Raw genomic sequence first — 57,671 nt, 5'->3', positions numbered from 1 at the left:
TCGGAACAGCAGTTTCCTTGAAAGTGCTGGAAAATTTGGCAAAAGAAGGGCACCCAAATATTTTATTTGCCGGCAGCAATGTTCAAGAAGAAGTAGGATTAAGAGGAGCACGCACCAGCACACACCTCATCAATCCGGACATTGCGTTTGCACTTGATACTGGTACAGCGGGGGACACACCGGGAATGACGCCGAAAGAAGCCGATTCGGAACTTGGTAAAGGTCCTCAGATTTTGATTTACGATGCATCAATGATTCCTCATAAAAAACTGCGTGACTTTGTCATTAATGTTGCAGAAGAACTGGAGATTCCATTCCAGTATACTGTTATTACCGGCGGCGGAACTGATGCCGGTCAGCAACACGTGACACGTAACGGGATTCCGTCTTTGGCTATTACCGTTGCGACACGCTACCTGCATTCACACACCTCAGTGATTCACGAAGATGACTATTACAACACGGTCAAACTGGTCACAGAAGTTGTGAAGCGTCTGGATGCGGATACCGTAGCAGAATTGAGACGATTTTAAAAAATAACTAATCTATGAAGCAGCAGCTTGAAACAATCCTTTCAAGTTGTTGTTTTTTTATGCGGTGTTGCGTTCAAACGGTTTCGGTATACCGGCGGGAGCAGTATTGACATTCCGCGACAGATGGCCTATAGTGAAAATATAAATAAAAACCATTGGCACTAAAAAAGTACCAATTGTACTAAAAGAGGTGAATAAATGGTTGGAGGTAATATCAGCACCAATTTTTTTGAAAAGGGTTACGGATGACGTTCATTGGGAGACGAGTCGTGCTGTTGACAGTGAAGGTTCATTGCAAAAACACTATGAAAGGAATTAAGAAAATGAAAACAGCAGTGTTTGAGGGAATTGAAAAAATTAAAATCGAAGAATATGACATACAGAAAATTCCAGATGACAAGATACTGATTAAAATCGAAGCATGTGCCATTTGTACGTGGGAACAACGGGTGTATACAGGGGTTAAACAGGTTGAATTTCCTTTTATCGGCGGCCATGAAATTGCAGCGGAAATAGTAGGACTGGGTAAGAAAATCAATGAAAAGATTTGGCATATCGGCGATAAAGTCGTTTATGGTACTAATTTGGCATGCGGCGACTGCTATTATTGCAAAACCGGTCAGGAACAAAACTGCCTGTACTTTGACCACAGCAAACAATTGGAGGGACTGCCGCATAAGGGCATGGGCGGACTTTCCGAATACATGCTGGCTAACCCAAAACATCTGTTTCATTACGATACTGTCACGCCTGAGGAAGCTGCTCTTTCGGAACCATTGTCTTGTGTCATACACAGCTGCGAGACGGCTGACATTCAGTACGGTGATGTCGTCGTTGTCATAGGCTGCGGTATCATGGGCTTGCTGCACGTATCTTTGGCGGCCAAGAGCGGCGCAATCGTTGTTGCTTGCGATTTAAAAGATGACCGCTTGGCACTCAGCCGAACAGTTGGTGCGTCATATACAATCAATACTAAGGAACAAAATCTGTATGATGAAGTGATGAAACTGACAGATCAGATTGGCGCAAATGTTGTATTTGATACTACTCCGATTTCTGAACTGGTTGATGATGCCGTAGCGATTGTCGCCAATTTAGGCAAGGTAGTGTTATATTCATCTTTCTATCCGGACACACCTGTTTCGCTCAGTCCGGATCGGTTGCACAAAAACAGTTATCAATTACTAGGGACGGCCAATTCCAACAGTCGCGACTTCATGCGTTCAACACGTCTAATTAGTAAAGGTGTTATTGATGTGAAGCCGTTTATTAGTGAGGTTTATGATTTCGAAGAAGTGGAACAAGCCTTTAAGTCGGCGGTAAAAGGCGACAAGTATCGCGTTGTTGTTAAATTTTAAAGGGTGAAGGCTCGCACTGAAGGGCAGACTATCCGGTTGTTGAATAAATGCCGACCGATTGATATGATACCCTTGATATGTATTAAGGGAGGATTATCGATGGATGAATTTATTCCAAAATATAAACTGATTGGTGACGAGATTGAAGCGTTAATCGACCAACTCGCACGGGAGGAACAAGCTTTGCCCAGCGAAAGAAAACTGGCAGAACATTTTGATGTGAGCCGGACGACTATTAAGCGAGCGCTGAAATCACTGGCAAAGAAAGGCAAAGTCAGTGAGATTGACGGCAAAGGCTATATCATTCCAAACAAAAATGTCAGGGTAGAAACAAGTATGCACACAAGAGGGCTGTATGCTGATATTGTCTCGCGGAAAAAACAAATCACGTCGCGGGTACTGGCGCAAAAAATCATCCCTGCTGCAAAAGAATTAAGCGTGCCTCTAGAGATTCCAGAAAACGATTTTGTGTTTTATCTGCTGCGTCTGCGGAGCGTGGATGGGAAAGTGTATTCACTTTCGGAGAGCTACATCCCTCTGAGCAGATGTAACCCGGACATTGTGCAAGAGAATTTAACGGACAAGTCTTTGTGGGGCGTACTAGAGTCATTTGGCATCACTCCGCACACAACGCTGCAGAAAGTGTTTGCCAGAGAAGCAAGTCCTGAAGAAAAAAACTATTTGCAATTAAAAGAACCCGCTGTTGTGATGATAGTCAGCAACTTAGCCTGCTGGCAAGGCAAACCGATTGAATTGTCTTACGTGTATTCAAATGCGTTTGCCACCAATCTTGAATATCGTTTCAACGGTGTAGAGGAGGAAAAAGGCTGATGTTAGTAACGCTAAGCGAAATGCTGAATGAAGCAAAAAAGAATCGATATGCTGTCGGTGCATTTAACGTGCCGAACCTGGAAGCAGTCCGGGCGGTTATCGGGGCAGCTGAAGAGCTTGGGTCGCCGGTTATTTTACAGCACGCGGAAGTGCATGAAAACTTGATTTCTTTGAAAGAAATCGGGCCGGTAATGTTAGACTATGCTCGCAATGCAACGGTACCTGTCGGTGTGCATTTGGATCATGGTGCTTCGTTTGATTTATGTGTTGAGGCGATTCGTTTGGGTTTTACGTCAATCATGTATGATGCATCATCAAAGGCATTTGAAGACAATGTCAGAGAAACGGCAGAGCTTGTCAAAATTGCCCATGCAGTTGGCGTCTCAGTGGAAGCGGAATTGGGACATATTTTTACGTCTGCCATCGGCGGCGGAGAAGGCCGCGGATCAGATTCAGATGAAGACTACGACAATTTAGACGACATTTATACAGACCCGGATTTGGCAAAAGAGTTTGTGGAACGTACGAATGTTGATTGCTTAGCCATTGGCTTCGGTACTGTCCACGGACTGTATTTGAAAAAACCGAAACTTGATTTGGATAGAATCACAGCCATCAAGAAAAAAATTGATGTACCATTTGTGATGCACGGCGGCTCCGGTGTTTCGGATGACAACTACCGGACAGCCATCAAAAATGGTATTTGCAAAATCAACTACTACACATACATGAACAAAGCGGCTGGTCAAGCGGTGCGTGACATACTGGCCGGTACCGCTCAAGGCCAGCCTGTCTTTTTTGATGAGCTGTCGTTGGCTGCAACAGCTGCCATGAAGGAAAATGCCAAGCAAGCCATGAAGATTTTTAAAGAGAACTAACACAACTGAGGAGGATGCTATGAAAAAGGTGGCAGCATCAATCATGTGTGCAGACCAGCTGCAATTGGGGAAAGAGCTGGATGCCTTGCAGCATGCGGGAGTGGACTGGCTCCACATTGACGTGATGGACGGGCGCTATGTTAATAATCTGGCGATGGGGCCGTATGTCGTTGCCCCGATCATCCGGACAGGCAAATTCAGCACAGATATCCATCTTGCCTGCGAAGATCCTGAGCGGTATATTGAGATGTTTGCGCCGCTCAAACCAAATTACTTGACGTTTCACATTGAGACAGCTGATGACCCGGAAAAGCTGATAGCGCTTATCCGCTCAAAGCAGATTAAACCGGGGATTGCCGTTAATCCGGAAACACCGCTGACAGCGATTTTGCCTTATCTTGACCAAGTGGAATTGGTGCTGGTCATGACCGTCCAGCCGGGCTTTGCCGGTCAACCATTTAATGAGAAGGTGTTGGGAAAACTACAAGAATTAGCCCGTCACTTGTCTCGTTTCAAAGTGCCGCCTCTGGTAGAAGTTGACGGCAATATCAATTCTGCTACAGTGGAGAAAATCAGCAAAATTGGTGCTGATCTTTATGTTCTTGGTACTTCTGCCCTCTTTAACGACAAACTGGAAACGTACAGCCAGAAAATCAGTCAAGTGACGCGTTTCTTTGAGAGCAGCTAGTATATCTATGTTAATTGTTTGCTGAAACGTCCGCCAGATTGGAGACAGTCTGGCGGACGTTTAATCATAATTGTTTCTTCCAGTTATTTGAATGTCCGGCTGTTCTGCAAAAAACTTATCAAACTTGTTACGGTCGAATGTAAACAATGACAACGGTAGGCACAAAAAAATAGACGGAACTAATTGCCGTGAAAATGCAAAATTGTATTTAACGAGCGTACAAACCCGCAGTTATTTGTAAATTCGACCACTTAACCACCAAGAATAATACAGATTATTTTTAAAATCAGCCAAGAAGTTCTAAAGTATTCTTATGACACTTGAGGGAGTGAGATTATGAAATTGACAATATTGGGATACTGGGGAGGTTTCCCGTTCAACGGTGATGGCACGACGTCTTTTTTATTGGAATCAGACGGTTTTTCACTATTGTTGGATGCAGGGAGCGGCAGTTTGCTGGCGCTGGAAGAGCACCTGAACCCAGTTGACCTGGATGCTGTTCTTTTGACTCATTATCATCATGACCATATTGCAGACTTGGGTGTGCTGCAATACTACCGGCAGTTGATGCCAAAGCCTGAACAGCCTGTGCTGCCCATATACGGACACATGGAAGACGCCTTTCATTTTGAGGAGCTGACACTGGCTGGTGTCTCAGAAGGGATTGGCTACAAAGAAACCGACCAAGTGACGATTGGTCCGTTTTCGGTGACGTTTTTGCGCACGGTTCATCCTGTCCCGTGTTTTGCTGTCCGCCTTGTGGAGCGTGAAACAGGTAAGATTCTGGTGTTTACTGCCGACAGCGGCTACTTGTCGGCCTTAGCGGATTTTGCGAAAGATGCGGATGTACTGATTACCGACACTTATTTTCTGGAGGGACATGAAAATCACCATGCGCATTTGACGAGCAAAGAAACAGGCGAGATTGCGGTGGCAGCCGGTGTCAAAAAATTAATACTCAGTCATTTGAGACAGGATATTGAGTTGCCGTTGTTGAAGGAACAAGTGACGGCAATTGTCGGCGGAGACATTCCTGTTATTTTGGCTGAAAAACATTTAGAGATGATTATTTAGGAGGAGATATGATGATTTATGTGTCAAATGAGGAGATTACAGACCCACGGATCAATCTTGCCATTGAGACGTATTTACTGCAGGAAATGCCTTTGGAGGAACCGATTCTGCTATTTTATATCAATGAGCCGTCCATTATCATTGGCCGGAACCAGAACACTATTGAAGAAATCAACGTGGATTATGTGGAAGAAAAAGGAATTCACGTGGTACGGCGTTTAAGCGGCGGCGGTGCAGTATACCATGATATAGGCAACTTGAACTTCAGTTTTATCATGCCTGACGACGGCGAGTCTTTCCGGAATTTTGCCAAAGTGACCCAGCCGATTATTGACGCATTGCATGCTATGGGAGTGGAAGGCGCCCAATTGAAAGGTCGTAACGACCTCGTCATCGATGACCGGAAATTTTCCGGTAATGCCATGTATGCAACGAGCGGCAGAATGTTTGCTCACGGTACGCTGATGTTTGACAGTGATGTGAACGAGGTTGTCAATGCACTGAAAGTGCGCAAGGATAAAATCGAATCCAAAGGGATCAAGTCTATTCGTTCCCGGGTGACTAATATCAAACCTTACTTGTCCGATGAGTACCAAAATGTCTCGACCAAAGACTTCAGACAGGCGATTTTGTTGCGCATCTTTGGTGTGGATAAAGTGGAAGATGTCAAAGTTTATCAATTGACTGATGAAGATTGGGAGAAAATCAATCGCATTTCCGAAAAATACTACCGCAACTGGGACTGGAATTACGGTAAATCCCCTGAGTTTGATATCGTCCGCCGCAAGAGATATCCTATCGGCTCGATTGAAGTCAAAATGAATGTGGTTAACGGACGTATTCATGAAATCAGAATTTACGGCGATTTCTTCGGACTAGGCGAAATTGCTGATGTGGAAAAAGTGTTAACAGATGTCAAATATGAAAAGAAACACTTGGAAGAGGCTGTGTCCCAAGTGGATGTCAAAAAGTATTTCGGTAATATCGAACCCGAAGAATTAGTGGACTTGCTTTACTAACAGCTTGATTGCCGAAAAAAGATGCTGAAAGAACTCCTTTGCGAGCTGCTTTCAGCATCTTTTTACTTGTATTTATTTTACGTCGTCATGTGTCTCGATGATTTGGTTGACGATGCCGTAGTCAATTGCTTCTGTTGCGCTCATCCAAAAGTTCCGGTCAGTATCCTCTGACACTTTTTCAAAACTTTGACCGGTAGCTTCGGCAATCAGCCGGTTAATCCGTTCGCGCATGCGGATAATCTCATTGGCTTCGATTTGGATTTCAACGCTTTGTCCCTGCACGCCGCCGGCCGGCTGATGAATCATGTAGCGGGTATTCGGCAACGAATAGCGGTTTTCTTTTTTAGCGGCCAGATAGATGGTGATGCCGGCACTTGCCACCCAGCCGGTACCGATGACTTTCACTTCCGGTTTGATAAACTTAATCATGTCATGGATTGTATCGCCGGCTTCGACGTGTCCGCCTTGACTGTTGACGAAAATAGTAATCGGCTCATCGCTCAATGAGGCCAACAGCAACAGCTGACTGGACACTTCTTTGGCTAGTGTCTGATTGATTTCGCCGTAAATCAGAATAGTCCGGTTCTCAATCATCTTTTGTGTCAGAAGTGAATTGAGATCTTGCTGCTTTGCATTTTCCATAAACTATACCTCCCTGTTGTTTTACACGTTCATTTTAGCACAGAGTCTTTGAAGAAACCAAAATTAACGCCGCTGCTTACGTCCCAGACCGACAGCATTTTGCATCCGGCGTAATGTTTTATCGGCTACTTTTCTGGCTTTTTCTGCACCTTCATCAAGAATCAGGTTGAGCTCATCAGAATCCATCAATTCAAAATAACGTTCATGTATAGGCGTAATAAACTCTACGATTGCTTCCGCTAAATCATGTTTAAAGTCCCCGTAGCCCGAATCAGCATAGGTGTCGACCAGTTCATTGATTGAACGGCCAGTCACCGAGGAGTAAATGACCAAAAGGTTTGAGATGCCTGGTTTGTTTTCAGGGTCAAACTCGATTTTGCCGCTGGAATCGGTGACGGCAGAGCGGATTTTTTTACGAATCGTGTCCGCATCATCCAACATGGAAATGAATCCTTTGGCATTTTTATCCGACTTGCTCATTTTTTTCGTCGGGTCTTGCAAACTCATGATACGCCCGCCGGCATCTTTGTCGGGAATTTTGACTTCCGGCATCGTCAGAATCGGTTGTTTTTCTGTGCCGTAACGGTTGTTGAAACGCTGGACAAAATCTCTGGTTAACTCCATGTGCTGTTTCTGGTCTTCTCCGACCGGCACTAAATCGGCGTTATATAAGATGATATCTGCCACCATTAATGGCGGATAGGTCAAAAGCCCGGCACTGACTCCGCCGCGCGCACTTCCCTGTGATTTGTCTTTGAACTGGGTCATCCGCTCCAGTTCCCCGATTTGGACATTGCACTGTACGATCCAAGCAGCTTCTGCATGGGCAGATACTTCCGATTGGATGAAGACCGTTGATTTCCGCGGGTCGATGCCCACTGCAATATATAATGCCGCGAGACTAAGTATTTGCTGACGCAATTTCAGCCGGTCCTGCGGCACTGTAATCGCATGCTCATCCACAATGCAGAAATAACACTGGTATCTATCCTGCAGCTCGACAAACTGCTTCATTGCTCCAATATAATTACCGATGGTCGGAACTCCGCTCGGTTGCACTCCTGAAAAAATAATATCCATAACGTCCTTCACTCCTAAATAATCACAATTATATATCAATTATACAGAAAAAACTTTTTTTGTGCAGAATAAACAGATATTTTTCAAAAATTTCCAATTTTCAGAGCAACAACAGGTCAACGCTTCTGTGTTGTGGCCGGTAATTTAACAATGTGTTCGTGTACTTCGCAAAAAAATATGGTACTATTGACAAGGACTATACAGAGCGAGGTTATATTATGACAGAACAACTGGATAATCAGGTGACATTATTGCTGGAGAAAGAATTGACCGGCTTCACACCTAAACAAATTCAAGCAGTCTTGATGCTGCTTGCAGACGGCAATACAGTACCGTTTATTGCCCGCTACCGCAAAGAAATGACCGGCAGCTTGGATGAAGTGCAGATTCGCACGATTGAAGAACGGTATACGTATTTGAAAGGACTGGCGAAACGCAAAGAAGAGGTCCTTCGATTAATAGCCGAGCAGGGCAAGCTGACAGATGAGCTGGCGGCGGCTATTGCACAAGCATCCAAGATGCAGAAAGTAGAAGATTTATACCGGCCGTTTAAACAAAAGCGCCGGACCAAAGCAACTATTGCCAGAGAAAACGGCTTGACACCTTTTGCCGGATGGGTTCTCAGTCTTCCATCTTCCGGCCGTATCGACGAGGAGGCTCAAGCCTATATCAATGAGGAAAAAGGTATTGCAACGACAGCAGACGTCCTTGCCGGCGCCCATGAAATCATTGCTGAAATAGTCGGTGATGAACCTACCTACCGTGAATGGATTCGCGAGTACACACTCGCCCGCGGTAGCCTGCACAGTGAAGTGAAGCAGCAAGAGCTGGATGAACAAGCTGTTTACGAGATGTATTATGACTTTTCCGAACCGGTGAAGAAATTAGTGCCGCACCGCGTCTTGGCTATGAACCGGGGAGAAAAAGAGGACGTGTTAAAGGTCAATCTCGTTGTAGATGAAAGTAAAATTGAAGCGTATCTGGCACGTCAAATTATCGGGAAAAAACAGCAGAGTGTGACGGCACCGTTAGTGACAGCTGCTTATACTGACAGCTACAAGCGTTTCATCGGTCCGGCCATTGAGCGGGAAATCCGGGCACAACTGACTGAAGAAGCGGATGAACAGGCGATTCATATTTTTGGCGAAAACCTCCGCAACCTTTTGCTGCAGCCGCCGCTAAAAGGAAAAGTCGTACTCGGATTTGACCCGGCGTACCGTACGGGCTGTAAACTGGCTGTTGTGGATGAAACAGGGAAAGTTTTGGCGATTCAGGTAATTTACCCGCATAAGCCGGCACCTGAACATAAACGCCGCTCCTCGGCTAAAGAGTTTCTGGCACTCATCGATACTTATCAGGTTGAAATGGTGGCTATCGGCAACGGCACAGCCAGCCGGGAGTCTGAACAATTTGTGGCCGACCAGCTTAAGAACAGTAAACGTCCGGTATATTATGTCATCGTCAATGAAGCCGGGGCTTCGGTTTATTCCGCCAGTGATATTGCCCGGGAAGAGTTCCCGAATCTGCAAGTCGAAGAAAGAAGTGCCGTCAGCATTGCGCGCCGCTTGCAGGATCCGCTGGCAGAATTGGTGAAAATCGATCCGAAAGCGGTCGGTGTAGGGCAATACCAGCATGATGTTTCCCAAAAAAGACTGGTCGAGCAGTTGGATTTTGTGGTGGAAACGGCTGTCAACCAAGTAGGTGTCAATGTTAATACCGCCAGCCCGCAACTGCTTCAACACGTCGCCGGGCTCAATAAAACGACTGCTAAAAATATTGTGAGTTACCGCGAAGCGCATGGCGTCTTTTCGCAGCGGTCAGAGTTGAAAAAAGTTCCGCGGTTAGGACCGAAAGCCTATGAACAGGCGATTGGATTTCTGCGGATCCCAGACGGCCGGACACCTCTGGACAATACCGGCATTCATCCGGAGAGTTATGACGTTGCGCGTGCGATACTGGCACGTGCCCAAGTCAGTGAGAAAGACCTCGGGACTGAACAGGCGCGTGAACAGCTGCTGCGGTACAACCCGGCATCTCTCAGTGAATCGTTTGACATCGGCAAGGAGACATTGGCTGATGTTTTGGCGGCGCTGATTCAGCCGGGACGGGATTTGCGTGATGATATGCCTGCTCCGCTCTTGCGACAGGATGTTTTGGATATGACGGATTTGCGGCCAGGAATGGAACTGCAGGGCTCAGTCAGAAATGTCGTGGATTTCGGGGCATTTGTTGATATCGGCGTCAAACAGGACGGCATGGTGCATATTTCAAAATTGAGCCGGAAGTTTGTCAAACATCCGTCAAATATACTGTCGGTCGGCGATGTTGTGACTGTCTGGGTTGAATCTGTTGATACGCGCAAAAACCGCATTGCTTTAACAATGATAGAACCGGAGGAAAGAGATTAAGCCACATGAACAGTTATTTAAATCAGTTATCGGAAGAGTTGTCGGATGACACGCTTCAACAGCTGGTGGAAGATGTGTCGCTCACGTTTTTCAACAAACCGTTTAAACACCGTGCTGTGTTCAACAGCCGTTTGAGAACAACTGGCGGGCGCTATCATTTAAACACTCACAATCTGGATTTTAATCCCAAGGTTTATCAAAAATATGGCGATGAAGAGCTGATTAATGTGATTAAACATGAGCTTTGCCATTATCATTTGCACCTTGACGGACAAGGGTACCGTCATCGCGATATCGACTTCAAGCTGTTATTGAAACAGACCGGCGGCAGCCGATTTGTCAAGCCGTTGTCTGATTACAAGCCAGAAGATTACCATCAGTATGTTTGTCTAAAATGCGAAACACTATTTTTAAGAAAAAGACGTATCAACGTAAAAAAATACCGGTGCCGCTGCGGCGGAGCGCTGAAGGAAAAAGAAACGGCTATCTAAATGGCGCAGGATGGTCCAAATAACAGGCAAAATTTTTTGGATCATTCTGTTTTTTTTGTTGACTTTTACTTTTTTTCCCTATATAGTGTCAAGTAGACATGTTTTGCGGTCGTGGTGGAATGGCAGACACGCTGTCTTGAGGGGGCAGTGGGAGAAAGTCCCGTGTGGGTTCAAATCCCACCGGCCGCATAAAAAAATAATAAACATAGTGTTGTATCAGTATTTTATAGTGTCTGCAGCTAGGAGCTGCAGGCGCTTTTTTTTTTTCGTTATTATCTTATCACAGAGCTTGCAGCCGCGTCTCTTTCTAATTTACCCAATATCTGCCATGAGCCTATCCTTAAGTTTATAACGTTATTTATTATGCTACCGGCTGATTGGCTGTATGCGACTTTGAAGTGTCTTGTCAGGAAAATACAATCCGCTCGAAAATAGCATTCAGAATGCCTTTTCACAATTTGTTATATACGAGTAGTATGCACAAAAAAATAAACAGAAAGAACAATATAAATACTGTCGAAGGTGTTTTTTTTGTAGTTAACGTTGGTATAATGTTGCTACCCTGAAGCCAAAAGGAGTGACGTGTATGCGGCTAGCCTATGATTACTCAGACTTTCTGTATGGGTTTGCAGATGAGTTGGAGTCAGGCGCATTAACACTGAAGGATTATATCTATATTATCAGACAGCAAGAGCCGATATGCGGTACCTATTGCCCAATTATCGACTGGTATTACCTTGATACATTGCAGTATGCAATTATTGAGGACGATAAATACAAAGCGGTCAAAGTTAAATTGAAGATTGTGATTGATGAGATGGAACGGTGGACAATGTGATATCACAACAGGTTTTGTCTATGTGACAGTTGGATGTTAACATAAAAGATATGGAAAACATCCCGTAAAACTCTGTTTGAAGATTTTACGGGATGTTGAATGTCTATATAAAGCAAGGGCGTCATAGCCTCGCTTTATGGCCATATCACTAAAATATTATCTTGAGGGACAACCTAGTCTGTGAAACTGGGTAACGTAGCTACGATTTTCTTAAATTCCATACTTGTTTGCGCGTGTAATCCAGTTCGATTCGTTCGAACTGAATCGCCTTCACTCTTTCTAATGCTTTTCGGCGAACTTTGTTGTTGTTTACACAAAGATACTTGTAAGGTTCTCCAGGCGGACACAAATGAACAACATCAGTAAATAGTTTCTTCTTTAATCTTGTTTTCATCATATATCTTCCTTTTTGTTCATTAATCTAACTATAACTATAATAGATAACGAGGCAAAAAGCAAGAATGTTTGTGAAATCTAATGATTTGCTAAGCGTTTTCTAATCTATCTAACAAAGCAAAGATTGATGATTATCATAGTTAATTCACAAGTTTCCGGCTGGCGAAATGCAGGTGCCATCTCATTTTCAGACGTTATTTTCACAAACAAAATATTTTACCCGTTGTAGTCCTGAATGAAAGGAATGGTTGAATTAATAGTAAGAAAAATTTTTTTAATTTTTGTAAATCAGTTTCTAGCACTGTGATATAATACACAAGAAGAAAGGGGTGTAGTGTTTGGAAAAACAAGCATATCTTGAGATGGTCAAAGAAGTAGCGGAGGACTATTTTCGTTCAGGCACCTATTATTGTTCAGAGGCAGTTGTGGAAACGATAAATGATGTGCTGGGCAAGCCTTATGACGATGATGTAGTCAGGCTGGCTTCCGGTTTCCCGATTGGCATGGGGCAGGCGCAATGTCTGTGCGGAGCTGTTTCCGGTGGACAAATTGCTTTAGGGATGGTTTACGGCAGAAAAAAAGGTGAACCGATGGACCCGCAGATGTTCGAGCTTGCGAAGGGACTGCATGATTATATCAAAGAAGGGTATCGCTCGGTCTGTTGCCGGATTATCACTAGACAATGGCAGGGTGATGACTTCAAATCAGAAGGCCGAAAACAGCATTGCATTGAAATAACCGGAAAGGTAGCTGTCTGGGTGGTAGAGCGTTTGATTGAAGCGGGTAAAATCGACCCGGCAACAGCGCCGGTCATTACAACCGGCAATCAGGCGTCGTAAGAATGAATAATTTAAAGTCTTTTTTTCATGCCGTTCCGTTGCCGATTTCTGCAGTAGCATTGAGTCTAATCGGTTTAAGTAATCTGTCCGCTGATGTGCCTTTGGTCAGTCGTGGGGCAGTGTTGCTAGCGGTTATTATCTTAGTGATCGTGACAGTGAAATTATGCTTGGATTGGCCGGGATTTCTGGCAGCCATGTCGCAAGCGCCGGCGGCTGCAACATTTCCGACATACAGCATGGCGCTGATACTGCTTTCTAAAGCGCTGACGGGTCAAAGTATATTTTTGGCTAAGGCGGTCTGGGTTGCGGGGATAGCGATTCATCTGTCGGTGATGATTTGGTTCACGAAAAAATTCGTCTGGCAAAAATCTTTGCAGCAAGTATTGCCGGCATGGTTTATTGTTTATGTCGGAATTGTCACTGTGTCTATGACGGCGGGGGTGTTTCAGCAGCAGCGGTTTGGCAAAGGTGTTTACTGGTTTGGGCTGCTAGCCTTTTTAGTTTTATTGCCGCTGGTCAGCCGGCGGTTAAGGGTGGCCCCGCTAGCTGACCAACTGAAACCAACAGCTGCTATTTTGGCTGCACCGGCTTCGCTGATTCTTGCCGGGTATCTCACACTGTTTGAGGTAAAAACTGTCTGGTTTGTCGTTCTTCAATTGCTGGTCGCGCAAGCTCTGTACCTCTGGGTTCTCAGTCAATTGCCGGTGCTGATCAAACTGCCATTTCAGCCGACGCATGCAGCGCTGACCTTCCCGCTGGTCATTTCTGCCACAGCATTAACATTGTTTGCTGGTTATTTGGGTAGTATTTTCCCCAGCATCTCGTCAGTTTTGAACACAGCTGCTAAACTGGAACACTATTTGGCAGCTGCCGTTACCTTGTATGTGCTGGTCTGCTTCATCAGTAATGTAGTCAAAGGCCGACGGACAAGCCGCATTTAAAGTAACACCTTGCCTGTCTTGCGCATTCAATGTTAATATCGCGCAAGGCAGGCAAGGTGTTTCAGCGTGCTTTTTTTCTAAAGCCGTTTCCCGACGAGCCGTCCACGGTGCCGAATGCCGAGTAGTTGGCATGGTGCAGCAGCTCTTCAATTGACTGGATATTGTGCTGGCGGCATAAATAAGTGATAATCGCCGCTGAAGCTTTGGCGTCTTCCAAGGCATGGTGATGCTGAAAGGTAAAACCGACGTACTCGGCGAGGACATTCAGCTTGTAACTCGGCATGGTCAAATATGCCTTGGACAAGTAGTAACTGTCGAAGTATTTTAATTGAAAATCAGTGACTTGATAACGGGCATTGGATTCACGAATGACGGACATGTCGAACGGTGCGTAATGGGCAACTACCGGCAGTTCGCTGATAAAGTCACGCATATCCGGGATAATCGACGGATAGATGGGAGAGCGGGCTGTCATGTCCGGCGTGATGCCGTGGACAAAAATATTGTACCTGTCGAAGGCCGCTTCGGGATTAATCAATGTGTAGAAAGATTCTTTGATTGCCCCGTCTATGACTTTGATCATGCCGACAGAGCAGGGCGAGGCCTTTCGCTGATTGGCTGTTTCAAAATCAAGAGCAATGAAATCGATGCTCATAAGAGATTCCTCGTTTCTGGTTTATCGTCTCTCCAGTATACAGGCTTTCCGGGATGCACTCAACTTTATAAAACATAAGAGGCAATCAGTGCCAAATAATCGGTTGCTGTCTGCTGATTAAAAAAGACATTCAGGACAAAGGTTCCTTTTTTTGTTTGCAGCAACTGATTCGCCAGCTTTTCAAGCGGCGTGATATCGACCAAGTGTTCAAAAGAAACTGACAAATCCCTTGGGAAAAGAGCAGCCAATTCTTCCTTGGTGGCATAGTCCTGCAAAGCTTTATATGGGATATGGACTTCCAAATAGTTTTTTCGGATAATCTCCGGTTCGTGAAACAATGTCATGGCGACAGTTAAAATGTCAGATTGTGTTGGCATAATAAGCACTCCCTTTGCACGACTGTCGTGCGGTTGATTTCATTGTTCATTATACACTTTTTTAGAAAAAATGTGTAAAAAAAAACAGACAGCATCATGCTGTCTGTTGGGGTAGAGAGTGTTTAAACGGCCAGTCGTTTTTCGAAGTAATTTGCCAGCAACGACAATGAATAACAAATGACGAAATAGCAAAGTGTCATGGCAAAGAACATCGGCAGCACGGCGGTCGGGTCTTGTGCATAAATGATTTTTGCGTGATGTGTCAACTCCGGCAGTGAAATGATGACGGCCAAAGATGTGTCACGGATTAATGAAATGAACTGACTGACTAGCGGCGGAATCATCAGTTTAATCCCTTGCGGAAACACGATGTAGTATAGTGTCTGAAAATAGCTCAGACCTGTCGAGCGCCCCGCTTCGAATTGACCGGGCGGGACGGAAAGCAGTCCGGCACGGATGATTTCTGATAACATGGCCGATTCGAAAATCGTCATAGCTGCGACAGCCGAACCGAAGATGCTGAACTGGATACCGATTTGCGGCAAGGCAAAATAGGTAAAGAAGATAATTAACAACAGCGGCAGATTTCGGATGATGTCAATGATCAAACCGACTATTTTGGAGACGACAGGAATTTTCATGTAACGAATCACACCGAGAATGCCTCCGAAAATAAAACTTAAAATGATGGACAGGACAGCGACTTGAATGGTCACCATCAGCCCGTCAAACAGAAACCGGATATTTACCCATGAAAAAGCTTGAAAAAAATCCATAGTGCAGCCTCCTTTCTAATGTTCTTCTGCTAAACGATTTTCGATGTATTTCATCAAATAGGATACCGGCAGAGTCATGACCAGATAAAACAGTCCAATCAATGTGTATGTGCCGATTGTGTCAAATGTTTGACTGGCAATCAGGTCTCCTTGATACATCAAGTCGGCTCCTGTGACCATCGCCAGAATGGATGAGTTTTTGACCAGATTGATGAACTGGTTGCCAAGCGGCGGGATCACAATTTTAAACGCCTGAGGCAAAATGATATGCCACATCACTTGATAGTATTTTAAACCGGAAGCCAGCCCGGCTTCCATCTGCCCTTTTGGAATACCGACAATTCCTGCCCGGACGGTGTCGGCAATAAAGGCGGACGTGTATAGCGTCAGTCCGACTGTTCCAGATGTAAAGCCGTCAAATGGGATGCCGTACATCGGCACCACGACGAAGAAAAACATCACAATGATCAACAACGGTACGTTTCGGAAAAAGTTGACGTAAATGGCAGCCAGTTTTGCTAAAAATTTGTTGGGTATGACTTGCAAGATAGCCATAAATGTCCCGATGAGCAGACTGGCAGCCAAGGCAATAAAGCTGGCCATAAGTGTGACCTTTAGTCCTTCGATGAGGACGTCTTTATGGGTGATAAACAGTTCCCACATAAGTAGCTGCTCCCTTCTCTAATTTTCAATGCCACTGAACCATTTGTCGTAGATTTCTTGATAAGTGCCATTTTCCTGTATGGTTTTCAGCGCTTGATTGACGCGGTTCAGAAAATTATCCTGTTCTTTGTTGATGGCAATGCCGTACGGTTCGTCTGTGAAGTTGCCGCCTGCCAATGTATAGTCCGGATTGGCTTCAGCCATCCCCATCAAGATACTGTTATCAGTCGTCATCGCGTCGCCCTGGCCGGACTGCAGGGCAGTGAATGCTTCTGCGTAGTTTTCCAGCTCAAGTACTTTAGCCTTTGGGGCATGCTCGCGGATATTATCTGCTGACGTCGACCCTTTAACGGCTAGGACTGTTGTTGAGGCATCGAGGTCTTCCACGCTTTTGATGGGGCTGCCTTTTTTGACCAGTAAGGCCTGTCCGGCAGCAAAGTAGACATCCGAGAAATCGACTTGTTTTTTCCGCTCTTCGCTGATGGTCATAGTGGCGATGATGGCATCGATGTTGGCGTTTTTCAGCAGGGGAATCCGTGTCTTGGATGTCACTTCCACAAATTCGGCTTGTCCGTCTTCGCCCAGAATATCTTCTGTAATAGCTTTGGCAATATCAATATCGAACCCTTCGACTTGCCGGGTTTCGATATTCATCAGACCAAACAGCCGGGTGTCGTTTTTGACGCCCCAAACGATTTTTTTGCTGTTCTGAATTCTTTCCAGTGCATCTTCGTCGGACAAGCTCTTGGCGCTGCATGCTGACAGCAAGAACAGAGCCGACAAAGCTGCTGCTAGAACAGGAAGCAGGTGAGTAAATTTTTTCATAGTAACGTCCTCCTGTCTTTTAATGGTTGATAATTTTGCTTAAGAATTGTTTTGCCCGTTCATCTTGCGGATTTTCGTAAAAAGCATTTGCTTCCCGGTCTTCGAGAATCTGTCCGTCAGCCATAAAAATGACCCGGTCCGCCACTTCGCGGGCAAAGCCCATTTCATGTGTCACGACGACCATTGTCATGCCTTCGTCAGCGGCGAGTTTTTTCATGACGTCCAGTACTTCGCCGACCATTTCCGGGTCCAGTGCGGAAGTCGGTTCGTCAAACAACATGATGTCCGGCTTCATTGCCAAACTGCGTGCGATGGCGATACGCTGCTGCTGTCCTCCTGAAAGCTGATTCGGGTAAGCATCTTTTTTATCCAGCATACCGACTCTCTCCAGCAGGCTTTCAGCGGTGACAACGGCTTGTTCTCTCGGCTCTTTCAGCACTTTCATCGGTGCCAGAATAATGTTTTCCAAAACAGTCTTATGCGGATACAAGTTAAAATGCTGGAATACCATGCCAAGATTTTTTCGCACGTCATTCAAATTGGTTTTCGGGTCATTGATGTGGACTCCGTTGACAATCAGTTCGCCTGATGAAATTTCCTCCAGTGCATTGATACAGCGCAGCAGGGTACTTTTGCCGGAGCCGGATGGTCCTATTGCAACGACCACTTCTCCTTTTTTGATTTCCAGATTGATATTTTTTAACGCGTGAAATTGACCGTAGTATTTTTCGACGTCCTTAAAAGTAATCATCGCAATCCCTCCATTAAAAATATATTTTGAATTCTAATTCAATTCTAATATAAAGTGTAACATTAGAATTATAGTCTATTTTACAAAGTTTTGTAAAGCATTAGAAAATAAACGAACTATTTGTAAGCGGATACGGATGTGCCTTGATTGACATAGGTTGAAGGCTTACATATATTTACTGGCACGGTTTTTGACGTTAAAAAAAACATTAAAAAAACAATCAGCATTTTTTTAATAAAAAAGCAGATTTTTAGCAAACACTGTGCAAATAGATGAATTTTTTGCGAAAATAGCGTATAATATTCCTAATGTTGGAGTACTGCAGGAGTACTCCTGTTTTTATGGAAAGGAGCTTTCATGTTTTCAAAGTTTAAACCGACATGGATGTTGGAAGCAATTTATCAACTGACACCCGAACAATTAAGGGCTCACGGCATCGAAGCCGTGCTTGCCGATTTAGATAATACATTGACTGCCTGGAACAATCCCGACGGCACGGAAGAAATGCTGCACTGGATTGAAACGATGAAGCAGGCGGGGATTCCGGTCGTTGTTGTGTCAAACAACAAAGCTTCCCGGATAGACAGAGCGGTGAAGCATCTGGGCTTGGAGTACGTTTCGCGTGCGATGAAGCCGTTTGGCAGAGGATTTAGAAAAGCGGAAAAGCAATTGAATTTGCCGCCGGAAAAAATGGTGATGGTCGGCGACCAGTTGATGACGGATATCCGCGGGGCAAACGGCGCGGGAATCCGTTCGATTTTAGTCAAACCGCTTGTTGAGACAGATGGCTGGAACACCCGTATCAACCGGGCGATGGAGCGGGTCGTGATGTCTCATTTGCTGGCTAATCATGCAGATATGAAATGGAGAAGTGACATTCATGAGTGAAACATTACGGTGTATCGGCTGCGGCTCTGTCATCCAGACGGACGCACCAGGGGAGATTGGCTACACCCCGAAGTCTGCGCTTGAGAAAGGTTTAGCAGCCGGTGAAGTGTACTGTCAGCGGTGTTTCCGATTAAGACACTACAATGACATTCAAGATATTTCGTTGACAGATGATGATTTTTTGCGCTTGCTGAACAGCATTGGCGAAACAGAGGCGCTGATTGTCAACGTCGTGGATATTTTTGATTTCAACGGCAGTCTGATTCCGGGGCTGCACCGCTTTGTCGGCGCTAACCCGGTCTTGCTTGTAGGGAACAAGGTCGATATTTTGCCCAAGTCGCTGAAACGGTCTAAACTGATTCATTGGATGAAGGAACAGGCGCGCGAAGCCGGCTTGAAACCGGTCGATGTCTGTTTGACCAGTGCGAAAAGAAAGCACGAAATGGCGGAGCTGCTGGAAGTGATTGAGTCTCACCGCGATGGCCGGGACGTCATCGTCGTCGGCGTGACCAATGTGGGCAAGTCGACATTGATCAACAGCATCATTGATACGGTCAGCGGTGTGCGGGATGTTATCACGACGTCGCAATTTCCGGGCACGACATTAGACAAAATCGAAATTCCGCTGGAGGACGGTCACTATCTGATTGATACACCGGGGATTATCCACCGGCATCAGATGGCCCACTATCTCGGCAAAAAGGACATGCGCATCATTGCGCCGACGAAGGAAATCAAGCCGAAAGTTTACCAGCTTCATTCTGGTCAGACACTCTTTTTAGGCGGGTTGGCACGTTTTGATTATCTCCGCGGCGAAAAAAGCTCATTTGTTGCTTATGTGTCGAATGATGTATCCATCCACCGGACAAAACTTGCCAATGCCGACGCGTTTTATGATAAACATGTCGGCGGGCTGCTGCAGCCGCCCCGTGAGGCAGAACGGGAGTCGTTTCCTGAACTGGTGCGGTTCGAGTTTTCAATCAAGGAGAAAACGGATATCGTGTTCGCCGGGCTCGGCTGGATCACGGTAACAGAACCGGGGATTGTGGCAGGCTGGGCACCAAAAGGCGTGACCGTTGTCAGACGTCGCGCGCTAATATAGGAAGAAGGTGTCAATATGACATTACGAGGAAAGCAAAAGCGGTTTTTACGCAGTCAGGCCCACCATCTGCAGCCGGTCGTCCAGATAGGCAAAGGCGGAATCAGCGACAACCTGCTCGCTCAGATTGATGAGGTGCTTGAGAAGAGAGAATTAATCAAAATTTCCCTGCTGCAAAACACAGATGAAGTCATTGAAGAAGTTGCTGATGTATTGGCGGAAACACTTCACTGTGATGTTGTACAGATAATCGGACGGATACTGGTAGTGTATAAGCCGTCTTCGAAAGAAAAATATCAGACAATATCGCGTGAGGTCAAGCGTATTTGAGAGTGAGGTGAAGAGTATGAGTAGAAACAAGGTAAGTCCGCTGGTGACAACAGTCGTTGATGCTCAACCTTCTTTCATGACCAATGGCGAACGCAAAGCGGTCGGTATTTTAGGCGGGAATTTTAACCCGGTCCATTATGCCCATTTGATTATTGCAGATCAGGTCTACCATCAGCTGGGTTTGGATAAAATTTACCTGATGCCGAGTTTTGAGCCGCCGCATGTGGATCAGAAGACGACCATCAACGCTGAAGACCGCATCGAGATGCTGAAAAAATCAGTTGCCACCAATAATAATTTGGATTTGGAACTGACGGAAATCCGCCGGCAAGGCAAAAGTTATACGTACGATACGATGAAAGAGCTGATTGAACGCAACCCTGGCGTGGATTACTATTTCATTATCGGCGGAGATATGGTAGAATATCTGCCGAAATGGCACCGCATCGCCGAGCTGGTCGACATGGTCCAATTTGTCGGCATCAAGCGGCCGCAGTGTGCCAACACATCACCTTATCCGATTATTTGGGTGGATGTCCCCGCCATCGATATCAGCTCGTCGCTGATTCGTAAAAAAGTGGCAGCCGGCTGTTCCATCAAGTATTTTACACCGGATAGTGTGATAGACTATATTCAGGAAAAAGGATTGTATTTAGATGAGTAGTGGACTGGTTTACACGCAGCAGCTGATTCCTTACACGCGGGAACAATTGATTGAAAAAGTCCGCCGTCAAATGAAAGAAAAACGCTTCAAGCATGTGCTGAGAGTGGAAGCAACCGCTTTGGCACTGGCCGAACAGTACAACGGTGATTTGGAAAAAACCAGTATTGCGGCTTTAACCCATGATTACGCCAAAGAACGGCCGGATGACGAAATGGCGGCACTGGTCGCACAGGGCGTGTTTGAACCGGAACTGCTCGCCTATGGCAATCCAATCTGGCATGCGGAGCTGGGAGCGTATTTGGCGGAACAGGAGCTGGGACTGAAAGACGAGACGATTCTTCAGGCGATTCGTCTGCATACGATCGGCTCAGCGGAGATGACTTTGCTGGACAAGCTGATTTATGTGGCCGATTATATCGAGCCAGGAAGAAAATTTCCAGGTGTGGACAGAGCAAGACAGTTGGCAAGGGAAAATTTGGACGCAGCCGTAAGGTATGAATCGAAACACACGTTGCTGCATTTAGTGCAGACAAACGCAAAAATTTATCCGAAAGCAATCGAAACCTATAACCAATGGGTGGCAACATAAGAGGAGGAATTTGTCATAGAAAGCGAAAAGATTTTGGAAATAGCCGTCAAAGCAGCAGATGACAAGCGTGCAGAAGACATTGTCGGGCTGGATGTCCGGGGTATTTCTGTTTTGGCAGACTATTTTGTGATCTGTCACGGGAACAGTGACAAGCAAGTGTTGGCAATCGCCAATGAAGTGGTCGACAAGATGGCGGAACATCACGTTGAGATTAAGCGAGTGGAAGGCAAAGATTCAGCCCGCTGGATACTGGTGGATTTAGGCGACGTGATTGTCCATGTGTTTCATGCAGAGGAGCGGGAGTTTTATAATCTGGAAAAGCTTTGGTCGGACGCGCCGCTGGTCAATTTGACGGCACTGGTGGAGTAACATGTCATATGAGATGTTCGCCTCTGTTTATGATGAGGTCATGGACCTTGCGCTGTATGAAGACTGGCTGCGTTTTTCCCGCCGGCATTTGCCGCAGCAGCCCGGGCGTCTGTTGGAGCTGGCTTGCGGCACGGGGGCGCTCGCCGTGGCGTTTGCCAAAAGCGGCTATCAGGTTACAGCGCTCGATTTGTCGGCAGAAATGCTGGCAATAGCTGATCAGCGGGCGGCTGAAGCGCAAGTTGACATTCAATTTGTTGAAGGAAATATGCTGGATTTGTCGGAAATCGGCCAGTATGATGCCGTGACCTGCTTTTCTGATTCGTTGTGCTACATGCCCGACCAGCAAGCAGTCCGGCAGGTTTTTGATGAAGTGTTCAATGTGCTGGCAGATGACGGGACGTTTCTGTTTGATGTGCATTCATTGCATCAAGTGGACACAGTTTTTCCCGGGTACAGCTACCATTATCAGACAGATGACTTTGCCTTTTTGTGGGAAAGCTATCCGGGCGGGCAGCCGCACAGTGTGTCCCACCTGCTGACTTTTTTTGTACAGACAGCTGATGAGGCGCTGTTTCAACGCTATGATGAACTGCATGAAGAACGTACGTATACGCTGAAGGACTATCACGACATGCTCGGTGCCGCAGGGTTTGCGTCGGTGGCGGTTTATGGTGATTTTTCCGACAGCTCACCTGATGAAGAAACCAAACGCTGGTTCTTTGTTTGCCGAAAAGCATAAGGCTACCTGTTTTACATAGTGTAAAACAGGTTTTTTTAAATCAGATAATAACAGAAAGGAGCGTGAAAGCATGAAAAGCTGCGGCGTCATTGTCGAATATAATCCGCTGCATAACGGTCATCTTTACCATTTGCAGCAAGCGAAAGAACGCAGCCAAAGCGATGTCATCGTGGCGGTGATGAGCGGTAATTTTTTACAAAGAGGAGAGCCGGCCATTATAGATAAATGGTCGCGCACGGCACTGGCTTTGTCTTACGGTGCGGACGTGGTCATCGAATTGCCGCTGGCGTATGCGGTGCAGTCGGCCGACTACTTTGCCAAAGGCGGTGTCAAACTGCTGCAGGCGCTGGAAGTGGACGGACTGTGCTTCGGTACCGACAGTCCGACACCTGTCGATTATGATTATTTCGCCAGTTTTCATCAAGCGCACAAGCATGATATTGATGCCTTGTTCAACCAACTGAAAAACAACGGCCAAAGTTATCCGCAACAGATGACAGCGGTGTACCGCTCATTGATGCCGGACTGGCAGCTGGATTTCACGTCGCCTAACCACATACTCGGGATGGGCTATGCCAAAGAAAATATCACTTATCCGCGGCCGATGATGCTTTACCCGATTCAGCGCCAGCAGGCTGGTTATCATGATGACACGATTCATCCGCATTTTGCCAGTGCAACGGCCATCCGGCAAAAAGTGTTAGACGGAGAAATTGCACAGATTCAGACGGTGGTCCCGAAAGAAACTTTCCGGATGCTGCAGCAACAGCCGCTGATGTCATGGGACTTGTTATGGCCTTATGTCCGCTATGCGCTGACGGTAACCCCGGTGGAGCAGCTGCAAACGATATACCAGATGACAGAAGGGCTGGAGTACCGGCTCAAACGTGCTGTCCGGTCGGCCGCCTCATTTGAAGAACTGGTCAATTCCGTGCAGACGAAACGCTACACACGGACGCGGATACAGAGGCTATTGACGTATGTGCTGCTCTATGTGACGACTCAGGACATCAAGCACAGCTGGGCGCATCCCAGCGTCAGAGTGCTCGGCTTTACCGAGCAGGGCCGAGCATTTTTGAATCAACGGAAGCGGACCTGTCCTTATCCGGTCATCACCAATGTCAGAAAAACCGACCAGGCATCCCTGGCACTGGATATCCGGGCGGGTGAGGTGTACCGGCAGGCAGCCGAACTGGCAGAGCCGCAAGATTACTTCCGCCGTCCGCTGTACTCAAAAGAAACATGAGATTTTTGAAAAAAATCTTAACAAATGGCGTCAGCAGGCTTATAATAAAACGGTAAAAAAGTAATGAAAGCGAAGTGGAAAAATGGGTCGAAAATGGGAGAATATCAAAGAGAAAAAAGCAGCGAAGGAAGCGAACAACAGCCGCATCTATGCAAAATTCGGCATCGAAATTTATGTAGCGGCGAAACAAGGCGAACCCGACCCAGAGCTGAATCAGAAATTGAAATTTGTCATCGAGCGCGCTAAAACATACAATGTGCCTAAGCACGTGATTGACCGTGCGGTTGAAAAAGCCAAAGGAGCAAGCGACGACACGTATTCGGAGCTGCGCTACGAAGGGTTTGGTCCGAATGGTGCCATGGTTATCGTCGATGCCTTGACGAATAATGTAAACCGGACGGCTTCGGATGTACGTGCGGCTTTCGGTAAGAACGGCGGCAATATGGGCGTCAGCGGCTCGGTGGCTTACATGTTTACCAACACCGCTGTGTTTGCTTTCGAACATGCTGATGCCGACACTGTGTTTGAACAGCTGCTTGAGCAGGATATTGACGTTCGTGATGTGTTTGAAGAAGAAGGCCAGGTCATCGTCTACGCTGAACCGGAGAACTTCAACACCGTCCAGACAGCGTTAAAAGAGCTGGGAATCGAAACGTTCACCGTTGCCGAACTCGAAATGCTAGCACAAAATGATGTGACGCTTTCGGGAGATGATTTAACGCAATTTGACAAGCTGATTGATACGCTGGAGGAGCTGGATGACGTGCAGAAAGTTCACCATAACGTGTCGTTCGAGTGATGCATTAAAAAGCCAGAGGGAAATCACTCCCCTTTGGCTTTTTATCTGAACAGTTCTAAGCTAGTGCCCCCATCGGGTCCCAAGGTTTCAGCACAATCACATCATCTTCTTCTAAAACTTTCAACAAATCGTCAGCTAAGAATTTTTTATGGATGACGACTTGATAGGTGTACTCTGACATCCAGTCGTCGCTCATCACGAAGAAACCTTTGTTGCCGACTTTATCGCCCCAGCTGTTTTCGACTTGCCATTTGACGGGCGCATCGTGTACGAGGTCGACCCCTGTCAGCACCATGGCATGTGTCATCATGCTTTCCCCGTAATCCAGTCGTTCAGCTTTAGTCATTGCAAAGTCGGTGCCGAGTGTTTCGTCCGGACTGAAGGCATCGAGTGCCATGATGCCGGTGTCTCTTGTGGAAGACTGCCCGACATCACAGCCGAACCAGACAGACTCGCCTGATTGCAATTGTGAAACGGCCAGCTCTTTGAACGTCTCAATCGGCAAGTTCAAGTGCCGTACTTCTTTCCCGTCGACCACATTGCCCAGCATGTCCACGGTGTACACGTGATTGAACGGTTTGTCCTCAGTCGGTGCATTGATGATGCTGACGTAATCATCCAGTTTTTTGCCGACAAAAGTGTCATAAAAAGCTACAGGTGTCAACGCTTCTTCAAAATGATAAGTGCCGTCTGCATCACGCCATGAAAAATCGAATTGTGCCGGCGGCGTGCCTAGAGCGATGACCAGCAGGTGATAAACAGCTTCCAGCATCTGGTTCTTTTCTGTTTGTATCTGTTCGTCGTCCGCTCCTTCTGCGACCAGTTGCCGCAGTCTGATGGCATCTTTGCGCAGTTTTTTATTTAAATAATTGTTCAATTCCTGCGAGTTGGAACTGGCATGTGTTTCCGGCATGACCGATTTTGGTACCACACCGTATTTTTGAATGACGGACACAACCATGTCCCACTGGCCGCCGTCCTGCTGAGGTGTTTGAAGCAGGAAAGCCACTTTGCGGCAAGTCAGCGGTTTGTCAGCTGTCTTCAAAATATTTTCATAGAAGTAGTTTGCTTTCTCAAATTTATCCCAAAAGAATGTGTGGTTTTGGGAAAGCTCAAACTCTTTTAAATTCAAGCGTTCCTGCATGTCATGACGCAGTGTGTTGAGCGCTGCAAACATCCAGCAGCGGCCGCTTTTTTTCTGATTGGTCACCGCGCCGGTTTTCAGGTCGACGGAAAACACAGGGGTATTAGCGATCTTTGCCGACTGGTTTTCAGAAGAAGCTAAAATGCCGTTCTTCATTACTGCCCGCTGATTGACGCGGGTGTGCGCGTCTTCGTCAAAATGCTGCTGAAATGTGCTGATTTGGTCAAACTGAATTGCTTTACTCATCGAATCATCCTTTCAAGTATCTTTCTTCTCTATTCTACACCTCTCCAGAAAAAAAGAAAGCCAGCTGCATGACTTTCCAAACATCCAGGTGGCGAAAATATGTTCGCTATGATAGAATAGAGAAATGAAAAAGCAGTTTGTGCGAATTGCCCGGAAAAAGGAGGAATCCGCGTGATTGAAAGAGATGATTCTTACGCATTTGACTTGGTGTCTGATTACCAGCCCTCAGGCGACCAGCCTCAAGCAATTGAAAAACTGGTAGACGGCATCCGGACCGACAAGAAAGAACAAGTCTTGCTGGGAGTGACCGGCTCAGGCAAGACGTTCACTATTTCCAATGTCATTAAAGAAATCAATAAACCGACATTAGTGATTGCCCACAATAAAACATTGGCGGGACAATTGTACAGTGAATTCAAGGAATTTTTTCCAAATAATGCGGTGGAATATTTTGTCAGTTATTATGACTACTATCAGCCGGAAGCGTACGTCCCTTCCAGTGACACTTATATCGAAAAAGATGCCAGTATCAATGATGAAATAGACAAGCTCCGTCATTCCGCCACCAGTTCGCTGCTGGAACGCAATGATGTGATTGTTGTGTCCTCGGTTTCCTGTATTTACGGATTGGGCGACCCTTCCGAATACCGCAGTCAAGTCTTGTCGCTGAGGGAAGGCATGGAAATGGACCGGAATACATTGTTGCGGGATTTGGTCAACATCCAGTTTGACCGCAACGACATCGACTTTCAACGGGGACGCTTTCGGGTGAGAGGCGACGTTGTGGAGATTTTTCCGGCATCGCGTGAGGAGCGGGCACTGCGGGTCGAGTTTTTCGGGGATGAAATCGACCGCATCCGCGAAGTGGATGCGTTGACGGGGGAGATCGTTGCTGACCGGGAACACGTTGCCATTTTTCCGGCAACACACTTCGTGACCAATGAAGAACACATGGAGCATGCCATCGGCAAAATTCAGGAGGAGCTGAAAGAACGGCTGGCAGAATTGCGCAGTCAAGACAAGCTGCTGGAAGCCCAGCGGCTGGAACAGCGGACGAACTATGACATCGAAATGATGCGTGAAATGGGGTATACATCCGGGATAGAAAATTATTCCCGCCACATGGACGGACGGCAGGAAGGCGAACCGCCTTATACACTGCTGGATTTTTTCCCCGAGGATTTTCTGATCGTGGTGGATGAATCCCACGTGACGATGCCGCAAGTACGCGGAATGTATAACGGTGACCGCTCCAGAAAACAAATGCTGGTGGATTACGGCTTCCGCTTACCGAGTGCACTGGACAACCGGCCGCTGCGGCTGGAAGAATTTGAAACCCACGTGGACCGGATTATTTATGTGTCCGCCACACCGGGACCTTATGAACAAGAACGGTCTGATGCGACAGTAGAGCAGATTATCCGGCCGACCGGGCTGCTTGATCCGCCGGTGGAAGTCCGCCCGATTATGGGACAAATCGATGATTTGCTGGGTGAAATCAATGACCGGGTGGAAAGAAATGAGCGTGTGTTTGTCACGACACTGACGAAAAAAATGGCAGAAGACTTGACCGATTACTTTAAGGAAATGGGCATCAAAGTCAAGTATTTGCACAGTGATGTGAAAACACTGGAACGGACGGAGATTATCCGCGATTTGCGGTTGGGCGAGTTTGACGTTTTGGTGGGAATCAATCTTCTGCGGGAAGGGCTGGATGTACCTGAAGTGTCGCTGGTTGCGATCCTTGATGCGGACAAAGAAGGCTTCCTGCGGAGCGAACGGTCACTGGTCCAGACCATCGGCCGGGCTGCGAGAAATGCGGAAGGCAAAGTCATTATGTACGCAGACAAGATGACCGATTCAATGAAAAGTGCGATTGACGAAACCAACCGCCGCCGCAGTATTCAAGAAGCCTACAATCAGGAGCACGGTATCGTGCCGAAGACTATCATCAAGGAAATCCGCGATTTAATCAGTATTTCGAAAGTCGCTGAGGAAGATGATGGCTATGACGTTGCAGAGGAATACAGCCGGCTGTCACGACCGGAAAAAGAGGACTTGCTGGTCCGTCTGGAAAAAGAAATGAAAACAGCCGCCAAAGAGCTTGATTTTGAAAAGGCGGCCACTTTAAGAGATACAATTTTGGAATTAAAAGCTGAAGGCAAGTAGAGGAGAGATGGATATGGCCAATGACAAGATTGTCATTCACGGTGCCCGTGCCAATAACTTAAAAAATATTGACGTGACGATTCCCAGGGATAAGCTGGTAGTCGTCACCGGCTTGTCAGGGTCGGGAAAAAGTTCGCTGGCCTTTGATACACTATATGCTGAAGGACAGCGACGCTATGTGGAAAGTTTATCCGCATATGCCCGTCAATTTCTGGGTCAGATGGATAAACCGGATGTGGACAGCATCGACGGCTTGAGTCCCGCGATTTCCATCGACCAGAAAACGACCAGCAAAAACCCCCGTTCCACTGTGGGAACCGTGACGGAAATCAATGACTATCTCCGTCTGCTGTTTGCACGTGTCGGGCACCCGATTTGTCCGAATGACGGTACAGAAATTACCAGTCAGTCGATTGAACAGATGGTCAACCGCGTGCTGGAACTGCCGGAACGCACCCGCCTGCAGATTTTGTCGCCGCTGGTGACCGGCAAAAAAGGCCAGCACAAAAAGGTGTTCGATAAAATCAAAAAGGACGGCTTTGTCCGGGTCCGTGTGGATGGCGAGCTGTATGACATCAGCGAAGTGCCCGAGCTTGATAAAAACAAAAAACATTCGATTGATATTGTGGTGGACAGAATTGTCGTGAAGGAAGGTATCCGCTCCCGTTTGTTTGATTCATTTGAGGTGGCGTTGCGGTTGGCAGACGGCTATGCGCTGGTCAATGTCATTGACGGCGAAGACATTTTGTTCAGTGAGCACTATGCCTGTCCGTACTGCGGCTTCACAGTCGGAGAAGTCGAACCGCGCCTGTTTTCTTTCAACACGCCGTTCGGTGCTTGTCCGGATTGCGACGGACTGGGGATGAAACTGTCGGTGGACGCCGATTTAGTCATTCCTGACAAATCCAAAACGCTGCGAGAAGGCGCGATTGTGCCGTGGAACCCGATCAGTTCCAATTACTATCCGCAAATGCTGGAACAAGCGTGCAAACATTTCGGAATCGATATGGACCGCCCGTTTGACGAACTGCCGGCTGAACAGCAGGCCATATTGCTGAACGGCTCCGGGGAGGAAGAGTTTCATTTCCATTATGAAAATGAGTTCGGCGGGGTCAGGGATGTCGACATGGTGTTCGAAGGCATTTTAAAAAATATCAAACGCCGCTACCACGGGACCAACAGTGATTTCACACGCGAACAGATGCGTCTTTATATGACCGAACTCGTGTGCGAGACGTGTCACGGTTACCGGCTGAACGAACAGGCGCTTTCCGTTAAAGTCAACGACCAGAATATCGGCGATGTCAGCGAACTGTCGGTCATTAAAGCATTGGCTTATTTTGAACAGCTGACATTGAGCGAGCAGGAACAGGTCATTGCCAAACCAATCTTGAAAGAGCTGGAGGCGCGCCTGACTTTCCTGCGCAATGTAGGGCTTGACTATTTGACATTGAGCCGTGCTTCGGGGACGTTGTCGGGCGGGGAAGCCCAGCGCATCAGACTGGCTACTCAAATCGGGTCAAATTTGTCCGGCGTCTTGTACATCCTTGACGAGCCGTCCATCGGGCTGCATCAGCGGGACAACGACCGGCTGATTGATTCGCTGAAACAGATGCGCGATTTGGGTAATACGCTGATTGTCGTGGAACATGATGAAGACACGATGCGCGAGGCAGATTATTTGATTGACATCGGTCCCGGAGCGGGAGAAAACGGCGGGGAAGTCGTGGCAGCCGGCACGCCGGAGGAAGTCGCCCGCAACCCTAAATCGCTGACAGGGCAATACTTGTCAGGCAAGAAGGGCATTCCGGTACCCGCCACACGCCGTTCAGGCAGCGGCAAGGCGATTCGCGTGACCGGAGCCCGGCAAAATAATTTGAAGAATATTAACGTCGATTTTCCGCTGGGGCAGTTTGTTGTGGTGACGGGTGTGTCCGGTTCAGGCAAAAGTACACTGGTCAACGACATCTTAAAAAAAGCGTTGGCGCAACGGCTGAACCGCAATTCTAACAAACCGGGCAAATTCAAACAGATTTCCGGCTACGAAGAAATCGAAAAGATTATTGATATCGACCAGAGCCCGATCGGCAGGACACCGCGGAGCAACCCGGCGACTTATACTAGTGTCTTTGATGACATCCGTGATCTTTTTGCCAAAACAAACGAAGCGAAAATCAGAGGGTATAAAAAAGGCCGTTTCAGTTTCAATGTGAAAGGCGGCCGCTGTGAGGCCTGCAAAGGCGACGGGATTCTGAAGATAGAGATGCATTTTCTGCCGGATGTGTATGTGCCGTGTGAGGTTTGTCACGGCAAACGGTATAATTCGGAGACGCTGGAAGTGCACTATAAAGGGAAAAATATTGCAGATGTGCTTGATATGACAGTGGAAGAAGCTGTCGACTTTTTCAAAGCCATTCCTAAGATTCACCGCAAACTGCAGACGATTGTTGATGTCGGCTTGGGCTACGTGAAAATGGGGCAATCGGCCACCACGTTATCCGGCGGGGAGGCACAGCGCATGAAGCTGGCCAGCGAACTGCACAAACGGTCCTACGGGAAAAACTTCTACATTTTAGATGAACCGACGACCGGACTGCACGCCGATGACATCGGCAGACTGCTTGATGTATTGAATCGGCTGGTGGATGCAGGCAATACGGTTCTGGTCATTGAACATAATTTGGATGTCATAAAAGTGGCAGACCACATCATTGATTTAGGACCGGAAGGCGGTGACGGCGGCGGCACAGTCATTGCGACGGGGACGCCCGAGGAAATCGTGCAGGTGAAAGCAAGCTATACCGGCCGCTACTTAAAGACAGTGATGCCATAAAAAAGAAAGAACAGTCAAACCGGCTGTTCTTTCTTTTTTCGAAAAACTGTTTGTGACACGCCAGGTATGTTATAATGAGCTATGCAAACTGAAAAGAGGTGCGTATGAATGACAAAGAACGTAGACAGCTTGGAGCTGGTAATCATCACCGGTATGAGCGGTGCCGGGAAAACAGTGGCCATTCAAAGCTTTGAGGACATGGGCTTTTTCTGTATTGATAATCTGCCGCCGTCCCTGATTCCGAAGTTTTGGGAATTGATTAAAGAAAGCGGAAAAATTACTAAGATAGCACTTGTAATTGATATGCGTTCCAGAGCATTTTTTGAAGAAATTCAAAGTATGCTGGTAGAAATTGAGAATACGAAACTAGTAGACACGACCGTTTTGTTTTTGGAAGCATCCGACGAGGAGCTGGTTTCCAGATACAAAGAAACCCGCCGGACCCATCCGCTTGCGATGGACGGTCTGGTAACAGAGGGCATCCGCAAAGAGCGGGCGCTGCTGGCAGAGTTGAAAGCCGAGGCGCAAGTCGTGGTGGACACGACAGATTTATCGCCCCGTCAGCTGAGAGAAAAAATCATGAAATTGTTTAAATCGGAAGACACGCACACGTTCCGGGTGAACTGTGTGTCATTCGGCTTTAAGTACGGACTGCCGATTGATGCGGATATCGTGATGGATGTGCGTTTTCTGCCCAACCCGCATTATATTCCTGAATTACGGCCATTAACGGGGATGGATGCAGCGGTGTACGATTATGTGATGTCTTTCCCGGAAACCGAAGATTTTTATCAGCGGTTCTCGGAACTGCTGCTGTCGATTTTGCCCGGCTATCAAAAAGAAGGCAAGATGAATGTGACGATTGCGATCGGCTGTACAGGCGGCCAGCACCGGTCGGTAGCGTTAATTGAACGGCTGAGTCAGGCAATCGCCAAACAATATAAGGTCAACACCACCCATCGGGATGTTGGCAAGCGAAAAGAGACGGTGAACCGGTCGTGAAAACGTACCGTATCAGAAAACCAAAAATAGTCGTCATAGGGGGCGGCACTGGTCTGCCGGTCATTTTGAAAGGACTGCGGAACCAAAGCGCAGATATTACTGCGATTGTCACTGTTGCTGACGATGGGGGCAGCAGTGGTATTTTACGGCAAAGTGTCAACATCGCCCCGCCGGGAGATTTGCGCAATGTGCTGGTTGCCTTGTCGGACATGCCCAAATTGTATGAAGATTTGTTTCAGTACCGGTTTCATGAAAGTGATGATTTTCTCGCCAATCATACAATCGGTAATCTGATTATTGCGGCCTTGTCGGAAATGCGCGACAGCACTTACGAAGCCATCCAATTGTTGAGTCAGATTATGCACGTGGACGGCCATGTTTATCCTGCTTCCGAGTGTTCGCTGACCTTGCATGCGACGTATACGGACGGTACATCCGTATCCGGCGAATCGCATATTGCCAAAAACCGCAAAACGATCGACCGTGTCCATGTCACCAATACATGCGACAATCAAAAGCCTGTGCCGGCACGAAAAGTCATTACGGCCATTAAAAATGCCGACATGATTGTACTTGGCCCCGGCAGTTTGTTTACCAGCATTTTGCCGAATCTGATGATTCAGGAAATCGGCGAGGCGGTCTGCCAGTCGGAGGCGGAAGTGGTTTATATTTGCAACATCATGACTCAAAAAGGCGAAACGGAGCATTTTTCCGATGCCCAGCATGTCAAAGTACTCCATAAACATTTGGGCCAGCCGTTTGTCGATACGGTTCTGGTGAATACCGAACCTGTTCCGGACGGTTACATGGACCCGACTATCTATGATGAATACTTAGTTCAAGTCTGCCATGATTTTCAAGGCTTGCGAGATGAAGGCTGCCGCGTGATTTCTGCTGATTTTCTAAAATTAAGCAACGGCGGTGTTTTTCATGATGGCGAAAAAGTGGTGGATGAATTATTCCGGCTGGTTTTTGGTACTAAATATTAAGGAAAGAAAGGGTGTGACAGCGTTGTCTTTTGCATCTGATGTGAAAAAAGAACTGACAACATTGGAAGTCCACTTTGAACACGCAAAAGCGGAACTGGCAGCGTTGATTCGCATGAACGGTGCCGTCACCCTGGCTAACCGTCGGTTTGTCTTAAATGTTCAAACTGAAAATGCGGCCATTGCCCGCCGTATTTATACGTTGTTAAAAGACCATTACCAAGTCAACAGCGAGTTGCTTGTGCGGAAAAAGATGAAGTTGAAAAAAAATAATGTTTATATCGTCCGCCTGAAACAGGACACACAGCGTGTTCTGGAAGATTTGGAAATCATGGACGGCTACATGTTCAATACACGTGTGTCTTCAAGTATCATGGGCAATGAACAAAAGATGCGGTCATATTTGCGGGGGGCATTTTTGGCAGGGGGTTCGGTCAACAATCCGGAGACCAGCCGTTATCACCTCGAAATCTATGCCTTGTATGAAGAACAAGCCAATGATTTATGCGAGATGCTGCGTTTTTATCACTTGAACGGACGTGTATTGGAGCGGCGCAGCGGCTATATTGCCTATTTAAAAGGTGCGGAAGAGATTGCTGATTTTCTGATACTCATCGGTGCCACAAATGCCATGCTCAAGTTTGAAGATGTGCGGATTGTGCGGGACATGCGAAATTCTGTCAACCGGCTGGTGAACTGCGAAACAGCCAATATGAATAAAACGATTGATGCCGCTTCCCGCCAGATTCAAAACATCCAGCGAATCGAAGACACAGTCGGCTTGCAGGCTTTGCCGGAAAAATTGAGGGAAGTTGCAGAGCTGCGTCTGGAGCATCCTGAAATCAGTTTGAAGGAACTGGGCGAGATGTTGCCTTCAGGCCCTATCACAAAGTCCGGTATTAACCACCGCATCCGAAAAATCAATGAATTTGCAGAGAAATTGTGATGTACATCAGACATCTCTGCTGTCACCAAAAAACACTCTTGCCATATGCGGCAAGAGTGTTTTTCAAAAGGTTACGCCCATTCGCCGCCTCTGAAAATCGGGACGCGGCTGCCGTCTTGGCGGATTCCGTCGATATCCATCAGTTCTGAGCCGATCATGAAATCGACATGGGTCTGACTGCGGTTCAAGCCGGCGTCTGCCAACTCTTCTTCTGTCATTTCCGTTCCGCCTTCAATGCTGAAAGCATAGGCAGACCCGAGAGCTAAATGGTTTGAGGCATTTTCATCGAATAGTGTATTGTAAAAGGTGATGCCGGACTGGGAAATCGGGGAGCGGTGCGGCACCAGGGCCACTTCGCCGAGACTCTTTGCCCCGTCATCTATTGCCAGCAAGTGCTTGAGGACATCTTCCCCCTGTTCGGCTGAAGCGTCGACCACTTTTCCGTCTTTGAAAGTGAAGGACATGCCGGAGATGGTGCTGCCTGCATAGCTTAGGGGCTTTGTGCTGACAACGGTGCCGTCGATTCGGCGGGCATCCGGCGCGGTGAATACTTCCTCCGTCGGCATGTTTGCCATGAAACGTTCCCCCCGCGAATTAGTGCTGCCGCCGCCTTCCCAGCGATGGTTTTTCGGCAAGCCGACGATTAAATCGGTACCGGGTGCTCGGTAGTGCAGCGCATCGAACTGTTCGTGATTCAACAATTCGGCTTTTGCAGTCAGGGTGTGGTCGTGTGCCTGCCAGGCAGCAATCGGGTCATCCGTATCCACGCGAGCAGCATTGAAAATCGCTTCCCACAACGCGGCGACTTGCGCGTCACTGTCACTCAATTCCGGGAAAACTTTTGCCGCCCATTCCGGTCCCGCGGCAGCAACTACAGTCCAGCTGTTTTTATTGGACTGAGTCGTCTGACGGAGAGCAACCAGTGCTTTTCCCGCCGCAGCCTGATAGGCAGCGACTCGCTGCGTGTCGACACCGGCCAGTGCATCAGGATTTTGCGACACAACACTGATCCGACTGGCATCATTTTCAATCCAATAAAGCGTTTCATCAATGCGGTACTGGGGAATCGTGGTTAAAATGTCGTCGTCCGCGTGAAGATAAAATTCACGGCTGATAATATCGTCGTTCCACTGCACAAGAACTTGTTTGGCGCCGGCCTGATAGGCTTCTTTTACGATCAGACGGGCCAGCTGCCGCTGGTCGACAGAAACTTGTACAACAACCGTATGGGATTTTTGAACATTTACTCCAGTTTTTACAATTAGTTCCGCATATTTTTGCAATAATGTACTAAAGTTTGCTAAAGTCATCTAAAAACCTCCTAGTCTTAAATGGATTATACATATAATAACATAGGATTTTTTTCGAAACAATTGACAGAATTTGATAAAATATTACAAGAAACTTTTTTTTACAAATTATTCATGATACAATGAACGTAATACAGTTATTTATTAATAAGACTATCACGAGTCGTTAATAATTATTTCGAATTTCTAAAACAACATATTAAAATGGAAGGTGAGGTGGATCTCATGGCAAGAAAAAAAACAATTACCAGAGATCACATTTTGAACGCAGCGTACGAGGTGGTTGCCACAGAAGGTTTTTCACGTTTCACAGCAAGAAATATTGCCAGTAAGATGAAAAGTTCGACTCAGCCCATTTATCTGGAATTCAAGAATATGGAAGAATTAAAAAAGGCGTTATTTGATAAAGTAGAAAGGTATTTAACTGACGATGTATTTTCAAAAGTCGTGACAGGCGATGCGGTGCTTGATTTGGTGCTGAATTATATCAACTTCGCCGTCGAGGAAAAAATCTTATACCGTTCTTTATATGTCGAAGACTATGCCGGCGGTCAGGAAATCAACCGCTTCAGCCGTGAGTATTTTATGACACTCGTGAATGCACAAGATAACTTGAAGGATTTGCCGGATGAAACGAAAGACGCCTTGTTCTCAGGGACATGGATTGTCGCCACAGGCTTGGCTTCCCTGTCGTCGGCTGAATTGATTCACCCGACAAAAGACGAAATTGTGGCAATCATGCAAGGTGTCATTGATAATTTAAAACAAGCCAAGGAATTTAAACTGACCTTTTAAAAAAACGTCTGGGTCACGGAGTTTGCCGTGCCAGACGTTTTTTTATTGTGCTTGGAAGGTCCGCAGCATGTCGCTGGCGAATGTTTCAAGCTGCACGATGTCTTCTTCTTCCGCGGCCAGTTCCACTTTGACTGAGGCCGCACCTTTGCGTGCCCCGGCAGCGGCAAAAGCCTGTTCGAAATCATCAACGGATTTACAGAAGTAGTCGTAAAAAGAGTCGCCTGAGCCGACGACACCGGCTATTTTCCCGGACAAATCCAATTCCTGCAATTCTTCATAGAAATCCACGATTTCGTCAGGCAAGTGGCCGTCATCGTATGTATAGGCGGCAACGACACACAAGTCTGCTTCCAGAAAATCAGCCGCATCCACTTGCGTGCATTCATCGATGGTTACCTCACAGCCGTTGTCTTCAAAAGCTTCAGCAACAATATCAGCTATTTCTTCCGTATTACCGGTTAAACTGGCGTACACAATTTTTACAAGAGGCATGTTATCATCCTTCCCTTTTTTACATGAAAATTATATCAGAAGATGAAATAATAGCAATCTTTCTGACTGAATCACAAGTATTGGACTATCACTGATGTTATGCTAAAATAGACATGCTGAGAAGGGAGTCTTGTAGTAATTATGATTACGTTAAAGTCAGAAAGAGAAATAGAAATGATGGCGGAGTCCGGCGCGCTGCTGGCGAATGTGCATAAAGCGCTGAGGGAGTTTATCAAGCCGGGTATCACCAGCTGGGATATTGAATTATTTGTGCATGACATGATTCAAAAAAATGGCGGGATTGCAGCCCAAATTGGTTATGAAGGGTATAAGTATGCGACCTGCTGCAGCATCAATGATGAAATCTGCCATGGCTTTCCGCGAAAGAAAAAATTGAAGTCCGGTGATTTGATAAAAGTAGACATGTGTATTGATTTGAAGGGTGCGATGTCTGATTCTTGTTGGGCTTATATTGTCGGCCAGTCGACACCGGAAATCGACCACTTGATGGAAGTGACTGAAAAATCACTGTATTTGGGAATTGAACAGGCACAGCCCGGCAATCGTATCGGCGACATCGGTCATGCAATTCAGACTTATGTGGAGGGCGAAGGTCTGTCTGTTGTCCGCGATTTTGTCGGTCACGGCATTGGCCCGACCATCCATGAAAGTCCGGCTGTTCCCCACTATGGCGAAAAGGGGAAAGGCTTGCGTCTGAAAGAAGGCATGGTGATTACGATTGAGCCGATGGTCAATACAGGAACTTGGCAGATGAAGATGGACAATAACAATTGGACGGCGCGTACGCGTGACGGCGGTTTAAGCTGCCAGTTTGAACACACTGTTGCAATTACGGCTGATGGTCCAAGAATTTTAACTGATCAAGAGGCTTAAAAGGAGCTGGTGCCCGTGAACAGCACATCACCAAATCCAAAGCTGTCATGGAAAGAGAAGCTCAAGTTATTTGTACACACGATTAACAAAGCAGAGGTGCGCTCGTCGTCGGTTATCGTGACGTATTACTTGCTGTTTGCTTTCTTTCCGATGCTGATTATGGTAGGGAACGTCCTTCCCTACTTGCAAATCAGCGAGCAGACAGTTCTGATTTATATTAAGGAGATGCTGCCGCTAGATATTTATGACAAGATGCAGGGGACGATTGTCAGTCTGCTGACCCAGAGCAACAGCGGCTTGCTGTCGGTCTCGGCCATCGGTACTTTCTGGGCGGTCAGCCGGAGTATCAGCGCCATTCAGATGACATTGGACAAAATATACGGCGTGGCGAGGCAAAAAAATTTTTTGATTACGCGGCTGCTGTCAGTAATCTGGGTCATTCTCTTTCTTTTAATTGTTGTCCTGTTAGTCGTGATTATCGGTTTCGGGCAAACGGTCGTGGATTACCTGCTGCCGATTTTACAGTTGCCGATGGAAATATCGGACACGTTCAGCACGTTGAAATGGCCGGTCACGGCGATTGTCCTGTTTGTGATTTTACTGCTGATATACTACTTTGTACCGAATACGCTTGTCCCTTTCCGGACAGTTGTCCCGGGTGCAGTGTTCACAACAATCAGCTGGATGGTGGTCACGCAATTTTTCGGACTGTACATTCATTATTTTTCCCAAAGTATTACCAGTTACGGCATCATCGGGTCAGTGATTGTGTTTATCATCTGGCTGAACATCGCTTCAACGTTGATTATTGTCGGCGGCGTGATTAATGTGGTGACCGCGCAATTGCTGTACGTGCGCATCCGTCCGCGGGATTTGGGTGTCAGCAAATATGTCAGAAGTAAGTTGGAAGATAGAAAAGAAAAAAACACCGACCGTTAGCAGGAACTTTCGTCTTGCATAACTACAATCAGTCGGTGTTTTTTTTCTTGTTCATTTTTTTGTTGCGGTAAGCACGGTTGCCGATAAACTTGAACATATCCAGCAGCGGCTGCTTGCCGTTTCCTGCCAGCCCGATGGTTTCTATCAGTAATTCCACACCGAAGAGACAGGCAATCGTCAACAGGATGGTTGCCCATGTGCCAGTGACGATGTAGAGCAGTGAAATTATTGAAAAAATAATTGCCAGCGCATAAATCATCAATACGGCTCCGCGGTGGGTGAACCCTAACGACAGCAGCCGGTGGTGCAGGTGCATTTTGTCTGCAGAGGAAATCGGCCGCTTGTTGAGAAGACGGCGGATAATCGCAAACACGGTATCTGTGATGGGTACCCCTAAAATAATCAGCGGTGTAATCAACGAGATGAATGTGGCATTTTTCAATCCTTGCAGTGAAAAAATGGCAATCATAAAGCCCAGCATCAATGCCCCGGTATCGCCGAGAAATTGTTTTGCCGGATAAAAATTAAACGGGAAAAAGCCGACCGTGCTGGCAAGCAGCACAAAAATTTCCAGCGGGACCTGAATGTTCACTCTGCCGGCAGTGGCTGCCACATAACCGACAATCCCGATAGTTGCAAGGGCGATGATGGACACGCCTGATGCCAGACCGTCGAGTCCGTCAATCAAGTTGATGGCATTTGTTAGTGCGGCAATCCATAACAATGTGACTGGAAAACTTAACCAGCCCAACGGAACCAGCCCGAAATAAGGCAAGGTGATGGAGGTCATGGAAATGTCTGCAATGAAGTAAACATAAAGGGACGCAAGTATTATACCGAACAGCTTGCCTTTAGGAGACAGCTCGCTGATATCATCAATCAGTCCGGTTACGACGATAATCGCTGTCGGGACAATGATTTTCATTGCATAACTGAAAGGAATGATATCTTTAAAAATAATCAGCGAGGAAAAACAAAACGTCACAAAAATGACCAAGCCGCCAGCTGTCGGCATGGGCTCAGTGTTGATTCGTCTGTTATTAGGGTAGTCTACCGCATTGATGGCAAACGCCAGTTTTCTTATCAGCGGTGTGAGAAAAAACGCCATGATCACTGTCAGTATCAAGCGGATGGCAACTTGTGTTATAAAGCTCATAGTTAAAACCCTACTTTCATATATCAGAATCCATTATACATGACATTTACAGTGATTCCAATCAAGACATTGAATAATTTAACTCATAAATCTTTAGTTTTTTTGAAAATTTCCGATTTCATAACTTTTAAAGTGGCGCCTATGCTATAATATTGAGGTATAACGTTGGATAGGAGTAAAGAGAGTGAATGATACTAATCCGCAAGAGTTTATCACAAGAGCGCAGCTGAGAGCCAATAAAAAGAAAAAACCGAAAGGCATTCTGCTGACGCTGGGGAAGATTATGCTGAGCTTGGTCCTGGTTGTTCTGCTTGGCGGGGTATTTTACGGGGCCAAGATGCTGATTGACACGAATAATTTGTTGAATGCGTCGTACAAACCGCGAGCCAACAGTTATGAAAATGAACAAATCGATGTCATGAAAGAACCGATTTCCGTTCTGGTTCTTGGTGTGGATAATAATGAAGAACGCGGGCTGGAGACGACCCGGACGGATTCGATGCTGCTTCTGAGTGTCAACCCGGATGATGCGGTCATCAGCATGACGAGTATTCCGCGAGATACGTACACGTATATTGAAACCGAAGCATTTATGGGTTACGACAAAATCAATGCGGCCTATGCCTATGGCGGGGTGGATGCGTCGATCCAAGCGGTAGAGGAGCTGCTGGCTGTTCCGATTAATTATTACCTCACACTGGATTTTCAGGCGTTTGAAAATATAGTCGATGCACTGGACGGCATTGAAATCGATGTGCCGTTTGACTTAAAAGAGATGAATGCCCAAGACAAAGTGACGGTTAATTTGAAAAAGGGCAAACAGACGCTTGACGGCGAAGAAGCACTGGCTTTCGCCAGAACACGAAAAATAGACAATGACATCGAACGCGGCGGCAGACAGCAGCAGGTCGTTCAGGCAGTGGCCAAAAAAGCGATGCAGATAGGGACGATTTCGAAATACAAAAGTATCCTGCAGGCGCTGGACGGCCATATCGAAACAGATATGCCGATGGGCGACATTCTGAGTTTAGCCTCCTCTGCCTTGACTAAAAGCTACACGTTTGATTCTTACATGTTTTCTTGGATGAGTTTTGACTACTACGGTTACGGCGAAACAGTCAGTATGGTCGGCCTCCACGAAGACAGCTTAGCGTATATTTCCCATAAATTCCGGGTGTCTTTGGGACTGGACGAAAAAGACGAACGGGATGAACCGGGCTATGAATTTGTTTCAAACGGGTTAGTGTCGCCGAAAACTTACCCTCAAGACGGCATGGTAATTGAAAATTATTGAAGAGACCAAGAAGCAATTTTTGGTCTCTTCATTTCATAAAAAACCTTAAACAATAATAAGAAATTTTGATAAATTGTTGCTGATAGTGTAAAATCTCTATGAGGTTTCTATTAAGAAAAGACAGGTGAACAGGTTTGAATCAAAACAGACAAGATATTAAAGTAAGGCTCTCTTTAATCACAAAAGAGTACGATTTGTATAAGCGTAAATCTGACAAAATCAAAGCACTGTTTCGTTTTTCTCAAAAAAACATTCCGCATTTCTGGGGTGTTAAAGGGATTTCAGTCGAAGTGAAATCCGGCGAAGCGATCGGCCTGATCGGCATCAACGGTTCGGGCAAATCAACCATCTCCAACATTTTGGCCGGTATCATTCCGCAGACGACCGGCGACATGATGATTAACGGCGAAACGTCGATTATCGCCATCGGTGCAGGGCTGAAACCACAGCTGACAGGAATTGAAAACATCCGTTTGAAATGTTTGATGAGCGGCTTCACCAATGAACAAATCGATGACTTGATGGACGACATTATCAGTTTTGCCGACTTGGGTGATTTCATTGACCAGCCTGTAAAAAATTATTCCAGTGGGATGCGTTCCCGTCTCGGATTTGCCATTGCAGTCCATCATAATCCCGATGTCTTGATTATTGACGAGGCGCTGTCAGTGGGGGACGACACGTTTTATCAGAAGTGTGTGGACCGTATTCTGGAATTTAAGGAACAGGGCAAGACGATTTTCTTTGTTTCACATTCGCTGCCGCAAATCAAAACGGTTTGTGACAAAGTTATCTGGATGCATTACGGGGAAATGCGGGAGTTTGGCGAAATGGAAGAAGTAGTCGCCCACTATCAGGAATTTATTCAATGGTTCCGCAAGCTCTCGGCCAAAGAAAAGCAGGAATATCAGGATGAATACAAACGGCAGCAGCGGGAATTTTCTGAAGAAGATTTGCGTGCCAAAGCACTGGCGCAAGGATTTGACGAGAGTGTGCTGCAAGGGCCGTCAATCGGTAAAATGTCCGGCCTGACCAAAATGATGGTAGTCGCGGCGACTATTCTGCTGATGTTTTTCGGTACGCTGCACGTCACCAACAAATCGTTTAAATCCATCATTCAGAATCCGGCCCGTTTGTTTTCCAGCGAGCATGTGATGCCATCCGCTGAGCGCGCATCTTCCTTGGACAGCGCAGCCGACAGGTATACTTTATGGAATGGCTGAAACAAGCGGCAAAAGCCTGTTACAGCCAACTGGTCCGGTTTGTTTCGAGGCGAGCCGTCCGTGACAAGTTATCAAAAGAGATTGTTTATTTGATGAGCTTTCCTTCAAATAATCAAGGACTGATTGAAGCACTGCACCGCGATTATCCGGTAACAGTGATGTACACGTCTGATTGCCGGCAAGAAGCTGAGGCTTTGGCCAAACAGCAGGTCAGTATACTGCCTCTGGACAATCCGTTCGTTTTTTTCTGGCAGTGCGTGCCGCTGATGACGCGCAGCCGTGTGGTCATTTGCGATAATTACTTTCCGTTTCTGGGGTATTTGCAAAAACATTCTGATGCGGTATTTGTGCAGATTTGGCATGCAACAGGCGCTATCAAAACATTCGGCTATGAGGATAGACAGCTGAAACACCGGACTAAAAAAGACTTGGCACGTTTCACGTCTGTTTACCAATCATTTGATTATTATGTCGTTGCCTCCAAACAAATGGCTGACGTCTTTCAACGCAGCTACGGCGCTCGCGAAGAACAGATGCTCTATTTCGGGCTGCCGCGAACAGACCAGTTTGTACAGTTGCGCAAGGCGCAGACAGAGCAGCAAGACCAAACTGCCGACCACAAAAAAGTTATTGTTTATACACCGACATACCGGGAAGGCCAGACTGAGCTGCCGCTTCTTGATATCCCAAAAATGGCGAAAGAACTGGGAGATAGCTACCGGCTGATCGTCAGACTGCATCCGCACGTGCAGAAGCTGGCAGACAAAGTGCCGCACACGCCGTTTGTGTCGTGGGACGGCCACCTGCAGCCGACAGCACAGCTGTTGGAGACGGCTGATTTGCTTATTACGGATTATTCGTCCGTTGTCTTTGACTACACATTGTTGAAACAACGTGCGTCTGTGATATATTTTTGGTATGATAGAGAACAATATGAAGAAAAGACGGGACTCCAGCCGCATTTGACTGAACTGTTGAACGGGCCGGTAGTGGCAACGACTGAGGAGCTGATTGCAGCCGTTAAAACCCACGTACCGACGAATCAAGAACAGTTCAACCGGCTGTGGAATACATACAATGACGGAGCAGCTACGGCACGCTTTGTCACCTATGTGCATCAATTAATGGATGGTATGATATGAAGAAAGTAGAATACATTCTGGACGTACCGGTTGACCGGATATCATTGACTGATATTTTATCAGATGTGCCGGTCTATTTGGAAAATAACGATAAAATGCTTTTGACCAGCGTCAATCCGCAAATTGTTTTGATGGCAGATAAAGATACGCAAGTGAAAGAATACATTAAAACATCGACGCACCGTTTTCCTGATGGCATCGGCCTCGTCAAAGTATCCAAGCTGACTGACGGTGATATTCATGAGCGTGTGGCTGGAATTGACGTGATGACGGCATTGCTTGAGTATGCCAACCAAAGCGGACTGGCTATCTTTTTATACGGCGCCAAACCTGAGGTGGTAGAAAAAGCTGCTGTCAACATCTCAAAACGATATCCGCGGCTGAGAATTGCCGGTACTCAAGACGGGTATACGGCTGTGTCTGATGAGGCGCTGATTGCGCAAATTAACCGGAGCGGGGCGCACATGCTGTTCGTTGCGCTTGGTTCGCCCAAACAGGAGCTGTGGCTGGCGCAGCATTATCAGCAGCTTGACTGCTGCATTTATCAGACAGTGGGCGGCAGTTTCGATGTGCTGAGCGGCATGGTCAAGCGGGCACCGGATTTTTATATCCGCCACAATCTGGAGTGGCTGTACCGCTCATTGAGCAATCCCAAACGACTTTACCGGATCATCCAATTGCCTTGGTTTGTGATCAAGGCTGTGTCCTGGCATCGGCGTCAGGGAAAGAAAGCAAAGGGAGAGTAGCGAACGTGAATGATGTAAAAACAATTTTACTCGAACAGTTTAAAAATTTTGGGATCATTACCAGAATTTCCAAATACGAAGAAAAAGCAACCTATCAAAGTCACTATCTTGGTCTTATCTGGCAGTTTCTAAACCCTGCGATTCAGATCGGGATATATTATTTGGTGTTTGGTATTGGTGTGAGACGAGGTCAGGAAGTTGACGGCGTGCCGTTTATTATTTGGATGCTGATTGGCATCATCGCCTGGTTTTTCATCAACAGTTCAATACTGGGCGGTTCTAACAGTATTTACAAGCAAGTCGGCATGGTATCAAAGATGAAATTTCCTGTCAGTATCCTGCCAACTGTGAATATGGCCAGTAACTTTGTCAGCTATCGGTGGATGATGCTCGTTCTGCTTGTGGCAATGCTCGGGTTTGGTGTGATGCCAACCATATATTGGCTACAATATTTTTATTATTTTTTCTGTATGATAGCCTTTTTGTTTGCTTTTGGCATTTTGAATTCGACCATCACAATATTGGTGAGGGATTATCATATCATGTTGCAGTCTGTTCTCCGCCTGCTGTTTTATTTATCCGGTTCTATCATGGATGTCAACAATTTTGTAAAAGGCGACCGGTTTGCTTGGGCCGCTAGAATTCTAGAGTTGAATCCTATTTACTATATTATCACTGGTTTTAGGGATTCATTCCTTTCCAAACAGTGGTTTTGGCAGAAAGGTACGCAAACCGCGTTTTTCTGGTTACTAGTGTTTTTATTGCTTTGTATTGGTTCGCATGTACACATGAAGTTCCGTGCAAGGTTTGTCGATTTTATTTAAAACAATGAGGAAGAAACCATGAAAAAACTAGTACAATCAATCGTTTACTTGTTATTTAAACTTTTCGGACACTCTCAAGATAAACAGTTAGTTTATTTTGAGAGTTTTCATGGTAAGCAGTATAGTGATAATCCGAAAGCTGTTTACGTCTACATGAAGCAACATTTCCCATCCTATCGCCTTATATGGGGAGTGACTAAGGGATATGAAGCTGCCTTTGAAGAAGAGCAAGTCGATTTTGTGCGAAGATTCTCGCTGCGCTGGTTTTTAACCATGCCACGGGCGACTGCATGGGTGATTAATACTAGAACACCGATTTGGCTGTATAAACCTGAAGGAATAACCTACATCCAGACTTGGCATGGGACACCGTTAAAAAAAATTGGACGGGATATTGAAGATGTTCATATTCCGGGATACACACGAGAAGGTTATTATCAAGAAATATCCGACGAGTCTTCACGTTGGGATGTCCTTGTTTCCCCAAATACATACAGTACCGACATTTTTAGGAGAGCATTTGATTATGCGGGTGATATACTGGAAACAGGTTACCCAAGAAATGACCAGCTGTTGAAGTACAAATCCGATGATGATTTTATACAAGGAATAAAACAAAAACTACATGTACCTCTTGACAAACAAGTGATTTTGTATGCTCCGACATGGCGCGAAACCGACGCGCAAAAAGCTGGTCAGTACAGTTTTTCACATAATTTGGATTTTAAACGGTTTGCGGAATTATTTGGCAATAAGATAGTTTTGTTAGTAAGAATGCACTACCTTGTTGCATCTGAAATTGATTTTAAACAATACGGCGATTGTATCATGGATATGTCACGTGGCATTGATATGAGCGACTTATTGTTGATATCCGATTTGCTGATAACTGATTATTCATCCGCGATGTTTGATTTTGCCCTGACTGAACGTCCTATGATTTTCTACTTACCCGACCGGCAGAAATATGAACAGGAGTTACGCGGGTTTTATTTTGATATTGATCAGGAACTGCCGGGGGTTATTATTGAAACGAATACTGAATTAGAGCAGCTGATCAATCTATTCTTAACGGATAAAAACCAGCTTTTACTGCCAAACTATCGTGAATTCAAGCATAAGTTTTGTTTTGAAATGATAGAGAGGACCACTCAATTGATTGGACAAATAATCGAAACCAAGCTTTAGGTGTCAAGACGAGATGAAGAAGGGATATTGAATATGGGTATTTTAAACAGTTTAAATAGATTATTTGCACCAGCATATCGGCCATTGCTGACGACAAATGGTAAACTTATACAGCAGTATACAACGTGCTATAAAAAATGCTCTGTTGAAAAACATACGATTTTATATGAAAGCCGGGATGGTCAATCATTGACCGATTCACCGCTGGCGATTTTTGAGTATTTGCTTGAGACTGACTCTGAAAAAAAATACACGCATATATGGAGTATCGTCAAAAGTCCAGAACTGGAAAAAATCATTGCCCCATATCGTCATCATGACAACGTGATATTCGTGGAGCGAAATTCGAAAGAGTATTTGAAATGGTTGGCTTCTGCTGAGTATTTGATTAATAATGCAACCTTTCAACCTTTCTTTATTGCAAAAAAAGAACAGATATATATTAACACTTGGCATGGCACGCCTTTAAAAACAATGGGCTTCGATATTCCAGGCAGTCCATCCGGTGCGCAAAATGTGGTCCGCAATTTTTGCAGTACCAAATACTTGATAAGTCCAAATGAACATACAACGAATATGTTTCTTGACAGTTACCGTTTACGTGGAATGTATCAGGGAGAGGTTTTAGAAGGGGGTTACCCGCGGATAGACCAGACATTCAAGTGCTCGAAAGAAGCATTGCTTCAGCAATTAAAAATGTTTGACCTAAGGCTGGATACGGCCAAAAAAATACTACTGTATACGCCAACTTGGAAAGGCACAAATCTAAGCAGTGCCAGAAATGATTTGGCACAAATTCACGCTGAGATGTCCTATTTAAAAAAAGTGCATGGCGATACATATTCGATATTAGTAAAAGTTCATCCGTTTTTATATAAACAGGCGAAACGTTACGAGCCATTAGTGCCTTATTTAATACCTGACGTGATTGATACGAATAAGCTGTTGGGCATTGTAGATGTGCTGATTACAGATTATTCAAGTATCTTCTTTGATTTTTTAGTTACTGACAAACCTATCATTTTTTATTGCTGGGATGATGATTTGTATTCGGAAGAACGAGGCAAGTACTTTGAGTATGAAGAACTTCCGGGTCCGGTGGCATTTACCGTGAAAGAGCTGTCAGATTATCTGACTCATTTGGATACAGTTGGAAAAGAAACACAAGAGAAGTATGAGCGCTTCAAGCAGCGGTTCGTACCTTATGATGACGGGAGAACGACAGAACGTTACATAAGTTATATATTTGATAAAGAGCAGCAGCATGAAATAACAGTTGTCAAAAATCGTAGTGAGAAGAAACGGCTTCTGTTTTATCCCGGCGGCATGCGCAACAATGGTATTACAAGCAGTTTTATTAATCTTGTTAAAAATATTGACAAAGACAAATATGAAATAATTTGTTTGATGGATTCAGCGCGTTCGAAAGAGCAAATTGAAAATATAAAAAAACTGCCTCAAAGTGTTCATATGCTGTTTAGATTTGGGCAGCCCGACTTTACAATGTCGGAAGCGTACAGGGATTTGTATTTTCATATGTTTGGCATGAAAAAATGGAATGAACATTTATTTCCTGCGAACATCTATCAAAGAGAAGCCCGACGTCTTCTTGGCAACAATGATTTTGATGCCGCGATTGATTTTAGCGGTTATAGTCTGCATTGGGCAAAAATCATTCTTGGAGCTGCTGCAGACAGAAGATTCTGCTATATGCACAGTGATATGTCTGCTGATGCGCAACGTGTTGTCAATGGGAAAAAAATCCACAAAATGAATTTAACAGGACTATTCAGCGTGTATCACTTGTTTGATAAAGTTATCTCTGTTTCCAAATCAACGATGGAAGTGAATAGCTCGAAATTAGCGCATTATCTCCCGCAGGAGAAATTTGATTTTTCTCCTAACACTGTGGATATAGAACGGATTGTGGGAACAGAAACTGCAGCTGTAAGCAACCGGGAAAAGACTGTGGAAAGCTCAGCTAGTCAATTTAGAGGCTTGCTGCTTGCAGATGACGTGACTGTTTGGAATAAGCGTCCAGATGACAGTTCTGCCCGTCAGATGAAGCTTTCTTTAGATAAATCAAAGGAAGTTTTAGGTGTAGGAAAGGTAACGATAGAAGAGTGCGTCTATTATAAAATTAGTCAATCCGATCAATATATTGGCTGGATAGACTCTAAAGCAGTCAAAGAGTTGCCTGATGAAGTGATAAAGAAAGAGACAGTATCTTTATTTGGAAAAATCGCCACAACGAAAGAAAGTTTTTTGTATTCACAGCCGCTGAGTTTGCCTGGCACATATCTTAAATCATCAGCCGCTGATCTAAGAAATATTTATGTTGAAATCAAACAAATTGTTACAACGACAAGTGACACAAGTGTCTTGATTGTAGTGGACGGCATTGAGTTGGGGTGGCTGCCGTTAAATGAGTTTCGTCCGTCACAACGGTTGAACGTGTCTTCAACTGCCGGTGACGTTCCCTTTTCTGTTAAATGTCTGCGTCGTTTAGCAGTAATTTCCAGTAAACTCCAAAAAAGAAGTGTCTATGAAAATCTGTCAAAAAGAACTACACTGATAAAAAAAGTCAATAAGTTTGTGACGGTGGAAAAAAAAGAGGCGTTTAGATTAGCATCAGCAACTCATGCGGGAGCATCCGTTCCAGATAGAGACAGCAGTATTTTTCTAGCTGAGATTTATCAGGAAAGCTGCGGTCAGAAAATTTATAAACTCCGTGATGCTCTTAATCAAGATTTTTTGATAGATGCAAAATATGTTAAAGTGATAGACGAAGTGGTTAAAGAAAGTATTTTTCTGCAAGAGCAGTGCTCATATGTTGTCCAAGCAGTGTATCCACAGGTAAAAGTCTTCAAGGAGTTCTCAGATATTTTGGATAACAACTTCATAACCATAACGATATCACAGGATGTGCAAGTTTATTCAAAAATAGTCACAACACTCAACCGTGAATTTATTCAGATAGACGTTGACGGCAGCAGTGTCTGGGTGTCCAGCAGTTCTGTCAGACCGAGCACTGAGAGGGGGGTGTTTAATAAGGAGAAAGAATATATCCCATTTCCAACGACAGAAGAAATTAAATTTGTAACGATGGGCCGCTTGTCTCCGGAAAAAAATCAAGGGCTACTTGTAGAGGCATTTGCGGCGTTTTATGCTGCACATAGAATCGGACAGCTTTATATTATTGGAAGCGGACCGGAGAAGGAAGCGCTGGTTAAACAGATAGCTTCATCAGGCGTATCTGATAGGGTTCATTTGTTGGGGCAGATCGATAATCCGTTTAGTTTTATGAAAAAATGTGACGTTTTCGTACTGACCTCTCAATATGAGGGACAACCGATGGCATTGCTGGAGTCGATGACTTTAGGTCTTAAAATTATTTCGACAGATATTCCAGCTTGTCGTCATCTGCTGGAGGATGGCAAGTTTGGGTTGTTGACTGAAACAAATGATTTGGATGGGGTCTTGAATGCTATGGTTCAGGTAGCTGTGAGAACTCTGACATTTATAACCTTTGATGCACAAAATTACAATCAAAAAGCTATGAAACAGTTTTATAATGTAGTGTTAAAATAACGCATGGGAACAACTGTATGAGTTGCATCGTTAGAAATATTTGTTTTTTGTAATTTTGATTATGCGATGTAATAGGGTAGCTGTGCCTTTCAAGAATATAGCCTAAGTATATTATATAAGTGAGGAATGAATATGAATATTTTAATTACAGGTGGAGCTGGGTTTATTGGTTCTAGTTTATGTAATCATCTGTCAATAGACAATCATATAACTATTATTGATGATTTATCAATGGGCAAATTAGAAAATATTGATATAAACGATAATGTAACTTTTATTAATGGTTCTGTTACGGATAAAATATTAATGCAGCGAGTTATAAAGGACGTAGAATTTGAGTATATATTTCATTTGGCGGCTATAGCGAGTGTTGCTGATTCGGTTGAACGGCCAATAGAAACTCATCAGGTCAATTTTGAGAGTGTTTTGAATTTATTGGAATTAGTTAGAAAGTTTAATCCTAAATTAAAAAGATTAATCTTTGCTTCATCTGCGGCAGTGTACGGAGATGAGCCGACCCTTCCAAAAAATGAAGAGTCAGTTATCCGTCCACTAACCCCTTATGCAATAGATAAGTTTGCAGCTGAAAGATATGTTCTTGCGTATAATAATTTATACAATATTCCAACATCGGCAGTTAGATTTTTCAACGTATATGGTCCAAATCAAAACCCTAATTCTCCATACTCTGGTGTCATATCGATTATAACCAATCAATTTGCTAAGAAAAAATCAGGAAAAGAAGCTAAGTTTAAGGTATTTGGTGATGGAGAACAATCTAGGGATTTTGTCTACATTGCTGATGTTATTGCAGCGCTGGTATTAATAATGGAACACAATAATGCGAAGGGTAAAGTATTTAATGTCGGAACAGGAAAATTCATTTCTATTAATGAGTTGCTTAAGACTTTTGAAAAGCTTACATCGTATTCTATTCCAATTGAATACGAGATAGAAAGAGAAGGAGATATTAAAAATTCTTTTGCAGATATTACAAAACTAAAATCGTTAGATTATACCCCTTTATTTTCAATAGAGACTGGGCTGAAAGAATATTTAGAAATAAAAAAAATAATCTAACTTTTTGTAATAATGTTATAAATACGATGAATAATATCTTTGTTAAAGTTGCTAAAAAGGATGTGCATGAAAGTTTTAGTCAAAGTGATTTGTTTAAAGCAATCATGTCCGAGGATGTTGTTGTCTAATTTGCGACTAACAATTTTTTTATAAAACACATTGTCTTATATAGGGAAAATAAAAAATAAGAAATACTTTATTCATTGTGATACTGTTTTTAAATGTTAAAATGAGAAGAACGGTGTTTTCTGTTTTTTCAAAAAACTATTTTATCCGACTATGTATTCAAGTCTTTGCGACACTTAAAAATGAAATCAAAAGTGTGAAAAAAATTTAGTGTAAAATTACTATAGGAAAGCCAGTTGTCCAAAAATATATGATCAAATATTTAATTAAATACTTGTTAAGCGGTTATGTAGTGAGAAGAATATTAATGCGAATTATTAAAATTTAACATGGGAGTGAATAAGTAGTGGATTTAGCTGGAGTAGGTAAGACATATGTTAGAAATATGGGAAAAACTTATTTTGCAAATAGCGTAAACTATATGAAACAATTTAAGAAAAATAATATAGATGAAAAAACTATATTATATGAATCAATGCATGGCAAGGGAATGAATGATTCTCCGTATGCTTTTTTTAAATATTTGATGGAAAAACCAGAATTTAGTGAGTACAAGCATATTTGGGTTTTGAATGATCGGGAAAATAATCAAAATTATGAATTTTACAAACACTATAAAAATGTTAAATTTATTAACACACACACTAAGGAATATTTTAAGTACCTATCTTCTAGTAAATATTTGATTAATAGTGTTAGTTTCCCAGAATATTTTATTAAGAAAGATGAACAAATTTATATTAATACATGGCATGGTACACCTTTGAAAACGTTGGGAAAGGATATGGGGGGGAAAGTGTTTCAACATGCTAACCTTCAAAGAAATTTTTTAAAAGCAAACTATATCATATCTCCAAATGAGTTTTCAACTGAAAAGCTACTTGCGTCACATGATATGGAAAAAATTTTTGAAGGGCAAGTCATTGAAAAAGGATATCCAAGAATTGATAGCACTTTGCAAAAGAGCATCCGTACAGAAGGTTTTTTAACAGATTATTTACATATAGACTTAGATAAAGAAATTGTTCTGTATGCACCGACTTGGCGAGGAGAGGTCGGTGAAGTTCAAGAAATATTAAGCGACATAGTTCCTAAAATCGCTGAGATTTCTCAAGGTTTAAAATCTAGTCAGACGTTGATAGTAAAAGCACATACTTTAATATACGAGCAATTGAAAAATGCTGATTTGCCAGTCCAATTAATTCCAAACTGGATTGATACTAATGAATTATTATATTTTGTGGATATTTTAATCACAGACTACAGTAGTATTTTCTTTGATTTTTTAGTAACAGATCGTCCGGTTATATATTACATGTACGATAAAGAACAGTATATTGAAGAACGAGGAGTGTATCTTGATTTAGATAATTTGCCTGGACCAGTTTACAGAACGGCTAAAGAAGTTATTAATGGTATTAAATCAAAAGAGTATTTAAACGAAAAACACCTTAGTGTTTACAAAAAGTTTAAAGAAAAATTTAGTTCACATGAGAACGGGAGAGTTACTGAGTACTGTGTGAATAAAATATTTTTAGAAGAAAAAGTTAGAATAAAAGATACTACAAGGAAAAACATCCTTGTGTATGGCGGTGGAATGCTTAACAATGGGATTACTGCATCATTAATAAACTTGTCACATAGTATTGATTATCAAAAATATAATTTGATTATTATTGATGCAAAGAAAAACAGTGAAGAATTTCAAGACAATATCAGGAAATTAAATAAAAATACAGTTGTAATGTACAGAAGTGGCTATATACAGCACACATACAAAGAATGGATTTACTATAATAGATTTTTTAGAAAAAAGGAAGTTGAAGATAGTAAACTCTCTATTTATCAAACTCTATTTGACAGAGAACTAAAGCGACTTATTGGGGATGTTACTATAGACGTTGTGATAGATTTTTCTGGTTATGTACCTTTTTGGAGTTTCTTACTTTCTATGGTGACGGTCCCTAAAAAAATAATATATCAACATAGTGACATGTTAAGTGAAACTAAAAAAGTAGTGAACGGAAAGAAAAATCATGAACTTAATCTAACTAAAGTGTTTATACTGTATAAATATTTTAATTACATTGCTTCAGTAGGTGAAAATACGTTAAAGATAAACAAAAATAACTTTAGTCATATTACTTCTAAGGATAAATTTGTATATATACCAAATGCTATGAATGTTGATAAACTGTTTGAACACAGAAAAAATCCAAAGTTACACAATATAAAAGTCAATGAGAATGAGTTGATGGCTTTAGAGGATACAGTTAACGGTGGAATGCTCCAAATAAAGGCTGTCAAACCTATTAAAGAAGACGAAATCAATTTTATTAATATAGGTAGATTATCACCGGAGAAAGATCAAGAAAAATTATTGATGGCATTTGCAAAACTTGTAAACAAGTTTCCTAAGAAAAAAATGCATCTTTATATTGTAGGATCCGGAGTTTTGGAGAATAAACTTAAAAATATTACAAACATGTTATCCTTAGAGAGACATGTTACTTTCGTCGGTCAAACGGACAGTGTATTTGAACTTTTAGATAGGTGCGATTGTTTTGTGTTTTCTTCTAACCATGAAGGTCAACCTATGACTTTGTTGGAAAGCCTAGCTTTAGGAAAAGATATCATTGCGACAGATATACCAGGTAACAGGTCAGTTTTAGGGAACTCTTATGGCTATATTGTTGAGAACTCAGTTGAAGGGCTTTGTGTTGGAATGGGAAAATATTTAAATCATGAGATTATCTTCAATAAAGATTTTGATGTTGTTAAGTACAATGAAGAAGCTTTAAAAACTTTGTATAAATATATTGAAAATAAAAATTAGTGAGTTGATAGAAAAATGAATTTAACTAGGAAAAAGCTTACAAAAATTTTACCAATTATTGTTGTTATATGTTTTTTTTATTTACTAAACCATTATACTCCGCTTTTAGTGGATGATTTTAACTATGCGTTTATTTTTGGAACCGAAGAGAGAGTTCGGAGTATTTCGGATATTTTTATTTCTCAATATAATCATTACTTTATACAAAATGGTCGAATTGTAGTTCATTTTATGGCGCAATTGTTTATTTTGTTAGGGAAAGACGTGTTTAATGTTGTTAATACATTTGTTTTAGTTATATATGTTTTCTTGTTATTGTGGCATATACAGGGAAGACTAAAATACAGTCCTTATCTATTCATGGTGGTTAGTTTTTTAATATGGTTTCTTATACCAGCATTTGGACAAACAATGCTGTGGTTAGATGGATCTACAAATTATTTGTGGGGAGCATGTATAATTTTAACTAGTATGCTCCCTTATCGACTTTATAAAGGAACATCAAAAAAATGGGTTGCATTTATCACACCTGTTTTAACTTTTTTAGGAGGTTGGACTAATGAAAATACTTCAGGTGCTTTAATTCTCATGTTAATTTTATTCTTGTGTATTTGGAAGTGTCGAGGAATAAAGATACCTACTTGGTCTATAATTGGGATTATATCAGCTGTTATTGGGTTTATACTGATGATAGGAGCGCCTTCCAATCGTGTTAGAGCAGACATGATTGCTTCTTCGCCTTTAATAAATAGAATATGGTACGTGATTGGAGGACTGATTGAAGATTTTGGTATTTTTATTGTAATATTTTGTATTTTGTTTGTTTTAGTTATAAACGGAAATTTGAAAAGTGAATTGTTGAAAAACATGACAATAGAACCATGTATATTTTTTACAGGAGCGTTGGCGTCGTATATGGCTATGGCATTACCTACTTATTTTCCAGATAGAGCAAAATTTGGAGCCTATTCATTGATGCTTATTGCAGTTTTGAGTATTGGTAATTTGGCGGTTAAAAATCATGTCATGCAAAAAAGATTTTTATTAACCACAATACTCATCTGCACCATTTTCTTTTCTCACAGCTTTATTGATGCTTTTGTAGATATCAAGAGAACTTATAATTTGTGGGATGAAAGAATTGCTTATTTTATGCGGATGTATGATGAAGGTAAAGAGGATATTTCTGTTAAAGTTATTTTCCCTAAGAATACACATAATGCTTTACATGGATTAGTGGATTTACGATCTGATCCTAACAAATCTCCGAATTCTTATACAGCTAGGTATTGGGGATTTAAAAGTATAACAGGGATTTTTGATGAATAATGTAAGAAAATATACACTAATATTAATTGGGAGTATATTGACTGATAAGGATAGAGGATATAAGAAAACTTGAAACCAGAATGTACTTCATTTTAGGTTATTCATAATGCTATTATATTGCGAAAGAATAGGAGATATGAATGATGAAAAAAATTAGTATATGTGTTCCGGCGTATTCGGAGGAAGATAATATTCAAGCTTTGTATACTGAATTAACAAAGGTTTGGCAGAAAGATTTGTCTGGCTATACTTATGAAATTGTTTTTGTTAATGATGGAAGTAAAGATAATACATTAAGTAAAATGCAGGAATTAGGCAGAAGAGATGAACGTGTTAAAGTTATCGATTTATCCAAGAATTATGGTAAGGAGATAGCGATGTTGGCAGGTTTAGATCATTGTTCAGGTGATGCGGCTGTAATAATGGATTCTGATCTACAGCATCCTCCAGAGCTTATTTCTAAAATGGTGGAACTCTGGGAACTTGGTTATCAAGATGTATATGGTCGTAGAGTTGTTAGAAAAAAAGAACCCTGGCTTAAAATTAAATTATCTCAAATTTACTATAAATTATTATCATTTATTTCACAAACAAAGATAGAAAATGGCATTGGGGATTTTAGGCTACTCGATCGAGAATGTATTAATGCTCTAATTGCAATACGTGATAAAGAACGTTATACTAAAGGGTTATACAATTTGATAGGTTATAAAAAAGTTTCAATTGATTTTATAGCTAATGAACGTTTTAGTGGAGAAACCAAATGGACGTTCAAGGATTTATTTAAGCTAGCATTAGATGGGATTACTTCATCATCTGTAAAACCTTTGAAGCTAGCAATTTACGCAGGATTTTTAATGCTGATACCAGCTTTTTTCTATTTTATTTATACTTTTGTTCGCGCACTTTCTGGCAAAACAGCTGATGTGCCAGGATATTCAAGTTTAATGATTGTTATTCTGATTTTGGGCGGCATCCAATTGATTTCAATAGGAATTTTAGGGGAATACATCGGTAAAATTTTTGTTGAAACAAAAAAACAGCCTCCATATTTTATTAATAAGAAAAACTCAAAATTGTAGTATCTTAATTAAAATATCAGTCTCATACTAGGGGTGAGTTTTCTACCCTAATTTTAGGATACGGGAGGTATAGAGTATTTCTTCTCAGTATCTAAAACTTGAAGCTTGAAAATTATCCTCAATTTCTTGATATAACTGGACTTTAGACGTCAGAAAAGCATAAATGCGACATTCTTGATACAATTTAGATACAGACATCTAATCGTTAAAGGAAGCAATAATGCCATGAACATTTTACACAAAATGACACACATTCAGAGGCTTTGACATCAACTATTCAACATTTTTATGCGACGTTTAAATTATCAAATGTTGCCAGAAAAACCAACTTCTAAAAAGTAAAAGTTTTTTATTTCAAGATACTGTTTTGATGTCTGATTAGTGTAATTTTTTTCCATCACTTTGCGTATCGTGATTACCTGCAGAATCGGGACAAGCTTGCTTTTTCAGATAAGACTTTCCGAAATCTGATGAATGACGCCCGCATCAACTGGCAAAAATTTTTATTGATCGTCAGTCAGAAAGTGGCAGCCTATTTTCGTACATTGACCAGTGACGAGCGCAAAAAAGACGGATTAGCGATCAAACTCTGGCAAACGAAAAGCACAAGCTCAGCGTAAAGGAACAGAGGCAATAATCGAATTGCTTGAAAAAGTACTTGAATGTTTATGGCAGAATAAAAGTACACAAAGTTGCAAAGGAAAAGTACACAACTTTGCCAATGGCTGAAACAAAAAAAGGCCATTGAAAACACCCTGAAAATCCTCTAAAGTTATAGTTTCGACACTGTAACTGGAGGTAAGAAAGGTATGCTTTTAATGGCTGACATTAATACTATCAAAAATTTGAGAAATAATCACGATAAATCTATCAACCATATTCGAAAAGAATTAGGAATCAACTGGCGAACTGCTAAACGCTATGCCGATGAGTCCGTTGTTCCCAAACCCAAACTAAAAAAGAAGTCTGGGATGATGTATGATGAAAAATGGGGAGAGATTGTGAGCCTTTGGCTCACAGAAGATGCCAAGCTTCCAAGAAAAAAGAGACGAACGAGACTTTTCCTTTTTGAAGAATTAAAAGAACTGGGTTTTAAAGGTTCGTATCGTACGGTCTGTGTGTTTATTCAAGATTGGAAAGCCACTCATGTTGATAGTGCTAATGAAGATTTAGGTTTTGAACGTCTTGAACATCCTCCTGCTGAAGCTCAACTTGATTTCGGGACGTAAGCGCCCGGTAAAACAGTGCCTACACACCAAATAGCCTGACCTTTATACTAGAGTCAGGCTATTTACTGTTTATCAAAAGTATATGTTGCCCGGCAAAGTTGTTGAACTTCCTCTGCCCAAGGTAAGCATTGGTAAGCGGGTAATAATCACACGGGTGCACAAATAGCGTCAGATAAGGTATGATTTTCATAGAAAACCATCCAACTTATCTGGCGCTCTTTTCTATAGGGTTTAGCGACACGTTTGTTGACTTTGTTTTGACCACGGAAGATACGCTTCCAAT

Annotated in this window: 55 protein-coding genes and 1 tRNA gene (1 of these 56 running past the window's edge); 43 read left to right on the top strand and 13 right to left on the bottom strand. The window is 43.9% G+C overall.

Annotated elements, in window-relative coordinates; all coding sequences use genetic code 11:
- From CBF27_RS11405 to lplA, 7 genes are all read left to right on the top strand, one after another.
- Positions 1 to 533: the 3' end of a M42 family metallopeptidase gene (locus CBF27_RS11405; RefSeq protein WP_126814433.1), read on the top strand. It extends 550 nt beyond the left edge of the window; 533 of the gene's 1,083 nt are visible here — the last part of the coding sequence; its start codon lies beyond the left edge, outside the window; it ends in the stop codon at positions 531 to 533.
- A 323-nt stretch (positions 534 to 856) separates the two neighbouring features.
- On the top strand, positions 857 to 1,891 hold the full coding sequence (locus tag CBF27_RS11400) for a zinc-dependent alcohol dehydrogenase (protein WP_126814432.1): 1,035 nt from the start codon (positions 857 to 859) through the stop codon (positions 1,889 to 1,891).
- A gap of 99 nt (positions 1,892 to 1,990) precedes the next feature.
- The gene (locus CBF27_RS11395; RefSeq protein WP_126814431.1) at positions 1,991 to 2,722 is read left to right on the top strand and encodes a GntR family transcriptional regulator; all 732 of its coding nucleotides are present in this window, start codon (positions 1,991 to 1,993) and stop codon (positions 2,720 to 2,722) included.
- On the top strand, positions 2,722 to 3,600 hold the full coding sequence (locus CBF27_RS11390; RefSeq protein ID WP_126814430.1) for a class II fructose-bisphosphate aldolase: 879 nt from the start codon (positions 2,722 to 2,724) through the stop codon (positions 3,598 to 3,600). Before CBF27_RS11395 ends, CBF27_RS11390 begins: the two co-directional genes overlap by 1 nt.
- A gap of 19 nt (positions 3,601 to 3,619) precedes the next feature.
- A complete protein-coding gene (locus tag CBF27_RS11385) occupies positions 3,620 to 4,288 on the top strand; it encodes a ribulose-phosphate 3-epimerase (RefSeq protein ID WP_126814429.1) in 669 nt (222 codons plus the stop codon).
- A 336-nt stretch (positions 4,289 to 4,624) separates the two neighbouring features.
- A complete protein-coding gene (locus CBF27_RS11380; RefSeq protein WP_126814428.1) occupies positions 4,625 to 5,362 on the top strand; it encodes an MBL fold metallo-hydrolase in 738 nt (245 codons plus the stop codon).
- Positions 5,363 to 5,373: 11 nt separating this feature from the next.
- Positions 5,374 to 6,381, top strand: a complete 1,008-nt coding sequence (gene lplA, locus CBF27_RS11375) for a lipoate--protein ligase (RefSeq protein WP_126814427.1) — start codon at positions 5,374 to 5,376, stop codon at positions 6,379 to 6,381.
- A gap of 72 nt (positions 6,382 to 6,453) precedes the next feature.
- Here lplA and CBF27_RS11370 read toward each other — a convergent pair whose 3' ends face one another.
- Positions 6,454 to 7,023, bottom strand: a complete 570-nt coding sequence (locus CBF27_RS11370; RefSeq protein ID WP_126814426.1) for an ATP-dependent Clp protease proteolytic subunit — start codon at positions 7,021 to 7,023, stop codon at positions 6,454 to 6,456.
- A gap of 63 nt (positions 7,024 to 7,086) precedes the next feature.
- Positions 7,087 to 8,103, bottom strand: coding sequence for a tryptophan--tRNA ligase (trpS, locus tag CBF27_RS11365; RefSeq protein ID WP_126814425.1), 1,017 nt, complete (start codon positions 8,101 to 8,103; stop codon positions 7,087 to 7,089).
- Positions 8,104 to 8,321: 218 nt separating this feature from the next.
- On the opposite strand from trpS, the gene CBF27_RS11360 reads away from it, so the two are divergent.
- The 4 genes from CBF27_RS11360 to CBF27_RS11345 all read left to right on the top strand — a co-directional run bounded on the left by CBF27_RS11360 (position 8,322) and on the right by CBF27_RS11345 (position 11,840).
- Positions 8,322 to 10,511 carry a Tex family protein gene (locus tag CBF27_RS11360; RefSeq protein ID WP_126814424.1) on the top strand — a complete coding sequence of 730 codons (2,190 nt, stop codon included), beginning with the start codon at positions 8,322 to 8,324 and terminating at the stop codon, positions 10,509 to 10,511.
- A 38-nt stretch (positions 10,512 to 10,549) separates the two neighbouring features.
- Positions 10,550 to 11,002: a SprT family protein gene (locus tag CBF27_RS11355; protein WP_281273701.1), complete on the top strand. Its 453-nt coding sequence runs from the start codon at positions 10,550 to 10,552 to the stop codon at positions 11,000 to 11,002.
- A gap of 105 nt (positions 11,003 to 11,107) precedes the next feature.
- Positions 11,108 to 11,191 (top strand) — tRNA-Leu (locus tag CBF27_RS11350).
- 397 nt (positions 11,192 to 11,588) lie between these two features.
- Positions 11,589 to 11,840 (top strand): hypothetical protein, encoded by a 252-nt coding sequence (locus CBF27_RS11345; RefSeq protein ID WP_126814422.1) that lies wholly within the window; start codon positions 11,589 to 11,591, stop codon positions 11,838 to 11,840.
- A gap of 199 nt (positions 11,841 to 12,039) precedes the next feature.
- Here the strand turns inward: CBF27_RS11345 and CBF27_RS11340 are convergent, their stop codons facing one another.
- Positions 12,040 to 12,237, bottom strand: coding sequence for a hypothetical protein (locus tag CBF27_RS11340; protein WP_126814421.1), 198 nt, complete (start codon positions 12,235 to 12,237; stop codon positions 12,040 to 12,042).
- A gap of 337 nt (positions 12,238 to 12,574) precedes the next feature.
- On the opposite strand from CBF27_RS11340, the gene CBF27_RS11335 reads away from it, so the two are divergent.
- Together CBF27_RS11335 and CBF27_RS11330 are read left to right on the top strand one after the other, a co-directional pair.
- A complete protein-coding gene (locus tag CBF27_RS11335; RefSeq protein WP_245986058.1) occupies positions 12,575 to 13,075 on the top strand; it encodes a C-GCAxxG-C-C family protein in 501 nt (166 codons plus the stop codon).
- A gap of 2 nt (positions 13,076 to 13,077) precedes the next feature.
- The gene (locus CBF27_RS11330; RefSeq protein ID WP_126814420.1) at positions 13,078 to 14,016 is read left to right on the top strand and encodes a TDT family transporter; all 939 of its coding nucleotides are present in this window, start codon (positions 13,078 to 13,080) and stop codon (positions 14,014 to 14,016) included.
- A gap of 61 nt (positions 14,017 to 14,077) precedes the next feature.
- On the opposite strand, the gene CBF27_RS11325 is transcribed toward CBF27_RS11330, so the two are convergent.
- The 6 genes from CBF27_RS11325 to CBF27_RS11300 all read right to left on the bottom strand — a co-directional run bounded on the left by CBF27_RS11325 (position 14,078) and on the right by CBF27_RS11300 (position 18,063).
- Entirely contained in the window at positions 14,078 to 14,671 is a 594-nt protein-coding gene (locus CBF27_RS11325; protein ID WP_126814419.1) for a 3'-5' exonuclease, read from the bottom strand.
- Between the two features lie 65 nt (positions 14,672 to 14,736).
- Complete coding sequence (locus tag CBF27_RS11320) at positions 14,737 to 15,048, bottom strand: hypothetical protein (RefSeq protein ID WP_126814418.1); 312 nt, start codon at positions 15,046 to 15,048, stop codon at positions 14,737 to 14,739.
- 122 nt (positions 15,049 to 15,170) lie between these two features.
- Positions 15,171 to 15,824, bottom strand: a complete 654-nt coding sequence (locus CBF27_RS11315) for an amino acid ABC transporter permease (protein WP_126814417.1) — start codon at positions 15,822 to 15,824, stop codon at positions 15,171 to 15,173.
- 15 nt (positions 15,825 to 15,839) lie between these two features.
- Positions 15,840 to 16,487, bottom strand: a complete 648-nt coding sequence (locus tag CBF27_RS11310; RefSeq protein WP_126814416.1) for an amino acid ABC transporter permease — start codon at positions 16,485 to 16,487, stop codon at positions 15,840 to 15,842.
- Positions 16,488 to 16,505: 18 nt separating this feature from the next.
- Complete coding sequence (locus CBF27_RS11305; protein WP_126814415.1) at positions 16,506 to 17,312, bottom strand: transporter substrate-binding domain-containing protein; 807 nt, start codon at positions 17,310 to 17,312, stop codon at positions 16,506 to 16,508.
- 19 nt (positions 17,313 to 17,331) lie between these two features.
- The gene (locus CBF27_RS11300) at positions 17,332 to 18,063 is read right to left on the bottom strand and encodes an amino acid ABC transporter ATP-binding protein (protein ID WP_126814414.1); all 732 of its coding nucleotides are present in this window, start codon (positions 18,061 to 18,063) and stop codon (positions 17,332 to 17,334) included.
- Positions 18,064 to 18,420: 357 nt separating this feature from the next.
- On the opposite strand from CBF27_RS11300, the gene CBF27_RS11295 reads away from it, so the two are divergent.
- From CBF27_RS11295 to CBF27_RS11255, 9 genes are all read left to right on the top strand, one after another.
- On the top strand, positions 18,421 to 18,951 hold the full coding sequence (locus tag CBF27_RS11295) for a YqeG family HAD IIIA-type phosphatase (protein ID WP_126814413.1): 531 nt from the start codon (positions 18,421 to 18,423) through the stop codon (positions 18,949 to 18,951).
- Positions 18,944 to 20,053 (top strand): ribosome biogenesis GTPase YqeH, encoded by a 1,110-nt coding sequence (yqeH, locus tag CBF27_RS11290; protein ID WP_126814412.1) that lies wholly within the window; start codon positions 18,944 to 18,946, stop codon positions 20,051 to 20,053. The genes CBF27_RS11295 and yqeH overlap by 8 nt, the downstream gene beginning before the upstream one ends.
- Before the next feature lie 15 nt (positions 20,054 to 20,068).
- Positions 20,069 to 20,380, top strand: coding sequence for a ribosome assembly RNA-binding protein YhbY (gene yhbY / locus CBF27_RS11285; RefSeq protein WP_126814411.1), 312 nt, complete (start codon positions 20,069 to 20,071; stop codon positions 20,378 to 20,380).
- 76 nt (positions 20,381 to 20,456) lie between these two features.
- Positions 20,457 to 21,044 (top strand): nicotinate-nucleotide adenylyltransferase, encoded by a 588-nt coding sequence (locus tag CBF27_RS11280; RefSeq protein ID WP_170175100.1) that lies wholly within the window; start codon positions 20,457 to 20,459, stop codon positions 21,042 to 21,044.
- Entirely contained in the window at positions 21,037 to 21,633 is a 597-nt protein-coding gene (gene yqeK, locus CBF27_RS11275; RefSeq protein WP_126814409.1) for a bis(5'-nucleosyl)-tetraphosphatase (symmetrical) YqeK, read from the top strand. Before CBF27_RS11280 ends, yqeK begins: the two co-directional genes overlap by 8 nt.
- Positions 21,634 to 21,663: 30 nt before the next feature.
- Positions 21,664 to 22,002 (top strand): ribosome silencing factor, encoded by a 339-nt coding sequence (gene rsfS / locus CBF27_RS11270; protein ID WP_211334654.1) that lies wholly within the window; start codon positions 21,664 to 21,666, stop codon positions 22,000 to 22,002.
- A gap of 1 nt (position 22,003) precedes the next feature.
- Positions 22,004 to 22,741 (top strand): class I SAM-dependent DNA methyltransferase, encoded by a 738-nt coding sequence (locus CBF27_RS11265; protein WP_126814407.1) that lies wholly within the window; start codon positions 22,004 to 22,006, stop codon positions 22,739 to 22,741.
- A 70-nt stretch (positions 22,742 to 22,811) separates the two neighbouring features.
- A complete protein-coding gene (locus CBF27_RS11260; RefSeq protein ID WP_126814406.1) occupies positions 22,812 to 23,987 on the top strand; it encodes a nucleotidyltransferase in 1,176 nt (391 codons plus the stop codon).
- An 82-nt stretch (positions 23,988 to 24,069) separates the two neighbouring features.
- Complete coding sequence (locus CBF27_RS11255) at positions 24,070 to 24,786, top strand: YebC/PmpR family DNA-binding transcriptional regulator (protein WP_126814405.1); 717 nt, start codon at positions 24,070 to 24,072, stop codon at positions 24,784 to 24,786.
- A 55-nt stretch (positions 24,787 to 24,841) separates the two neighbouring features.
- On the opposite strand, the gene CBF27_RS11250 is transcribed toward CBF27_RS11255, so the two are convergent.
- A complete protein-coding gene (locus CBF27_RS11250; RefSeq protein ID WP_126814404.1) occupies positions 24,842 to 26,176 on the bottom strand; it encodes a C1 family peptidase in 1,335 nt (444 codons plus the stop codon).
- 171 nt (positions 26,177 to 26,347) lie between these two features.
- Here CBF27_RS11250 and uvrB point away from each other — a divergent pair, with 171 nt between their 5' ends.
- The 5 genes from uvrB (at position 26,348) to whiA (ending at position 34,112) form a co-directional block, all read left to right on the top strand.
- Entirely contained in the window at positions 26,348 to 28,345 is a 1,998-nt protein-coding gene (uvrB, locus tag CBF27_RS11245) for an excinuclease ABC subunit UvrB (RefSeq protein ID WP_126814403.1), read from the top strand.
- Positions 28,346 to 28,358: 13 nt separating this feature from the next.
- Positions 28,359 to 31,178: an excinuclease ABC subunit UvrA gene (gene uvrA, locus CBF27_RS11240; protein ID WP_126814402.1), complete on the top strand. Its 2,820-nt coding sequence runs from the start codon at positions 28,359 to 28,361 to the stop codon at positions 31,176 to 31,178.
- Between the two features lie 108 nt (positions 31,179 to 31,286).
- Positions 31,287 to 32,180 (top strand): RNase adapter RapZ, encoded by an 894-nt coding sequence (gene rapZ / locus CBF27_RS11235; RefSeq protein WP_126814401.1) that lies wholly within the window; start codon positions 31,287 to 31,289, stop codon positions 32,178 to 32,180.
- A complete protein-coding gene (locus CBF27_RS11230) occupies positions 32,177 to 33,169 on the top strand; it encodes a gluconeogenesis factor YvcK family protein (protein WP_126814400.1) in 993 nt (330 codons plus the stop codon). The genes rapZ and CBF27_RS11230 overlap by 4 nt, the downstream gene beginning before the upstream one ends.
- A gap of 22 nt (positions 33,170 to 33,191) precedes the next feature.
- On the top strand, positions 33,192 to 34,112 hold the full coding sequence (whiA, locus tag CBF27_RS11225) for a DNA-binding protein WhiA (RefSeq protein ID WP_126814441.1): 921 nt from the start codon (positions 33,192 to 33,194) through the stop codon (positions 34,110 to 34,112).
- A gap of 71 nt (positions 34,113 to 34,183) precedes the next feature.
- On the opposite strand, the gene CBF27_RS11220 is transcribed toward whiA, so the two are convergent.
- On the bottom strand, positions 34,184 to 35,422 hold the full coding sequence (locus CBF27_RS11220; protein ID WP_126814399.1) for an aminopeptidase: 1,239 nt from the start codon (positions 35,420 to 35,422) through the stop codon (positions 34,184 to 34,186).
- A gap of 225 nt (positions 35,423 to 35,647) precedes the next feature.
- Here CBF27_RS11220 and CBF27_RS11215 point away from each other — a divergent pair, with 225 nt between their 5' ends.
- The gene (locus tag CBF27_RS11215; protein WP_126814398.1) at positions 35,648 to 36,217 is read left to right on the top strand and encodes a TetR/AcrR family transcriptional regulator; all 570 of its coding nucleotides are present in this window, start codon (positions 35,648 to 35,650) and stop codon (positions 36,215 to 36,217) included.
- Positions 36,218 to 36,259: 42 nt separating this feature from the next.
- On the opposite strand, the gene CBF27_RS11210 is transcribed toward CBF27_RS11215, so the two are convergent.
- Complete coding sequence (locus tag CBF27_RS11210) at positions 36,260 to 36,709, bottom strand: flavodoxin (protein WP_126814397.1); 450 nt, start codon at positions 36,707 to 36,709, stop codon at positions 36,260 to 36,262.
- Between the two features lie 141 nt (positions 36,710 to 36,850).
- Here CBF27_RS11210 and map point away from each other — a divergent pair, with 141 nt between their 5' ends.
- Together map and CBF27_RS11200 are read left to right on the top strand one after the other, a co-directional pair.
- Entirely contained in the window at positions 36,851 to 37,603 is a 753-nt protein-coding gene (gene map / locus CBF27_RS11205) for a type I methionyl aminopeptidase (protein ID WP_126814396.1), read from the top strand.
- Between the two features lie 15 nt (positions 37,604 to 37,618).
- Positions 37,619 to 38,542, top strand: a complete 924-nt coding sequence (locus CBF27_RS11200) for a YihY/virulence factor BrkB family protein (RefSeq protein ID WP_170175099.1) — start codon at positions 37,619 to 37,621, stop codon at positions 38,540 to 38,542.
- Between the two features lie 28 nt (positions 38,543 to 38,570).
- Here CBF27_RS11200 and CBF27_RS11195 read toward each other — a convergent pair whose 3' ends face one another.
- On the bottom strand, positions 38,571 to 39,698 hold the full coding sequence (locus tag CBF27_RS11195; RefSeq protein ID WP_126814394.1) for a glycosyltransferase family 4 protein: 1,128 nt from the start codon (positions 39,696 to 39,698) through the stop codon (positions 38,571 to 38,573).
- A 184-nt stretch (positions 39,699 to 39,882) separates the two neighbouring features.
- Between CBF27_RS11195 and CBF27_RS11190 the strand changes: the two genes are divergently transcribed.
- The 13 genes from CBF27_RS11190 (at position 39,883) to CBF27_RS11135 (ending at position 57,388) form a co-directional block, all read left to right on the top strand.
- On the top strand, positions 39,883 to 40,992 hold the full coding sequence (locus CBF27_RS11190) for an LCP family protein (protein ID WP_126814393.1): 1,110 nt from the start codon (positions 39,883 to 39,885) through the stop codon (positions 40,990 to 40,992).
- 134 nt (positions 40,993 to 41,126) lie between these two features.
- Complete coding sequence (locus CBF27_RS11185) at positions 41,127 to 42,215, top strand: ABC transporter ATP-binding protein (protein ID WP_126814392.1); 1,089 nt, start codon at positions 41,127 to 41,129, stop codon at positions 42,213 to 42,215.
- A complete protein-coding gene (locus CBF27_RS11180; RefSeq protein ID WP_126814391.1) occupies positions 42,203 to 43,357 on the top strand; it encodes a CDP-glycerol glycerophosphotransferase family protein in 1,155 nt (384 codons plus the stop codon). The genes CBF27_RS11185 and CBF27_RS11180 overlap by 13 nt, the downstream gene beginning before the upstream one ends.
- Complete coding sequence (locus CBF27_RS11175; RefSeq protein WP_126814390.1) at positions 43,354 to 44,103, top strand: WecB/TagA/CpsF family glycosyltransferase; 750 nt, start codon at positions 43,354 to 43,356, stop codon at positions 44,101 to 44,103. Before CBF27_RS11180 ends, CBF27_RS11175 begins: the two co-directional genes overlap by 4 nt.
- A 5-nt stretch (positions 44,104 to 44,108) precedes the next feature.
- Positions 44,109 to 44,927: an ABC transporter permease gene (locus CBF27_RS11170; RefSeq protein WP_126814389.1), complete on the top strand. Its 819-nt coding sequence runs from the start codon at positions 44,109 to 44,111 to the stop codon at positions 44,925 to 44,927.
- Between the two features lie 18 nt (positions 44,928 to 44,945).
- On the top strand, positions 44,946 to 46,115 hold the full coding sequence (locus CBF27_RS11165) for a CDP-glycerol glycerophosphotransferase family protein (RefSeq protein WP_126814388.1): 1,170 nt from the start codon (positions 44,946 to 44,948) through the stop codon (positions 46,113 to 46,115).
- Positions 46,116 to 46,148: 33 nt separating this feature from the next.
- Positions 46,149 to 49,706 carry a CDP-glycerol glycerophosphotransferase family protein gene (locus CBF27_RS11160; protein WP_126814387.1) on the top strand — a complete coding sequence of 1,186 codons (3,558 nt, stop codon included), beginning with the start codon at positions 46,149 to 46,151 and terminating at the stop codon, positions 49,704 to 49,706.
- A 126-nt stretch (positions 49,707 to 49,832) separates the two neighbouring features.
- Positions 49,833 to 50,786, top strand: coding sequence for an NAD-dependent epimerase/dehydratase family protein (locus CBF27_RS11155; RefSeq protein WP_126814386.1), 954 nt, complete (start codon positions 49,833 to 49,835; stop codon positions 50,784 to 50,786).
- 472 nt (positions 50,787 to 51,258) lie between these two features.
- Positions 51,259 to 53,748, top strand: a complete 2,490-nt coding sequence (locus CBF27_RS11150) for a glycosyltransferase (RefSeq protein WP_126814385.1) — start codon at positions 51,259 to 51,261, stop codon at positions 53,746 to 53,748.
- 15 nt (positions 53,749 to 53,763) lie between these two features.
- Positions 53,764 to 55,077: a DUF3329 domain-containing protein gene (locus CBF27_RS11145; protein WP_126814384.1), complete on the top strand. Its 1,314-nt coding sequence runs from the start codon at positions 53,764 to 53,766 to the stop codon at positions 55,075 to 55,077.
- A 143-nt stretch (positions 55,078 to 55,220) separates the two neighbouring features.
- Positions 55,221 to 56,159, top strand: coding sequence for a glycosyltransferase family 2 protein (locus tag CBF27_RS11140; RefSeq protein WP_126814383.1), 939 nt, complete (start codon positions 55,221 to 55,223; stop codon positions 56,157 to 56,159).
- A gap of 470 nt (positions 56,160 to 56,629) precedes the next feature.
- The gene (locus tag CBF27_RS14190) at positions 56,630 to 56,779 is read left to right on the top strand and encodes a hypothetical protein (RefSeq protein WP_170175098.1); all 150 of its coding nucleotides are present in this window, start codon (positions 56,630 to 56,632) and stop codon (positions 56,777 to 56,779) included.
- Between the two features lie 189 nt (positions 56,780 to 56,968).
- The gene (locus tag CBF27_RS11135; RefSeq protein ID WP_245986055.1) at positions 56,969 to 57,388 is read left to right on the top strand and encodes a hypothetical protein; all 420 of its coding nucleotides are present in this window, start codon (positions 56,969 to 56,971) and stop codon (positions 57,386 to 57,388) included.
- The last annotated feature ends 283 nt before the right edge of the window (positions 57,389 to 57,671 follow it).

Origin of the sequence: Vagococcus acidifermentans (assembly GCF_003987655.1) — a bacterium.
Lineage (GTDB): Bacteria > Bacillota > Bacilli > Lactobacillales > Vagococcaceae > Vagococcus_B > Vagococcus_B acidifermentans.
This window is presented reverse-complemented; position numbering and strand designations above follow the sequence as displayed.

Excerpts from the sequence above, each read along its gene's own strand:
- CBF27_RS11400 (WP_126814432.1), top strand. The coding sequence starts at position 857 with ATGAAAACAGCAGTGTTTGAGGGAATTGAAAAAATTAAAATCGAAGAA.
- CBF27_RS11395 (WP_126814431.1), top strand. The coding sequence starts at position 1,991 with ATGGATGAATTTATTCCAAAATATAAACTGATTGGTGACGAGATTGAA.
- CBF27_RS11390 (WP_126814430.1), top strand. The coding sequence starts at position 2,722 with ATGTTAGTAACGCTAAGCGAAATGCTGAATGAAGCAAAAAAGAATCGA.
- CBF27_RS11385 (WP_126814429.1), top strand. The coding sequence starts at position 3,620 with ATGAAAAAGGTGGCAGCATCAATCATGTGTGCAGACCAGCTGCAATTG.
- CBF27_RS11380 (WP_126814428.1), top strand. The coding sequence starts at position 4,625 with ATGAAATTGACAATATTGGGATACTGGGGAGGTTTCCCGTTCAACGGT.
- lplA (WP_126814427.1), top strand. The coding sequence starts at position 5,374 with ATGATTTATGTGTCAAATGAGGAGATTACAGACCCACGGATCAATCTT.
- CBF27_RS11370 (WP_126814426.1), bottom strand. The coding sequence starts at position 7,023 with ATGGAAAATGCAAAGCAGCAAGATCTCAATTCACTTCTGACACAAAAG.
- trpS (WP_126814425.1), bottom strand. The coding sequence starts at position 8,103 with ATGGATATTATTTTTTCAGGAGTGCAACCGAGCGGAGTTCCGACCATC.
- CBF27_RS11360 (WP_126814424.1), top strand. The coding sequence starts at position 8,322 with ATGACAGAACAACTGGATAATCAGGTGACATTATTGCTGGAGAAAGAA.
- CBF27_RS11345 (WP_126814422.1), top strand. The coding sequence starts at position 11,589 with ATGCGGCTAGCCTATGATTACTCAGACTTTCTGTATGGGTTTGCAGAT.
- CBF27_RS11340 (WP_126814421.1), bottom strand. The coding sequence starts at position 12,237 with ATGATGAAAACAAGATTAAAGAAGAAACTATTTACTGATGTTGTTCAT.
- CBF27_RS11330 (WP_126814420.1), top strand. The coding sequence starts at position 13,078 with ATGAATAATTTAAAGTCTTTTTTTCATGCCGTTCCGTTGCCGATTTCT.
- CBF27_RS11325 (WP_126814419.1), bottom strand. The coding sequence starts at position 14,671 with ATGAGCATCGATTTCATTGCTCTTGATTTTGAAACAGCCAATCAGCGA.
- CBF27_RS11320 (WP_126814418.1), bottom strand. The coding sequence starts at position 15,048 with ATGCCAACACAATCTGACATTTTAACTGTCGCCATGACATTGTTTCAC.
- CBF27_RS11315 (WP_126814417.1), bottom strand. The coding sequence starts at position 15,824 with ATGGATTTTTTTCAAGCTTTTTCATGGGTAAATATCCGGTTTCTGTTT.
- CBF27_RS11310 (WP_126814416.1), bottom strand. The coding sequence starts at position 16,487 with ATGTGGGAACTGTTTATCACCCATAAAGACGTCCTCATCGAAGGACTA.
- CBF27_RS11305 (WP_126814415.1), bottom strand. The coding sequence starts at position 17,312 with ATGAAAAAATTTACTCACCTGCTTCCTGTTCTAGCAGCAGCTTTGTCG.
- CBF27_RS11300 (WP_126814414.1), bottom strand. The coding sequence starts at position 18,063 with ATGATTACTTTTAAGGACGTCGAAAAATACTACGGTCAATTTCACGCG.
- CBF27_RS11295 (WP_126814413.1), top strand. The coding sequence starts at position 18,421 with ATGTTTTCAAAGTTTAAACCGACATGGATGTTGGAAGCAATTTATCAA.
- yqeH (WP_126814412.1), top strand. The coding sequence starts at position 18,944 with ATGAGTGAAACATTACGGTGTATCGGCTGCGGCTCTGTCATCCAGACG.
- yhbY (WP_126814411.1), top strand. The coding sequence starts at position 20,069 with ATGACATTACGAGGAAAGCAAAAGCGGTTTTTACGCAGTCAGGCCCAC.
- CBF27_RS11280 (WP_170175100.1), top strand. The coding sequence starts at position 20,457 with ATGACCAATGGCGAACGCAAAGCGGTCGGTATTTTAGGCGGGAATTTT.
- yqeK (WP_126814409.1), top strand. The coding sequence starts at position 21,037 with ATGAGTAGTGGACTGGTTTACACGCAGCAGCTGATTCCTTACACGCGG.
- CBF27_RS11265 (WP_126814407.1), top strand. The coding sequence starts at position 22,004 with ATGTCATATGAGATGTTCGCCTCTGTTTATGATGAGGTCATGGACCTT.
- CBF27_RS11260 (WP_126814406.1), top strand. The coding sequence starts at position 22,812 with ATGAAAAGCTGCGGCGTCATTGTCGAATATAATCCGCTGCATAACGGT.
- CBF27_RS11255 (WP_126814405.1), top strand. The coding sequence starts at position 24,070 with ATGGGTCGAAAATGGGAGAATATCAAAGAGAAAAAAGCAGCGAAGGAA.
- CBF27_RS11250 (WP_126814404.1), bottom strand. The coding sequence starts at position 26,176 with ATGAGTAAAGCAATTCAGTTTGACCAAATCAGCACATTTCAGCAGCAT.
- uvrA (WP_126814402.1), top strand. The coding sequence starts at position 28,359 with ATGGCCAATGACAAGATTGTCATTCACGGTGCCCGTGCCAATAACTTA.
- rapZ (WP_126814401.1), top strand. The coding sequence starts at position 31,287 with ATGACAAAGAACGTAGACAGCTTGGAGCTGGTAATCATCACCGGTATG.
- CBF27_RS11220 (WP_126814399.1), bottom strand. The coding sequence starts at position 35,422 with ATGACTTTAGCAAACTTTAGTACATTATTGCAAAAATATGCGGAACTA.
- CBF27_RS11215 (WP_126814398.1), top strand. The coding sequence starts at position 35,648 with ATGGCAAGAAAAAAAACAATTACCAGAGATCACATTTTGAACGCAGCG.
- CBF27_RS11210 (WP_126814397.1), bottom strand. The coding sequence starts at position 36,709 with ATGCCTCTTGTAAAAATTGTGTACGCCAGTTTAACCGGTAATACGGAA.
- map (WP_126814396.1), top strand. The coding sequence starts at position 36,851 with ATGATTACGTTAAAGTCAGAAAGAGAAATAGAAATGATGGCGGAGTCC.
- CBF27_RS11195 (WP_126814394.1), bottom strand. The coding sequence starts at position 39,698 with ATGAGCTTTATAACACAAGTTGCCATCCGCTTGATACTGACAGTGATC.
- CBF27_RS11180 (WP_126814391.1), top strand. The coding sequence starts at position 42,203 with ATGGAATGGCTGAAACAAGCGGCAAAAGCCTGTTACAGCCAACTGGTC.
- CBF27_RS11175 (WP_126814390.1), top strand. The coding sequence starts at position 43,354 with ATGAAGAAAGTAGAATACATTCTGGACGTACCGGTTGACCGGATATCA.
- CBF27_RS11165 (WP_126814388.1), top strand. The coding sequence starts at position 44,946 with ATGAAAAAACTAGTACAATCAATCGTTTACTTGTTATTTAAACTTTTC.
- CBF27_RS11160 (WP_126814387.1), top strand. The coding sequence starts at position 46,149 with ATGGGTATTTTAAACAGTTTAAATAGATTATTTGCACCAGCATATCGG.
- CBF27_RS11155 (WP_126814386.1), top strand. The coding sequence starts at position 49,833 with ATGAATATGAATATTTTAATTACAGGTGGAGCTGGGTTTATTGGTTCT.
- CBF27_RS11145 (WP_126814384.1), top strand. The coding sequence starts at position 53,764 with ATGAATTTAACTAGGAAAAAGCTTACAAAAATTTTACCAATTATTGTT.
- CBF27_RS11140 (WP_126814383.1), top strand. The coding sequence starts at position 55,221 with ATGAAAAAAATTAGTATATGTGTTCCGGCGTATTCGGAGGAAGATAAT.
- CBF27_RS14190 (WP_170175098.1), top strand. The coding sequence starts at position 56,630 with ATGAATGACGCCCGCATCAACTGGCAAAAATTTTTATTGATCGTCAGT.
- CBF27_RS11135 (WP_245986055.1), top strand. The coding sequence starts at position 56,969 with ATGCTTTTAATGGCTGACATTAATACTATCAAAAATTTGAGAAATAAT.